Below are 57,671 nucleotides of genomic sequence, written 5' to 3'. Positions count from 1 at the left end.
GATCAGGCTGAACCAATGCGGGCCTCGCGAGGACACCGCCCGTCGCGCTCTGCATACATTTCGGGGCAACCAAAGACCCAATGACGGTCCATGTAGGATTTCTTCTGATCCCCGGCTTCCCGTTGCTCTCGTTTGCGTCCGTTATCGAATCGTTACGGGCTGCCAATACGCTCTCCGGGAAGCAGCTATACAGGTGGAGCCTTATTTCCATCGATGGACTGACGGTTGAGGCCTCTAACAATCTAAGCTTTGCACCGGATGATAAGCTAGGTACGGACCAGAATTTTGACTATTTGTTCGTTTGTGCGGGTGGAAATCCGGCGTTATTCAAGCATGAACCCACTTTCAAGTGGCTGAAGTGGCTCTCACGGCAGAACACCAAAATTGGAGGATTGTCTGGTGGGGCATACATCCTTGCGCGAGCCGGAATACTCTCTGGTTATCGCATTACACTGCACTGGGAGCATGCACCTGCCTTTGTTGAAGATTATCCAAATCTGGACCTGCGAAGGTCTCTTTTCGAAATTGATCGCGATCGACTAACATCTGGCGGAGGCAGTGCCTCCCTCGACATGATGCATGCGCTCATCGCTCAACAAAACGGCCCCGAGTTGGCCATCGCAGTTAGCGATTGGTTGTTGCAGACCCAGATAAGGGAAGGCGAAGGTCCGCAGCGAATGGAACTGCGGGAGCGCCTCGGAGTAACAAGCGCACCTTTGTTGCGGGCGGTCGGTCGAATGGAACAGAGCACGGAAAGACCGCTCTCTCGCAAGGAACTGTCTAAGGTTGCTCAAGTTTCAATTCGTCACTTGGAGCGCCTATTTCAGCGGCACCTCGGCCACTCGCTCGGGGAACATTACATTCAAATAAGATTGCACAAGGCGCGCGAGCTGTTGCGACAGACCAATCTATCTGTCACTGAAGTCGCCATGGCGAGTGGGTTCGTCAGCTCCAGCCACTTCTCTCGCGTTTACAAAGAAAAATACGACCACACCCCAAGTGCCGAGCGTGTTCAAAGCCGTCGTTGATCAATTGCATCTGGACGCCACAAAAATCATGGCCTTTTGGCGGCCTGAGCTCATTCACTGGGATGCGTAGCGGAAACGTGGCTCCTTCTCCTGCCTGGAAGCAGAGGCGCGCCGCGACAGGATCCCAGGGCGGCCCCTCCGGCGCTATCGTTATGGCGGGCAATCACTACCGGCGCATCGTCTTCAAGTGCAGGGCTGATGCCAGCTTCGACTGGGCATATGCCAACCTGAAATGCCGGTAGTTCGAGGTGCCCATCTGATTTTGGTTTCTATTCGAGCGATAGTAGTTCTCCCTTTATAGATCCACAGGCTTGCGGGTCGAACCCAAATGGCTGCGCCACCCGGAGTTTGATAGTTTGCCTCATGAGAGCTGCTAGATGGAGAGATCTATTAGGAAGGGAGACTGCTGTTTAAAGCTTTGCCTCATAAGGTCCGCACATTGTTCCAAAGAACTCGCGTGCGCGGCTTCAACCCCCAATCCGTTGGCAAGTTTTACCCAGTTAAGATCGGGATTTGATAGGTCCAGCATGCCCATTGCGGTCGGCCCAGGAACTGCGCCAACGTTCTTATACTCGCCTATAAGAATGTTGTATTTTTTATTATTGAGAAGAATTGTTGTACAAGGCAAACGCTCGCGCGCCTGTGTCCAGAGGGCCTGTAGCGAGTACATCGCGGACCCGTCGGCCTGAAGGCTAATGACTCGTCTACGTCCCTTTGCGGCAACGGCTGCTCCGGTGGCAACCGGCAACCCGTCGCCGATCGCGCCGCCGCTCAAGTTTAACCAATCGTGGGCGGGAGCGGCATGGGTGAACTTATAGAGGTCACGGCCGAACGAGATGCTTTCGTTAGATACGATTGAGTCTTCTGGCATTAGGGCGGCCAAGGTAAGCGCCAAGCCTTCCTGCGTCGGCGCACCGCTTACCGCGTTCGGACGTGGACCGGGATCGGGGATCGCCACCTCCGGTGCCTGCAACTCGTCGACGAGTGCCTGTAGGGCCGCAACTGAGTCCTGGTCAGGGCGTGAGAGAACATGGATTTGTGCATTGGAGGCATACTGCGTCGAGGGTTTACCTGGATAGGCAAAGAAGCCAACCGGGGCCTTTGCGTTCACGAGGATAATTTGTTCAAAACGGCTTAATTCCTCGATTGCTGCGTCAGTTCCGTAGGAGACGCGCTCTAGTTGCAACCTTCCGCGGCCGCGCGCCATATGTGCATTTGTATAGCTCGCGAGCAAGGTCGCGCCTGTAGCACGAGCAACCCGCCACGCCAGCGCTTGGGACGGAGCAAATGTCGCTTGATCGGCTAAGAGGATGAGAACGTTCTTTTTGGAATGCAGGATGCCTGCCGCATTTTCCACGGCGTGAGGATCGATCGGCGGTGGGGCGGGGACTGCAAGCGGCCCCGCTATCGCCCCTCCGCGTTTCCATGACGCATCCGCTGGAAGGATTAATGTAGCGATCTGGCCTGACAGTGCGCTCGCGGCTTGAACGGCGGCAGCCGCATCTCGGCCAACCTCCGTAACATCAGTGCTCGTTCGCACCCAATGAGAAACAGTACGCGCCATGCCTTCGGTGTCGGCCGTCAGCGGCGCGTCGAAGGGACGATGATAAGTAGCCTGGTCACCTACGATATTTACGATTCCGGCCCTGGCCCTGCGGGCGTTGTGCAAATTGCCCATGCCGTTGGCCAAGCCAGGACCGCAATGGAGCAAAGTGCACGCTGGCCTGCGCGCGATGCGATAATATCCATCCGCCATCCCGGTTACGATATTCTCTTGGAGGCCCAGAATGCAGTGCATCCCCGGAACCTTGTCCAGCGCGCCCACGAAATGCATTTCGCTGGTGCCTGGATTGGCGAAGCAAGTGTCGACTCTTGACCGCAGCAAGGTATGCACGAGGCTTTCCGCGCCGTTCATTTCGTTGGAAGTCGGAGTCGTTGTCATCGAGAATGCCCGTATTCTGACCGGAGAGGCGATGGTTGGCGACGCCCCGTCACTAGCCATGGAAAAGCAGGGAAGCGCTGACGATCCCTTCGGCTGAGGAGTACCTCTTTTACAATTCAGTGTACATTATAGACTGTCAATAGGGATCGCCATTTGAGAAGTGCGGCATCGCGCCTCCCCTTTGCCGAGCTCCTGATCCGACCTTTCCTCAACATTCTGGCAGTCTCGGTGATCGCTCCCTATCGATCAGCAGGCGAAAAAGGCGGCGTCCAAGCACCGTTCCTGATTGACAGAGCTTACGTTCGGTATACATTAGCGGCGTTGGGGGCGACGTGACTATGCGTGGATATGTATTGTGAAGGGGGTTTCTCGCTTGGATGCTCAATTGTTTGAGGCTTGTATCAGGCGCGGGGACATTCCCGCGGAAGTCGCTTTCTGAAGGTAGCAACGCTTTGTCCGAGTCAAATGCAATAGCCCGCAAACGGTCGTCCAGCCGTATGTATATGCCGACGTCCGCTCGGCTGAGCGACGACGTGTATTCCAGGCTGAAAGAAGATATTTTGTCGGCCTCGCTGAAATCGGACGAGCGTCTATATGAGACCACCGTGGCTGAATCGTTCGGCGGATCCAGAACGCCAGTTCGCGAGGCTCTGTTGAGGCTGCTTGAAGAAGGGCTCCTGGTGCGACAGGGGCGGGCCTATGTCGTCAGCCGAATATCAGTTTCCGAGATGATCGACATCTATCGGGTTCGCCAGAACTTGGAATGTCTCTCTGCCTCAATAGCTGCTGAAACGATCACCGACGCGGAGCTTAGCGAATTGAGAGCAATGATTGAGGCGATGAGAACAGCGGCAGGGAGGCGAGATGGCAGCGCGTTCAACCTTCTTGATTCTGAGTTTCATTTGGCAATAGCCAAATCAACAGGCAATGAGGTTTTGATGGGCATCCTCACAAAGCTTCACGAAAGGGTTTTGCTTGTTCGAAACTCGGTGGAGCGATTTCTGTCTCGCCTCGAGAATGCAAATCAAGAGCATGAGGCGATCTACAACGCAATTAGGCGACGGCAATCAACAATCGCGGTTGCCGAAATGAACTCGCACATTCAGTCGACGATCGAGTCACTGAAAGCGTCTGGCATAGATCTGGTAGAGATTAATGAGCGATAAAATGACATCCGGTCTGAGCGCACAGTCGGCCAAGCCTTGCGTATTATTTCTCTGGGAGCAGGGAAACGCGCGGGAGTGGAAATTCTTCATGGAAGAGTTGGTCGGAGATATTGACTTTCGTGTGTTTCCCGACGTGGGGAATCGCGGCGAGGTTGACTACATTATGACTTGGATGCCTCCTATCGGAGAGATTGAGAAATACCCCAACATCAAGGCAATATTTTCCATTGGAGCTGGCGTTTCGCATATCCTGCGCGACCCGCACGTGCCGCGAGACATTCCCATCGTCCGCCTCACCGACGATGCGCTCAGTTTAGACATGTCGCTGTATGCTCTGCATTGGACCTTACATTTTCACAGGGGGTTCGATCATTATCTGCGACAGAAGCAATCAAAGCTCTGGAAGCGGCATCCCTATCCAGCCAACGAGGATCGAAAAGTCGGTGTTCTCGGTCTCGGCGAAATTGGAGGGAAACTTGCCGAGATGCTCCGGGATGCGCACTTTGACGTTGGCGGGTGGAGCCGCTCAAAGAAGGATATCGAAGGTGTATCCTGCTTCGTTGGCGAGGAGGGCCTCACTCAACTGTTGAGGCGGAGCGAAATCCTCATTTCCGTGCTGCCTCCTACTCCAGAAACCGCGAACCTGTTGAATGATGCGCGCTTGAGACTGATGCCGAAGGGCGCCTTTCTCATCAATATGGGGCGAGGCGAGGCGGTCGTCGATGACGATCTGGTGAAACTCCTTGATGAAGGGCACCTGGCGGGAGCGGTGCTGGACGTTTTTCGCGAGGAACCTTTGCCATCGCTCAGCCCCTACTGGAGTCATCCTTCCGTAGTTATAACGCCACATGCTGCCGCCCCGACAAATGTCAAGTACGGGGCCAAGCGTATAGCTGAAAACATCATCAAGATGGAGACGGGTCGTCCTCCTCATCCCGTCTACAATGTGAATCTTGGATATTGAAGCGACCTTAAGTTCCCGACAGGGTTATATAAACATGTGCCCTGCGATGTTTGACTGCAATGCCAAGGCGTTTGACGTTTTCCTTCAAAGTGGATTGAGAGCCTGGCGCGCGGCAAGACGCTTTGGGAGCAGGTACTTAAGTCACATAAACTTTAGGGCGTGTGAGATCTGCGACCGAGTCTATGAGCGCGACGGGCGAATTAGTCTCGACGCTACCAAGATATACAAAGCCGATGCCCCCGGGATGCCGGTCTATCAAAATCTGCCTTACAACAGCTGATAAGTTGAATCAGAGTTAAAGTCGTGGGCTTGTTTAACAAGACCAAGTTTCGCTCATGTATCAATGTACAGGGCATCGGAAGCAATAAGGCGCCAAAAATGGGAAAGACCAACAAAGCTCAAATTGAACAGCTAAGGCATCTTTTGGGCAATGACGGCGTTCTTACCGGGAACGATTGCTTGCCCTATGAGTCCGGCGCCCGGTTCGATGTGGGAAAAGCCGCATTCGTGCTTCGGCCTGCGACGGTATCGGAACTATCTGCTGCCGTTAGCTTTTGCGTTCGAAACTCGATCCCCATCATTCCGCAATCAGCAAACACGGGGGTTGTAGCCGGGTCAACGCCCGATCCAAGCGGAACCCAAGCAGTTATTAGCCTGGAGCGTCTCCGCAATCGCTTGGAGATTGATGCGGAAAACCGGTCGGTTCATCTCGATGCAGGCTATCGGCTATCCGAGCTAAATGCTCGGTCGGAACAACACGGCCTTTTCTTCCCGATTGATCTTGGCGCCGACCCCTTAGTCGGAGGCATGATCGCGACTAACACGGGTGGTGCGCGCTTCATCCGTTACGGAGACGTTCGGCGAAACACTCTGGGCCTCACAGTCGTTTTCGCGGACGAGAAGGGATCCGTCGTGAAGCTTGGGTCATCTCTTCGCAAAAGCAATGTTGGGGTCGATTGGAAGCAGCTTTTTATCGGTACTTGTGGTGTTTTTGGTATCGTCGCGGAATGTGTGCTCAATCTGGAGCCCGTGCCTCAGCAAGTAGCAACAGCACTATTAGTGCCGAAAAGTCTCGACGCCGTCCTTCCTCTGCTAGATCTAGTTGAAAGGCGAGCCGGCCCCAGCCTCTCGGCCTTTGAGGGCATGTCGGGGAATGCTATTGCAGCTGCATTGGCTCACGTGCCGCGGCTCAAGAACCCATTTCCCCAACGCGAGTACCCCGAATACGCAATTTTAGTCGAGATCTCTCGAAGTTGGGAAGCTCAACAAAGCGAGATTCTCATAGACGAACAGCTACAGACTATTCTGTCCGAGATCTGGGATGGCAATGATGAGTTACTGGAGGACGTTCTCGTCGGCCCATCGGACGAGCTTTGGGCTTTGAGGCATGCGATTTCCGAAGGGGTGAAAGCTGCTGGCAAGCTGGTGGCGCTTGATATCGCGTTCAAACGTGGCGACGTCATGCGCTTCCTGAAACGAATGAGGACCGATCTTCCAGCGGCCTTCCCGGACGTTCGAATTTGCGAGTTCGGCCATATTGGTGATGGGGGCGTTCATTTCAATTTGGTCGTCGACCGTGATAGCGCCAATGCGGCCGACCCCGACTATGAGGGACGAATACGATCGCTGGTCTATAACATTGTCGTAAACGAGTATGGCGGAAGCTTCAGCGCAGAGCATAATATCGGTCGAAAAAACCAAGTATATTATGATCGATTTACAGACGAGACCTCAAAGAGGCTATCTGCTGCGTTAAAGAATTCGACGTCACCGAGCCCATTGGGTGTTCCGGTACTGTGGTAGTGCGCCGATATTACGAATCTTATAGCTGGAGCATAGATCAATATGGCTGACGCAACAAATTCTGTGGCCCCGGTCTTCCGCCCGTCCCCGGCGCTTTCGAAAGTAGGTCCATCGGCAATTACGCGAATGACCGCTGCCACTGCGGAGCTGAAACGCCAAGGGCGGCAGATCGCGAGCATGCACTTGGGTGAGCCCGATTTCGCGACGCCGGGCAACATTGTCGAAGCCGCTATTCGCGCAATGCGAGCTGGAGATACGCATTACACCGCGCTCGACGGCACTCCCGCGGTCAAATCTGCCGTGCAGGAGAAATTCGCGAGAGAGAACGGCATTTACTTCGAAGACGACCAGATCGTCGTTACCTCGGGCGCGAAAATGGTGCTGTTCAGCGCCTTCTTCGCGACTCTCAATCCAGGTGACGAAGTTATTCTTCCGGCACCTTACTGGGTGAGCTACAGCGACATCGTCGAAATGATGGGCGCGCGGGCTGTGGTTCTGCCGACGCACGCGCAGGACGGCTTCAAACTGCGGGCCGAGGACCTCGAGCGGGCGATCACTCCGAATACCCGCTGGCTGCTCATCAATTCCCCGTCCAACCCATCCGGAGCGATCTATCGGAGGTCGGATTATGAACCGATCCTAGAGGTCATCGAGCGACATCCGCATGTTTGGCTTATGGTCGACGACATGTACGAACACATCATCTTCCAGGATGAGCCGTTCCTCACTCCAGCTCAGCTCCGCCCGGATTTGCAAGGCCGCATCCTCACAATCAACGGTGTCTCGAAGGCATATGCGATGACCGGATGGCGCATCGGTTATGCAGGCGGACCGGCGCCCCTCATGAAGGTGATTAAGGCGGTTCTGAGCCAGTCCACCTCTTGCCCGTGTTCTATTGCGCAAGCGGCTGCCGCCGAGGCCTTGCGGGGGCCGCAGGACTCTGTGCGGCGCTACTTGGGTGAATACCGGGCCCGGCGCGATCTTGTGATAACCGAGCTGTCGCATTGCCCGGATCTGAAAGTGACCGAGCCCGACGGAACCTTTTACGCGTTCGTCGATTGGCGGGCGTTGTTCGGAAAGTTGACACCAAGAGGTGAGACGTTGAGCGACGACGAACACCTTTGCCAGTATCTTCTGCACGACTGCGGGGTCTCAATTGTCCCCGGATCGGCGTTCGGGACCCCAGGCTTCTTTCGCATTTCCTTCGCCAGTTCTGAAGCCGAATTGCGTTTGGGCATGGCCCGCATTCGAGAAGGTTGCGCCGCCCTCATATGAGGTTCGAGCGTATCCCCCCGGTCTGGCGTCACCGGGATACGTACGAGCCGCTACGGGCGCGCAGCATTGGCACGCAGGGCAGGGTCACCGCTGATCGAGATGACGGTGCACACGCGCTCAGTTCTCAGTTCCCCCATCCAGTGCTTTGAAGAAAGAACCCTGCCGGCGGGGAGGAACACCGGCAGGGCGCGCCGCGCGAACTTCGCTGCCGCGCGGCGACTGGACAGAGGCGTCGGATGCGCCTTTGCGTGCCTACTCGTTCGAGCGAGGCCCGATAAATGTTGTGACGCCGGGCAGTATCGATCGGCCGAATTTCGCCTCGGGACAGCAGCAAACCGGGGCTGACGCATCAGCCAATGCCTCGACCCACCCAGGCTGGCACAGTCAATCGAAGTTGCTGTGGGGAAATCCGGTGAATGGCTCTAAAGCATTTCGAGAAGTGCGATGCCGACACGAAGCCGCTCGCAAACGCTATATCGACCATAGGCAGCCGCGTGCCTTCGATCAACCGCTTTGCGTGATCGATCCTAAGCTGGAGATAGTGCTTGGCGGGCGGGACACCCAGGCATGTCGCAAACAGTCGTTCGAGCTGGCGTCTTGAAACGCCGACGCGCCCCGAGAGTTCGATCATCGAGATTGGAAACTCTATATTCTCCTCCATGATCCTGATTGCGGCGATGAGGCTTTCGCTCACGCCAGTGAACGCAATGCCCGAGGGGCCTGTCTGACGGTTCGAACCGGAGCGCTGCCCTGCCACTGTTGCGTGCCTGCAGACTTCCTGTGCGATGAAGGCTCCTGCATGGGTGGCTACAAGGTCCACAGCGAGATCGAATGCCGCCAACTCCCCAGCACAGGTTGAATACTGGCCATCCTTCACGAACAGGGAGTCGCGAATACGCGGCTTGCGGAACACTTCCGAGAACGCGGCGAGCCTCGACCAGTGAATCGTGCAGCGACTGTCCGCCAGCAGCCCCGCTTGGGCCAGCAGCCACGTTGCTGTGCCGATAGCGGATATGGCAACGCCACGCCTGGCGATGGTTCGCAGAAATCCGTTTAGGTCCGGTGTGGACTGCCTATCGACAGGCTCGCCAGCCACGATCACAAGCTGATTTGGTCCTGCCCTTTCGGAGCCGAGGGCATTCAGCGCCTCAATGGTCGCGTCGACCGAAATTGACAGCCCATTTGCGCCGATGACAGCCTGACTGTCCATTCCAACAACCTGCCATCGAAAAAGTGGCTCCTTCGCCAAGGCATTCGCGATCCGCAACGGTTCGATGTAGGCGTGAAGTGCAAGATGCGAAAATCCCGGCAGCGCCAAAACAGCAATATGTAACAGCTGCCCTGCCTCTGCAGGGTCATCGGCGTGGGCAAAGGCCGTCATCGCATTAGGGCTGAAGGGCGCGTTCATTAGGGTCCGTAATTGTGCGAAGAGCCGGATATACAGGCCCCGAACGTGAACGGGCCTTTAACGGCTTCTACAATGAAATGGGCTTCGATGTTCCCCACCTTGCTGCGAATGGCATATCCCCATCGCTGCGATGACCAGGACGTCGAAGCCGCCGTGTCAGTGATCTTCATATTGGGCGCCTCGCACGCAGGTCTCGCCCACCCAAGTGGAAAGCAACCGCATTTGTGGATAAGGTCCCGCCGGGACAATGGACCGTCGGATTTGCTTTGGCGATGCAGTTCATAGCTATCACTCGAAAGAGTTTCGCAGACTCGGGGGGGCCGCGCCGGCTCTGGTGTTGTGGCCGCCACCCCTCATCGCAATCAGTTCGTCAATGCGCCAGGCTATGAACCTGCCGCCCCTCAGACTTCAGCATGCGGTCCCCGATTTGAAAAAAAGAAAATCGGAGACCTCATACGCTAAACCGCGGGAGCCTTCCTATCAGCTGGCTGACTTCGCCTTTGCTATCAGCGCGTCCCATTCTGCCTGGTGTTTGGCGATCCATTCTTTAGCAATAGCTTCGATCTGCTCCGGACTTTTCTCGCCAGAGTTTATGCGGTACATCACCGCGTTCAGATCTTCTATCGGCATGCGCAATCCATTAAAAAAGGTCCAAGCCTTGGGATTGGCTTCAGCGAACTTCTTGTTGACCAGGATGTAGTTGTCGTTGTACGCGAAGCCCGGGTCGCGCCCATCCTTCCACTTAGTATTAGCGTTCTCTACGCCGGGAAGGGATGAGAAGGGGACGTTGAGAAACACTACGTCCTTGTCTGGAACCAGTACCGCGTTTGTCCACTCGGGTTGCCAGTCAGTGTAGAAAATCGGTTTGCCGTGCTTATAGTTTTCTATGGCGTTGGCTATCAGCGCGAAGTACTCACCCTTATCGTGGTTGATATGGTCGCGCAGGCCATAAGCGTCCAGCTGGTGTTCGATCACCGCCTCGCAGCCCCAACCAGGGTTGCATCCGATAAGATTGGCCTTCCCGTCGCCGTCGGTGTCGAACAAAGCTGCGATCGCAGGATCTTTCATCTGGTCGAGCAAGGTGATGTGATGTGCATCGGCCGTGGCTTTGTCGATAAAATATCCTTGCATGGCCCCGGTGTACAGTGGTCCTGCCAGCAGCAATTTGTCGTCGCCGCCCGCCTGTGCGAAGAATTGATCTTGAAGAGGCTTCCAGTAAACCGCACTATAGTCGGCATCGCCTTGGGCAACGGATAGGTTGATTACCGGATAGGTTCCCGTCAGCATCTCACCGTTCTGATAACCGAGTTGGGTCAGGCCCGCCTCGATCACATCATAGATGATTTGATGGCCGAGCTGCCCGGAGCCGATCGGCCGTACAGTCTCGGCTTGAGCCGCCGGCGTGGCAAGTATCATAGCTGCCATCGTCAAGAGCAGTTTTGTGCGCATTGTGCTTCCTCCCTTTTTGAATGTTCCACTCAGTTCTGACTACGCAATCCGCGGAGCCATCCAATGGGACCCTGCTCCCAAAGGTCCTTGTTCCCACGATCGCGACGCGTTAGTCCAAAGCCCTGCGTAATCCGATCGATCGTGATCGCCATCAATACGATGCTGAGACCGCCGACGATGGCGCGGCCGAGATCAAGTTGACTTATTCCGGTCAGTACCACTTGCCCAAGACCCGCGACCGAGATCATCGAAGTCACCACGCTCATCGCTAGCGAAAGCATCACTGTTTGATTTATCCCTGCCATGATCCTGGGCCGGGCAAGTGGCAGATCAATGGACCAAAGTCGCTTCAGTGGCAGAACGCCGAACGCGTCTGCTGCTTCGACAAGCTGAGGATCGACTTCCCGCAAGCCCAAGTTCGTTAGCCGAACGAGTGGTGGCATACTGTAAAAAGCGGTGATTATGACGCCGGACACGTTGCCGATGCCAAAGAGGAGGATGACTGGAACGAGATAGGTGAAGGAAGGGATCGTCTGCATAAAATCGAGGCTCGGCCGGACGACGCTCCATAGTCTTTCTGAACGCGAACAGAGTATCCCCAGCGGTAGTCCAACGATGGTAACCAGAACCACGGCAGTCATAAGCACCGCGAGCGTTGTCATTGCCTCATCCCAGGCCCCGATGAGCCCAATCGTGGTCATCGCGCAAACACTTATTGCAGCCACCCGAAGCCCCACGACCTGCCATGCAAAAAGGGCAAGGCTTAGGATTACAAGTGTCTGGGGTGCCCTGCGCAATCCATGCTCCGTCAGATCAAGCCCCCACTCGACAGGTACCTTGGCTACCTGGAAAACTCCTCGCAAATTCGACGTGAACCAACGCATGAAGTCATTGGCCATATCAGCGAGCGGCAGGTGAACTGACGCGAAAGGGTCCATGAGAGCCGACGCGTCCATCAAGCGCTCCCCCGCGCGAGCTGGGGACGCACCGCGCCCAGCCCCTGTACGTACCGATCCACCAGTATCGCAGTCAGCACGATGCCCAATCCACCGACGGTCGCTCTGCCGAAATCGAGCCGTCCTATTCCTTCGAGAACTACCCGCCCGAGCCCCGCTACCGAAATCATCGAGGCTACCACCGCCATGGACAATGACGACAGGACGGTCTGGTTAAGGCCCGCCAGAATGGTAGGCCGGGCGAGTGGCAGTTGGATATCATAGAGCACTCGCAGCTCACTTGCTCCGAACGCCCGCGCGGCCTCCACCAGGTCCGCTCGTACTTGCCGTATACCGAGGTTGGTAAGTCTGATAAGGGGCGCGATGGCAAAAAGACATGTTACGATCACGCCAGGCGCGTCACCTATTCCGAATAGCATCACGACGGGCACTAGGAAAACGAAGGAAGGAGTTGCCTGCATGAGATCCAGAACTGGGCGCATAAGCCGATACAGCGTCTCACTGCGGGCAGCGAGAATGCCGAGTGGCAAGCCGATGATGACGGAAATCACTACGGCCACGAGTACGATAGCCAACGTCATCATCGCATCGCTCCACATCCCGATCAGCCCTACCCCCACCAGGCAGAAGAACCCCAAAGCAGCGAGCCTCACCCCGCCGAGCAGATAACCTGCGGCCGTGACAACCAAAAGGCCAAGACTTGGCGGCACTGATAACAAAAAATCGCGAATTGCTTCGAGGAAGACATGTACTGGAAATTTTGCAGCGATTAGAGTGTCGCGACTCCTATCCACCACTAGACCGATGAAATTCGCTGCCCAATACCCAAAGGGTATTGTGAAATGATGGAAGGGGTTGAGCAATATATCCACGTCTCAGCCTCGTTTCAGATCCGTTTGGAGCGCGGAAATCACTTCCGCCGCGCCTACCCGGCCAAGCACCCCATCTCCATCCTGGATTACTACGTGGGAAGCACCCGCGGTCAGCACCGCCAGCAGCTCGGGAAGAGGAGTCCGCGGACCGCGTATTGGCATGTCGCCAGCTACTTCGCCTTGTCTCAAGATCTCCAACGCCGTAAGGAACTTCAGCGTGGAAATTGAACTCACGAAACGTGCAACATAATCAGTCTCCGGGCGCAGCACGATGTCCTCGGGGGTGCCAATCTGCTCGATGCGACCGTCTTTCATAACTGCAATGCGGTGGCCGATGCGCATGGCTTCTTCCAAATCGTGGGTTATAAAGACGGTGGTCTTCAGGGTTTCCCGAGACAGGCGCAGAAACTCGTTCTGCAGGTCGCGGCGGATAAGCGGATCGAGCGCGCTAAAAGGCTCATCCATAAGAAGGATTTCGGGATCAGCCGCCATGGCTCGTGCCAGACCCACGCGCTGCTGCATTCCTCCCGAAAGTTCATCGGGATAGCGTTGTCCCCAACCTGACAATCCAACGCGCGAAAGAGCCTCTTCTGCTGCGCCCGCCGCAGTTGCCATGTCTTTTCCTTGTATTTCCATGGGGAAGGATACGTTCTGCGCGATCGATTTGTGTGGCCAGAGAGCAACGTGCTGGAACACCATACCGATTTTGCGGGCGCGTAGTTCTCGCAACGCCCTATCCGTGAGGGACATCACGTCCTGCCCGGACACGATGACGAGCCCAGCGGTTGGTTCAATCAGCCGGTTGATGTGACGGACGATTGTGGACTTCCCCGAACCGGAAAGTCCCATTATGCAGAAAACCTCTTGTTCGCGTACCGTAAAGCTCGCGTCAGCGACTCCGATCACGCAGCCAAACCTTTCGAGAACTTCGTGCTTGCAGACGTTTGCCGCTTGCGCAGCCTTCAGAGCCTCGGCGGGGCGCTTGCCAAAAATCTTCCACAGGTTTCGGCACTCAATGATTTTCCTGCCCTGTGTGTGCGTAATCAAAAATTCCCCCTGGCTCATGGCTAATCAACGCTTGCACGCCATGTCACCGTTTCAAACGCAAAAAAAGTAGCACCGCGCGTAACCAGATGTTACGCTGCACGTCAGATTGATGATTTCGGAGACAGGACTTGGCTCGCAAGCTGCGATATTTCCCTTCACCAAGAGCGCTGCTCGCCTTTGAGGCTGCGGCGCGAAGCAGCAGTTTAACGGCTGCGGCCAAAGAGTTGAATGTGAGCCGTGTAGCAGTGTCCCGGCAGGTAAGGCAGCTGGAGCTCCAACTGGGCTTAGCGCTCTTTGTGCGTGGGCAAAGCCATGTGGAACTGACGCGGTCTGGAAAGCGGCTTTCCCGCGTAATTTCCGGTGCGTTTCGGTCCATCTTCGATGAAATTGATACACTGACGAACGCCAACACGGAGAACTTCATCAGCATATCTACGACCGCAGGTGTCTCTACCTACTGGCTGATGCCGATTATTGGAAAGTACAAGCGCATAAAGCCTGATGTTCATTTTCGTCTACTTGCCAGCCAAGAAATCATCAACTTGGCAGCATCGGACGTGGATATCGCGATACGTTACGGATCCGGGTCGTGGCCCGGAACGGTGAACACGGAGTTGCTGCCGAATTGGGTAAGTCCGCTTTGCAGTAGAACCTTCCTTGCAACCCACGGGCCGTTCAAGTCCCTGGTGGATCTGTGCCGTGTTCCGCTTCTAGAATTCGAGGCTGCGGTCGATTCCACTTCGTCTTGGACAACATATTTCCATCAAGTTGGAATGTTGGAGCCCCCCCCTACGGGAATGAGCACATATGACTCCTTTGTGAATTTTGTGCAGGCGGTGCTGGACGGGCAGGGCGTGGGTCTGCTCGGCCCCCCTCTGATGGAGCAGTTTCTTGAAGGTGGGGTTTTAGTTCCGGCTCTCGAAGCGCCCCGTATACAACAGGGTATGTATTTCTTGTGCCAGCCGCATGGTGCCACTCCTTCTCAATCTGTCAGAGAGTTCAGGGATTGGCTCCTCAGGGAGCTTACGCCTGTGGAAGTCGTAACCACCCAATGACGTAGCCGCAGGTTATTCCGAAATGAAAATGGTGCGTAATTAAAAGTTACGCAGCAGCGCAATTCTTATCTAGGTTGTTTCGTCCGATCCGATCCGCAATATGAGGCTCCTTGGAGTCTCGTATTGCCGTGCAAGAAGCGCTCGAAACCAAACGTCGTACATCGCGGCGCGGCGGCGACGCCCTCCGGCGAGAAGCTCGGCTGCGAGCCAGGTCATTTACGTTCCTACCGCCGTGTGTAACCCGAAAACGAGATGCGAGGCGCCAATGGCCGATCTGATCATGGTCTACTGGCGCGACATTCCCCGCGCGCAGGTGATCGTCAGGAAGGGGCGCCATAGAGCCAAGCGTGAGCTGCCGCTGCGCTTCACCGAGGCGATCGACATTGTGCGCCATGCGGGATTGGCGCACGCGACCCCGACGCGAAATACGACGACCAGATCGGAAAGCGCTCGTGAAGCGGGGTGGGGCACGTAAATGCTTGACCCGAAACCGCGGCCTGTCACGCAGACGACACTGGAGCGAAAGGCCGCGCCGAAGATTGACTACAAGCCGAACGACGTCTCGCCGCAGCGGCGAGTCCACCGGCGCTACTCGGTCGGCTATGGTCGGTCAAGTATTCGCGTTTTCCTGGAATGGTTCTATACCCGCTTCGCTGACGCTTTCCTGCTGTTGCATCCGCTGCGGAAGGCAGTGGGCTACAGTCGAGCCGAGAAGCCAGTGACGTTCGTCGAAAAGCGAGTCAAGGGCTTCCCACTACCGCGTGCGACCAGTGCATCTTGTCGTCACCGGCATGTCCTGTTCGTGGAACTGCCAGAAGCAGCTTTGCAACGGACCCTGCGGCGACGTGCACGCCAACAACAATTTGCGAGGTCGAGCCCCGACATGCCCTGCGTCTGGGGCAAGGCGTGGGAATGGCCCCGCAACATGGTCCACGGCGACGCGATGATGGCCGTGCAGAAGCCGGTCGACCAGTCGCTGCGCGAAATCTCGGCCTGGCTGCGCGTCAACGCGCAAGCCGCGGCAGCCAAGGAAAAGGCAGGTACCAGCGCTATGAGACTCCGCGACGAAAACCACGCCGGCATCGACCTGCAGTACGACCCTCCGCCCGGCCACTCCTCGCGCGGCAGACTGGAGCGGGTGCTGCGGCGCGGCGAATTCGCGGTGACGACGGAACTCAACCCACCGGACAGCGCCGATCCCGAAGATGTCTACTACCGCGCCAAGGTTTTCGACGGCTGGGTCGACGCGATCAACGCCGTCGATGCCTCCGGCGCCAATTGCCACGTGTCGTCGGTCGGCATCTGCGCGCTGCTGACCCGAATGGGCTATGCGCCGATCATGCAAATCGCCTGCCGCGACAGGAACCGCATCGCCATCCAGGGCGACGTGCTCGGCGGCGCGGCCATGGGCATCGCCAACATCCTCTGCCTGACCGGCGACGGCGTACAGGCCGGCGACCAACCGGGAGCAAAGCCGGTTTTCGACCTCGACTGCATGTCCCTGCTCGAAACGATCCGCATCATGCGCGACAACGGCAAGTTCCTTTCCGGTCGCAAGCTGACCACACCTCCGCAGATCTTCCTTGGCGCCGCGATTAATCCGTTTGCGCCGCCCTATGATTTTCGCCCCTACCGGCTGGGCAAGAAGATCGCCGCCGGCGCCCAGTTCGCGCAGAGTCAATACTGCTTCGACGTGCCGATGTTCCGTACCTACATGCAGCGTGTACGTGACCTCGGCTATACCGAGCAGTGCTTCATCCTGTGCGGCGTCGGACCCCTTGCATCGGCCAATACGGCGCGCTGGATGCGCAACAACGTGCCCGGCGTCCATATTCCCGATGCCGTCATCAAACGGCTCGAGGGCGCTGCCGACCAGAAGAAGGAAGGCAAGCAGCTTTGCATTGACATCATCAACGAAGTAAAGGAAGTCGAGGGCGTCTCTGGCATCCATGTGATGGCCTACCGACAGGAGGAATATGTCGCCCAGATAGTGCACGAATCTGGCGTGCTGAAGGGCCGGCGACCGTGGACAAGGGAATTGCGCGCGGACGACCGGATCGTGGCCGAGCGTCTCGACCACTTAATGCAGGCCTAATCGGCCCGAAGCTGATGAGGTGGAACGGCCCTTCTCGAACGGCATCGAAAGTGCTGCGGCGGAAGATCCTGGACTACGGGCTGCGTCGGCGATAAACTGAGATGTGACGTTCGGATCGTTCGGTGAACGCACCTCTCGCCCAATCTCCCCACCGCTCCGTTAGCTCCAGCCCCACGCATTCGGCCATGGTATCGAGCTCTTGGTGATAAACGTAGCGAACGCGTTGCGGTAAACGTCTTACGGACGTACCAGAAAACCAGAGGAGGGTCGAAACCAAGTTCTGGGTTAGGGGATCGTGGACGGACACATTGAGAATCGTATTCTCATGATTCACTAGCCGCGCCGTTGTAGTTTTCTGTCCGCCGACGAGGGGATCCAAGCCTGGTACACCGAGTTCTAGTACTAAAACCCCCTCATCGTCTAGCGCCTGCGCGGCAGATCGGAGGCAAGCTATTTGCGCCTCGCGCGTGAAGAGCAGCGCAAACGTAAAATAAACGCAATATACCAAATTGTAGCGTCGCTCTGAGCTGAAATGGGCAATATCTCCCTGCCAAGCCTTAACTAGATCGGTACGCTTGGCGAGAAGTTTCAACATGCTGCATGAATTATCAATACCGTCGACCTTAACGCCTCGCTCGCTCAACGGCACCGCCACGCGCCCGTCGCCTATGCCCAGCTCGAGAGCACTGCCTCCATTGCAATATCTCGCAAGAAAGGCGACCGTCTCGCCTACTTCAGCGACTTTACCTTGCACGGTGATGTACTCTTCATAGATCGGGGCGTAAATTTCACCATAAGTTAATTCATCGGACATGTTCGATTCTCCTACCTCGTGGTTTAGTGATGTTCTTGACTGACCTTCATCCCGTGATATTCGAAAACTGATTTGCGTTGCCCATTACCGAATACATCTAAGCTCCCGCCGACCGCGAAACGGTTTCCTTGCAAGCACAGAAGCTTGAAAGGATGTCGATCGCCCACGAATGTGCGCCTGCAGTCGCCAACCGTGCAAAAAGCGGGCTCTCCATAGAACTGAGCGCACATATTAAGTGAACGCGCACTCTGGCTGCTGAAGACGCGAGATTCCAACGCGCCGATAATGTCTCCTGCATAGGCCCGTTCCGTCGCGACTGGTCGAGGAATAACTCTCTAGCGAAATCGTTGACACGGACATCGAACGGGCTCCGTTGCTGGGTGAACGTAGCAGTTCAAAGCGCAAGAAGTGCGCCAACTCGAAAAAACGGTGTCAGTCCAATTCGTCGGCTTCCCGTTCGTTTCCGCCTGTTTGCTTTGTCACAACGTTGTCGGGCTCCAACCATTGGGCAAGCGAAGCCGGCCCCGAAAGTTTTGGGTCTGAGATCATCGTCGAGTAGCTAAGCCATTCGGCCTTCGCACTCACAGATCCGGGCTGCGTGTTTCGGCAATTCCCGGTCAGCCTTGGAGTGCACCCTCGACTGAGACAAATAAATAGCGGACAGTTTCTCGCAAGATTAGGAAACTGTTCACGGGATTGCAAAGGATCATCAATGAAGAGGGCAAGCTCTCGCTTCTGCAGCGAATGGAAGCGGGCGAGAATATCAGTGAATTGGCAAGGGAGGCCGGGATTAGCCGGCAACGGCTCTACGATTGACGTGATCGCCTGCGCCAAACCGGCAACCTCAAGGCGCGTCGTCGTGGACGTCCTGGGAAGGCGCCGGTTGTCTCGTCGGAGCCGTTGCAGCGATCGCTGAGAGGCGCCCCCGCCTGAGAAGAAGGCGCTCGCTGCGGATTGAACAAGCCGAACAGGGCGTCGACTATTTCACCATCCCACGGCGGCGTGCTGTTGCACTCATCCCGCTGACGGTCGACAGGGTCCACGGGCATCGTTTCTCGCGCGCGGCACACCAGATCGCCGTCGATACGGATGGGCGGCTGTTGATGGTCAACCTTACCCCGCCGACATCTCCGACAGTGCCGGGGCTCAGCCGATCTGAATGGTATCCGCAAGCGCTGGCCTGGGTGGGCCGACGCGCTGAACAGCCGGGTGCCGCAGATCTTCGATTCTATACGTTGAAGCAGGGCCATGCTGAAAAGCGCGTGCTCAATATCGTGGATACGGAAGCCGCCAAGGAAAAGCTGCAGAAGGTCAAGACCGCTTTCCAGAACTGGATCTGGTCAGATCCCGGCCGGACCGACCGGTTGGCGCGGCTCTATAACGACCGCTTCAACAACATCGCCCCTCGACGATTCAGCGGGGATCACCTGCAACTTTTAAGGCGCCTTTTCTCATTATGGGCACCGAAAGCGCGGCATCTGGCGCATCGTCTTGGCCGGCTCGACCTACCTCGCCCACGCCGTCGGCGCCGGCAAGATCATGACGATTGCCGCGGGCGTCATCGAGCTGCGCCGGCTTGGCCTGATCGCCAAGGCCATGTTCGTCGTCCCCGGCCTTGCGCAGGCGATCCGCGAATTTCTGGCGCTCTATCCGACCGCGAGAATTCTCGTGGCCGATTAGACGAACTTCAGCAAGGACATGCGGCATAGATTCCTGTCACGGGCGGCGACCGCCGCTTGGGACGCCATCATCATCACGCACAGCGCCTTCCGCTTCATCGGCCTGCCGTCGGCATTCCAGCAACAGATAATCCAGGACGAGCTGGAACTCTACGAGACGCTGCTGAGGCGCTGGTGACCCGGAAGGACGACCTCCTCACCATCTCCGAGATCGGCGTCGACCAGATCATCGTCGATGAAGCCCAGGAGTTCAGGAAGCTCAGCTTCGCCACCAACATGTCCACGCTCAAGGGCGTCGATACGAACGGCTCCCAGCGGGCCTGGGACCTTTATGTCAAATCCCGGTTCGCGGAGACGAAGAGCCCGGGCCGGGCGCTCGTGGCCTCTGGCACGCCGATCACCAATACGCTTGGCGAAATGTTCTCAGTGCAGCGCTATCTCGGTTAGCCGACCACATGCGCGGGCCTTTCGATGGCAGCGACGGCCAGTCTGCCGCTCCAGCAATCGGGTGCGAATACGACAATATATCTCCTGCATAATATCTCCTGCATAGATAACTCTACGGATGCGCAGCAGCGAGGACGCTCGGAAACTGCAGCTACGGAGGAAGTGGCGCAATTTCTGAGTAAATTTTCGAAAACTATTGTTTGTGCGCGCTGGCCGATCGGACGCGCCGGCGTACCGCCATACCTGATCCAGCTTGGCCTCACCCGCTCCGCTCGAATGATTACTTCAGCGCAATCCGCCGAAAGCTATACCCGTGATCCGTGGCTCGATCTTGAGGCGGTCAAGCGCGACCATACTCTTAAACTTTCGCACGTTCGGATCGGGATTTAGCTTCGTCTTAACAAACGCGTAGAAAGCTTCGACGTCATCCACAGTCACGATAAGGACGAAATCAGCGCTGCCCGTGACCAGGTAGCATTGAGTGACCTCCTTTGTGGCTTGCATCACGCGCTTGAACCCTTCGACAAGATCGAGACGTATGCGATCAAGCTCTACTAGCACTATCACCGTGATCAATTTGCCACGAGCCTTTCAATCCACGAGCAAGAACATCCGCAATAATCACCCTCGCGCACGCAAAATTGTGGTCGATGCATAGATGATGCCGAAGAGTCGTGGAAATCCTCGCTTTCATTCAGGGAGAGATGATCGCTGTATGTTGTGCCATGATCTCGTTCAGTCAAGCCTGGCCGCCAAGTGATATTTTCTTTTTATCAAGAATATAATCTTTTTGTAATAATTTTCTTATTTCCTCAATATCGCCAGGCGCTAGTGACGATCCCCGGCATAGGGTCGATAATCGCGACGGCTTTGGCAGCTTTGGCTGACCCGAGCGACCAACGAGCTGACCCGGGCGATCAACGACGATCAGGAGGCCGCCGTGATCGAGCGGACGCTGCGTTCCATGCCCAGCGCGAGGCCAAGCCCTGCCGCGAAGTCGCACCCTCTCTTGAATGGGCCGAAGGAGCTACCGGGCCGGGCTTCGTCCAGGGGCTCGGCGCGATCCTTGAGGATGCGATGCCGTCACTTGCCGACCGTGTGCTCATGCACTTCTAGTTCAGCCGCGAAGACCTGGCTGGGGATGCCCGTCTCGGCGCATCGCAGGATGATCCGGCAACGCTCCGACATCGATCGTGCGACACGCGCCGGCGAAGGACTTGTCGTCCGAGATAGTCACGCCCTCGCTACCAAGAACCAGACGTGCCGTCGGGCAACCCGTAGCGTTCGCCATCGCTTCTCCTCTCCAGAAGCGATGTAGCATACGATGTGACGAACTTCAGTGCCGAATGATTAGGACATTAGTGTAGGAAGATTTTCACGCAGCCTTTAAGAGTTCAAATTCCTCGTCCGTCAACCTTATTGAGGCCGCCGCAACGTTTTCCTCCAGATGGGCGACGTTGGAAGTTCCCGGGATGGGAAGCATGACCGGGCTGCGCTGCAACAGCCAGGCGAGCGCGATCTGCCCCGTTGTGGCTTGGTGTCGTTTCGCCACTTTCTCAAGCGACCCACCTGGTGTTGCCAGTCTGCCGTCCGCAAGCGGAAGCCAAGGGATGAAGCCGATATCGTTACCGGTGCAAAAGTCGATCACGTCCTCGCTGGCGCGGTCCGCGAGATTGTAGCGGTTCTGGACGGTAGCTACCTTAAAGAATTTCTGCGCTGCCTCGATCTCTTCGACTTTTACCTCGCTAAGCCCAGCGTGGCGGATGATACCCTCATCCAACAGCGATTTCACGGCCTCGAGCTGCTCGTCGTAGGACACTTTCGGATCGATGCGGTGAAGTTGCCACAGTGCAATCTGCTCGACCCCCAGCCTTTTCTGGCTGCCCTTCGCCTGGGCTATCAGATAGTCCGGGCGACCGTTCGGTTCCCATCGGTCTGGGCCGGGGCGCACGAAGCCGCCCTTGGTTGCGACGACCACGGAAGAATACGGATGCAGCGCTTCGCGGATCAGTTGTTCGGAAACGTCAGGGCCGTAGGAATCGGCGGTGTCGATGAAGTTCACGCCGAGGTCGGGCAATCGTTTCAGCGGACGGATCGCCTCCGCACGGTCGGTCGGTTCGCCCCACACGCCCTTGCCGGTGATCCGGTTGGCACCGAAGCCAAGCCGGTTGATCTCGATTTCGCCTCCGATCCTGAAAGTCCCTGCCTTGGCTGCGGTGATATTGGTCATTCCTTTCTCCGTCGCGGTGGTATTCCGATCGGCAAATCCCCGTTAAAGCGCTGCAAAATGTATGGGCTCGCGTCGCCGGACATAGGCCCCGACAGAAAACATTGTGCTAACATTCGGCATTCTCCGTCGTCGGTCCGTGACGCTTTTGCTATGCCACGATGCAATATGCGCGCCAAAGGAAAACCCGTTTAGATACAGGTTAATGGATCGGACCGGCGATGTCGCATGTTCGACATTCGTCGGGCGTCGGACAATGCCAAGTGACATGACCTGTTGCACGCCGGGTTGCCAAAAGTGGACCGTCGTCCAGTCAGCGATGAAATCAACCTGAGCGACGCGACACGAGCGATTGCCGGGATGGATCACAGCTCAAGATTGCAGCACCGGCTGGCGGGTCCCGTTGTAGCGCTCATCCACGCGGAAGAGGAACGGCAGATCCGCCGATGCCAGCGCCAGTGAACCGGCTTTGATTTGCGGGACGTATCGACCGCCATTTCCAGGCGCGGCGATCACCTTAACCGCCGATCAGTCATGGCTGGATAGGGCGAGGGTAATGAACACCCCGCGCCCATCAGCCACAAGCGCCTCTCCAACCGAAGGCTTGGGAACGTCCACCTTGCCACTCACGATGGCGAAGTCCGGTGCCAGATATCGCGGCGCGACGGCGTGTTGCGACGCAAGAGCATAGTCAGGGCCGAACTCGCGGCCCGCGCCGCGTCTCTCGTAAGGCACCGCAATGTCGCGCTCCAGCAGCATCTGCTCGACAAGACGCAGGCTGAGGGGGAAGCGGTAGTAGAACCATACAGTGGCGCAATGCTCGGTCGTGATCACGAGGAATCCGGGAACCACGGGGCCGCGTTAGACTTAACCAGTGTCCCGTTGGTTTCCCTTGCTGCCGCGCGAACGGCCAGTTGCCTTGCCAAGCCAGGAGTTGGTTCGAACCGAACACTATGCCGCACGCCGGCATCATATTAGCATCGGCTAAAGTCGCGGGCCGAAATCGCGGGTGACAATGACGTAATTGGGAGACGAGGACAGATCCTGAAAGCCTGCAAGCATAGTCGGAGCTTCCAGCTCGTATCAAGGGTTAGCGGACGCCATCAGGGCCAGCGGTCACAATTACGCAGCAAAAGGCCAGAGACATGACCGCGCCCTCCCATCGCTGAAAACAAGCGCTTGATCAGCGGGCGCCGTCTAGACATGACTACGGATCGATCGCCTCTGACGTCGTGGCGCCCCCTTGAACAACCTGACCCTTTAGCGCTTCCTTGATTCGTGCGAGAAAAATGATGCGCCATCAAAGCTCGGGATTAACCGACAAGGTCTGCCGTTGGTAGCGCTCGGGCCGATAAGGGAATGGATCGACCATCGGCGCCTCATTGTTCATCAGTTCGGCAATCAGGCGGCCGGTTGTTGGTCCCAATGTAAAGCCATGATGGCCATGTCCGAAGTGCAGCCAGAGGCCGCGGTGATGCGGCGCGCCGCCTATAACGGGCAGCATATCGGGCATACAAGGTCTTGTGCCGATCCAGGGCTTTGGCTCAACGGGCCGACCGACATCTAGCAGTTTGCGCGCCGCTTGCTCTGCGCACGCAAGCTGCGTGAGGTCCGGCTTGCCGCCTGGCGGGGCAAACTCAGCGCCGGTCGTGATGCGCGCGCCTCTGGTCATAGGCGCCAAGACATAGCCATTCGCCGCATCATACAGCGGCAGGTCAAGCCGACTGCCACCCGCAAAATGCCGATGATACCCGCGTTTGCGCACCATGGGAAACCGATAACCGAACCGATTTAGCAAATTCGGCGACCACGGGCCGAGGGCAATAACTGCTGTTTCCGCCTCCATTCTGCCATCCTCGGTGATAACCGACCAGCCGCCACTGCCACTTGCAGACAGGCTTTGCGCATCGCCGCGAACGATGTGTCCGCCCAAGCGCATGAAGAGATTGGCATAAGCCAAGACCAGCCCACCAGGGTCGAATACTGTCCACGGCTCCAGCCAGTGCACACCGCCAACGCCAGCATCGGCGAGCGCAGGTTCGGCTTGCTTCAGAGCCGCCGATGTCATGACTCTGAACTTCACGCCGTAGGCCTCGCGCAAAGTTACAGCGGCCGCGACTGCGGCCTCGAGAGCCGGCTGCGCGCGATAAAGTATACGAAATCCGTCGCGTCGGATCAGATTGTCCGCCTCGGATTGCCGGCTAAAGGCCTCATGCTCGCGAATCGCGCAGCCAATGATCTGCGCGTATGCCGCCGAAGCGCGCGCGTGACGTGCTGGAAATGAATGCCACCAATACGACAACAGCGGACCAAGATGCCACGGCAAAGCTGCAATGCGATAGCGCACGTCATTGGTGCGACCAATCGCAATATTTGCGAGCTCGCGCCAAGCATGCGACATCGGGTACGGCCGCAACGCTTCGCTCTGGATAATGCCCGCATTGCCGTAGCTTGTCTCCCGGCCTGGCTCCCTGCGGTCGAGAAGCACAACTGACCAGCCGCGCTGTCGCAAGTGTATGGCTGTCGCCACACCGACCATGCCGGCGCCTAGAATGATCGCACTTTTCATGGGATTTTCTTCCCCTGACCCATTACAGCAATAGTGGCGCTCGTCTCTGGCCGCCTGATGTAAACCGCGTGGGCGAGATTGGCGCTACTGAAGTCGGGGATAGTTTTCGGAGTTACTTGAATGCCAATCTTATTGTGCTTGATCGTACTGGACTTGTGCATCGATTTTGACTGCCTTCCCTCGTGGCTTATAGTCACGTGAAGCATGTGTCATGCTGCATCGCTTGGTTTGCTCGCCCAATTCGGCTACAAAAGGCGCCTCGTCATGTCCCGCACGGGGCAAAAACATGCCAAGACGCCTATACCGACACCGTCCGAGGGCGCCGGCCCTAGGTATATGGGGCAATCAATCGTGCGGGGTCGGCACATCAACCCGAGCACGGCTCGCCTCAGCCAGCGCTCCAGATTGGCGCCGGGCTGTGATAGGTGGGGCAGGGCAGAACCAGTTGCATTGACAAACGCCTGTAGGCGTGATCGCGCCCTATTTGCCCGCGACATCTTGGCCGCCCACCCACTCAACAAGCCCATCGCAAGCAATATGCGCGGCGCAAGTTGAAGAAAAAGACTCTTTTGACCTGTTATTCACGCGATCACCCACGACTGGTGCGGGACGATTGAGGGCCGATGAATGTTCCTGGAAACGGCGTGATCGACCATTCGATCAAATCGACGGCACGCTGAAGTACCGATTCGGTCCGAGCACGGTTCGGTGAAGCAGCGATTACATGTCCGATACAGTCTCGGTAATCGCCTTTCCTAAAGATCGGTGTTTTGGGTTCAACATAGAATTTTACCTCGACAACACCTGACACAACAGACGCCCGACTATCGCCAGTAATCCAATCGAGTATGCCCTCGCGATCGGGTATCAGTTTCCGCGCGGCCGCAGTGTGCGAATGCCTTCTGCGCAAATCCCATTCCTCGCCGATGACGAGCTTGATGTGCTCGGTGACGAGATCGATACCGTAAGCGGCCTGAACCAGTTGAGGATCGGGCGAGCCACTAAGACGCGGATTAACTTCAATGACGACTGGGCCAAGCTTCGTCCACCGGAATTCGATGTTTGATGGGCCCCATCCAAGGCCAAGAGCTCGCAAACAGCTCAGCGAGACATCGGCGATACGTTTACGCTCGTCGCCGGTCAGAAGTGCCGGAAAGGTGGTCTCACGAAAGACGAAATGAGGTGGCTGGCCAAACTCAGCGGCGGCAATCCCAATGACCTCATTTCCCATGATGTCAGTGCTATAATATGGGCCTTGTGCGTATTCTTCGACCAGTATCCTGGGCGAAGACCGCCATATGTGAGCTCCGCCTAGTAGGTAGGCCGTATGTTCGGTTAATTCATCGACATTGCGGCACAATCGGACTCCGCTGCTGCCACCGCCTACGGCCGGCTTGAGAATCACCGGCAGGCCGATCTCCGTAGCAAAGCTTTCTACCTCCGTCGCATTCGCTGCCAAGCGATAAGCAGGTTGTGGAACGCGGGCCTCCGCGAGGAGTTGGCGTTGAACGAATTTGCTGCAGCATCGTTCAACGGATGCGGGATTCGGTCCCGGTAGATCGAAATGTCGACAGAGCTTGCCAACTGTCGCATAGACCGACTCGTCGTCGCCGCCCGCAAAGCCAGTAATGCCAGCAATGTCATACGCCCCCTGCAGTCGAGAACATTCGTGGATCAGTGCATCGAGATTGTCTGTATCAACACGGATTACCTCAAAGCTCCCCGACGAGAGGTAGTCGTACTGAGTTGGATCAGCCGAGAGCGTAATTGGATGAAGCCCAAGACGCCGGGCTGCATGGACATAAAGAAGACCGTTACCTCTCGTATGGCCTTCAATCAGGATGAGCGCTCTTCTTGTCATTAGCCATTATCCGATGTTCGTCATATTTTTATTCTGAGTTGAAAACGCATTCAGCTTTTAAGGGCCGATCTCAGAACTTACAGTGAACTTACCATTGCCCTCGGTGTCCAATTGCGAAGATTCTGTGAAGTAGTTTGGAGATTTTGTTGCAACAACTGAATGCGGCCGACCGGGAAATCGATCAAGGCGATAGATCGGCTTTGCCGAAATGGAGGGCGTCTGGCAAGTTGTTGTTATCGCCCCGCAGTCAACTGACGGCGCTGCCGTACATCAACCCGGAGCCACCGGCAACCGATAGAAGTCCTACTTGACAATCAGATTCACCAGCGAGATCTGAGTAGCATAGCCGCTACTCCGTCGGTATGCTCGCGTTATCGGGCACTTGGAAAACCCAATAATGCGCATCCTCGTCGTAGTATCTGGCATCGCTTAGACAATGTGCCGGCAGAAGGACGTCTGCATCTTGCAAACGCCGCACCTCGCCGTCAAAGCACGTGGCTTCCGCATAACTCTTGCGGGTGCTAACGATGACAAATCCCTTCGGGCGCGTGACGCGAGCTAGTTCGCGCAACCTATCCGGTCGGGTATGTTTGTGCGTGAAGACGCCACAGCAGACCGTGATGTCATAGCTCGCATTGGAGTAATCCGAGAGTGGACCGTTCAGGTCGACATCGCCCTGGACATGGCGGTAGATATGGGTCTGCCGGGCCTTTTCGGCCATCTCCTCGAAGAGATCGAACCCGTCGATCAACTGGAAGCCAAGGCGTTTTAGCTGCTGACCGACGAGGCCCGTTCCGCAGCCGGCGTCTAGGATTGTAATGACTGCTCGCTCCTTGGCCAAATAGGCCGTCTGAATGGCGCCCGCCAGTTCCGCCACGATCATCGGCCCGCAGTACCCCCGACGGCCAACATCGAGATCGTAGGTATCAGCCTGATCGCGATACTGGGCTAAATAACCGACATCCGTGTCGAGTACATGGGAAGTCTTCTTTGGTGCGGTTTGGTCCAGTGCGGACAGTTGATCGGCGATTTTCATGAGAGTTCCTCCATTAGGGGGCGGATCGGATGCGGCACAGCCCTCTCTGTCTCATTGGCCAGGTCCTTCGCGGCCGAGGGCGCGATGTTGTAGTGTCTATTTGATGCTCGGCTTCCAAAAGCTTAGCGATCATCGATCGCGCCATGCTGCCACTACCAAAGAATTCGATTTGTTCAGCGCTGTGAGAACGTGTGCGGCGCTTCCTCAAAGACTCTAGTCGACGAATGACTTCCTTCAGTACCGTTAGCAATATGACGAGATGTACATGTTAACTCTCTTGGGGTAAAGGAATCGAATATTAAATCTTGCTATCGATTTATATGTAGAACACATCAAAGTGCAAAGGAATTATTGCAGGCGATAATACGTACTTAACATTTTACGATGGACGCAGTTCGGAATTCGCGGGCTTAAAAAATATGCGTCTCCTGAGTTAACAGTTGACAAGCGAGCCGCTCGGTACGCTGCGGCGCTGTTGATAGAGCGCTGCACTCACAGCTTGCCTGGTGAAGAGGCGGTCATCCGAAAATGATGAAGTAAACGGCGTCATGACGGGCCACGGCTACCCTGGTTTTGGTTCCAACTATGCAGATCATCTGCCGCCCTATCGCCAGGCACAGATCCGGGCCCTCGGTTGGCAAGGCGCCTTCGATGAGCCGCGCCCGAGCGGAAGGCTGCACGTCGCAGGCGCGGGAGGTATCCGGACCGGTGCACGACGATCACGCGTAGTTGTGCCGGCAAGATGTCGAGCCCTTGGCTGACGACCCGCCGTGCAGGTCGTTATGGCAACGGTAGGCATGATCCTCGATGTCGACGACCCATCTCGACTCGTGGAGGTGCGACCGCAGTGCGCTTCCGTGGCCCGGCGCTTGGCCGCGCGCCTGGTGCTCGGCCGGAGCGGCCTATTCTCCTCGCCAGCCGCCCCGACCGGTTCAGCCTTCTCTAGGCCGAGGAGAAGCTCAGCGTCTCGGCTCTTCGATCGCGGCGGTGACGTTGCAGTTCCGTAATGATCTAGCGTAATCGGGCATTCTCGACGTGCCTAGGTGTAAGCTTTCAGAGGTTGTCCATCCGGACCGAACCGAGGAGACTGGAATTACCAGGCTTCAGTACTCACCGGAGCGTCCGAATGAACATACACAAGACCGCCCGTTTGACACCGTTGTGTCGAGAGGAGATGGCTCTTTCGGTGATCGAAGGGACATCTTTCCCAAGCCCTTCCGGCGCAGACTTATGGTGTGTCGGCCAAGATCATGGCGCGTTGGGTGGAGCGGTTCAAGGCTGATGGCCGCGCAGGTATGGCCGATCGCTCTTCGCGCTCCAAGAAGCTTTATCGTCTAACCGAGGCGCGGCCACTGTCGAGCGCATTGTCGCGCTGCGGCGCCAGCGCCTGACCGGCCAGCACATCGCGGTTGCCGTCGGCGTCTCGCCGGCCACCGCCAGCCGGGTGCGCTGGCCTGTCGCGGCTGGAGGATATCGAGCCGGCCGAGCGGTGCGCCGCTACGAGAGGGCGCATCCAGGCGAACTCATCCATCTCGATATCAAGACGCTCGGCCGTTTCGAAGCGGTCGGTCACCGCCGTCACCGTCCTGGCGTCGACGGCGCCACGGCGCACGCGCATGGCGATGCCGTCGATCTCAAGCTCGGTCACTTCAGCGTCGCGCTCCCCTTTCTATTTCCGCTGTTTGGTGGGCGCTTCGCCGCCGGTTCTAGCGGCGCCGCAATGACTGCCTGGATGAAGGCAGGTGGGCGGGGCGCGCTTCTCTGGCCACAGCCCACATAACGCCGACGAGTACGGTCGATCGCCGTGCAGACCACCGTAGTTCGTTGCCTCGCAAACCCAGCATGCGGTTGCGGCCGTCACCCTTCTCTGCGCCTTCCGGCTCTCGCAACATCGATGGTGCCTGCTCCAACTGATACAGTGGTTTTGTTCATTCAGCCCTACCAAGCGGACGTCATTCTCGCCTAGGTGCTAACCGTCCGCGCAGGGGCCAACGGATTGTCCTTAGATGCTCCATCTCACGGGCAATCATAAAGCAACAGATTTTACAAGTAACTTCATGAAATCTTTGCAACCGCGAAACTCCTACAGTGCTACGTTCGCCTCAGAGCTTGGACAGGCAGGCGCTCAATTAATACGCAGAGGTTCCATGTTCCATCTACCTCCAGGCAGTCAAATCACATATCAGCGCACCTGAAGGGAGGTGAAAATGCCGATCCAGCACCCCACCTATTCCACCGGCCACTCAGGAAGCGGGGCGAGCCTTAGCACAGGACTTCTAAAGGAAGCGGCCGCCGACGAACTGTGGAGGCAACACGTATGTTTCCAGGCATTCGATGGCGAAGATGCGGTTGACATTAGCGTTGAGCATGGAGAGCAGGCAGGACAGAATCCTGGCCACGGCGAGGCCGTCTGTTGCGGCACCTTCGGCGAACTATTGCAAGGTCAATTGCCGGTTGGCTCCCTCCCCTTGGACCTTCACTTCTTGGTCACGATGCCGATCGCGCTCTTTGCGCGTGCTCACTTCATTCCGATTGAGGGCACACGATCTGTAACTGTTTTCCCGCCGCATAAAGTCAAAGCAAAACAACTAGCTGAGAATCTCGTGATTGCGCTCGACGCCTCAGGAGGAATGCTTCTTTTGCAATCTGAGATTCCGGAAGGCAAAGGGCTGGCGAGTTCGTCTGCGGATCTTGTCGCGACTGCACGGTCAATCGCTTACTGCTTCAAGCGTATAGTCCCGACATCGTTGATCGAGAAGCTAATGGCGGAGATTGAGCCATCCGACGGGGTGATGTACCCCGGTGTGGTCGCATATCAACAGCGAGCATGCACTCTTCTGTCCTTTCTCGGGCAAATGCCGCCGCTTGCAATCGTTGGTATCGATGAAGGAGGGACGGTCGAAACCGTCGACTATGATCAACGGCGAGGTGAAATCTCCGCCAGTCACAGAGCAGAATATCAACAATTACTCGACCGCGCACGCATGGCAATTCCCCAGGGTGACACGGCCACGATAGGCAGGATAGCTACGGCCAGCGCGGTCCTGCATCAGGAGCGGGCTCCAAAGGAGCATCTGAACTCGATGCTGAAAGCATCCGAGGCCACTGACGCTCTCGGGGTCATAGTCGCGCACAGCGGCACAATGATTGGAATCATACTTGATCGAATCGCGGCTGACTTTCCACTAAAGCTTCGGTCAGTGCTCGCCCATGTATTGGCGTTCGACAAATCGCCAAAATTATACATGACCATGACTGGCTGCCGGTGAGGTAAGCAATATGGACGTTGTTAGCAAACGCCTACCATTCTCCGGTTATTCTGATGCCTATGCTCTCCCCAGCATTATTAGGTGTGAGACAAACCTTTATCTTGCACAGTTCGCGTTCATGAAGCTTCTCCCTGCGAAGCACATCATTGAGCAAGCGCTGGCTCGAGGGACTTTGATGCACGGCATGAAAGTTCTCGAGACCTCAAGCGGAACCTTCGCACTGGGTTTGGCCGTAGTTTGCCGGGAACGCGGATTCGAGCTCGAAATCTTCACAGACCCAGTGATGGACAAAGGCCTGGAAAACAGGTTGAACTCCTTAGGAGCCGAAGTCTTCATAATAACTGAAAAGGCGAAGCAGGGTGGCTATCAAAGAAGCCGCCTTGACGCATTACACGCTAGGATGAGACAGTTGGGCCACTCCTGTTTCTGGCCCCGGCAATACGAAACACCGGACAACCCCGCAGCCTATAAGCTCTTCGCCGATCAGATATCGGGGATGTTGGACGCCGACGTAACTTTGGTCGGTTCTGTGGGGTCAGGTGGCTCTACTTGCGGAACGATGGAGCGCCTCCGCCAAAAAGCTCCTGGCGCGCGGCTGATTGGAGTGGACACTTTCAACAGCGTCATTTTTGGCCAACAGGACGGCGAACGGAAACTGCGGGGGCTGGGGAACAGTCTTGTCCCCAAAAACGTGAAGCATGAACTGTATGACGAGGTGCATTTCGTCTCGGCTCCGCTCGCATTTGCTGCAACGCGAACCCTCCACGAGCGGCACGCCGTTTTCGCCGGTCCGACCTCCGGAGCGAGCTACATCGTTGGGCGATGGCGCGCTAGGCAGTATCCAGGAGAGAACGTAGTCGTCATATGCCCCGATGAAGGCCACCGCTACGTTGAAGCCGTTTACGACCACGAGTGGCTGAAGCAGAACGGATGTCTAAATGAAGGTGTTCTGCTGGACGCGCCGGCGACCGAAAATCACCCTTGGACCGCTCTCCCGCCATGGAACCGATATCTTTGGAAGCGGAAAAGCCGGGAAGCTGTCCTGACCCTTTTGGAGGAAGTTTGATGAACAGAGGTAGCTTCCTTTTCGTGGAAAGCAACACGACTGGCACCGGCGAACTACTGATGAAGCGGGCTCGACTCCTGGGCTTTGAGACGTACCTGGTTACGCGCAACCCCGCGCGCTATCGGTTTCTTGAGGACTCGGTCGCCCAAGTGATCGAAGCTGAAACGCGCAGTCTGGACGAACTCGTCGGGGTCGCCGCCAAGTTAAGAGGCCTGGCAGGTATATACTCATCGTCAGATTATTTTGTGGAAGCAGCGTCAAGTGCCGCGACGAAGATGGGGCTACCAGCAGCCAATTGGAAGGCTATAGCCACATGCCGGAACAAATGGAAGCAAGCGGCCGAGTTGCAGCGACAATCGATCCCGATCCCTGAAACAGGGCTGGCCACTTCGGTCAGCGATGTCGAGAATATTCTTGCCCAAGCTACTCTGCCGGTGGTCGTCAAACCGGTGTCTGGTAGTGGTAGTAGCGGCGTGAGGTTATGCGATAGTGCCACAGCCGCCATCAAGGCGTTTGAGAGCGCAAGGGGCGCACTGCTTGATCAAGTAGATCTGCCCAGTCCCGACATCCTCATCCAGCAATATGTCAAAGGCAAGGAATACTCTGCAGAGATAATTGCGTACGACGGGAGGCTGCATTGTCTTGGAATTCTTGCCAAGCACAAAGGGCCGCCTCCCTGCTTCGTCGAGGTGGGGCACGACTTCCCGGCCCCGCTTCGGGAGCCATCCTCCAAAGCACTGGCTTCTTTTGCCGCGGGCGCAGTCTCGGCTCTGGGCTTGGAGTTCGGACCGGCTCATGTAGAGTTCGTGATAACGGAGTCGGGCCCCATCATCATCGAGGTCAATCCCAGACTGGCTGGAGGGATGATTCCAGTCATGCTCTCCCACGCCCTGGGAACGTCAATCCTTGACATGGTGATTAGACTTTACGCGGGAGAAGGGTTCTCGCCTCCACGAGCGAGCGCGAGGGCGGGAGCCATCCGCTTCCGACTTGCTCACACGTCCGGGAAGATCAAACGCCTGGGCTTTTCTCAAAATCCAGAACCGACTGTGCCAGAGGCCGGGCTACTAAAATCTGAGGGGGAGGACGTTCAAATCAGTGGCGACTTTCGAGACCGCGTAGCTTACGCCATAGGCGTCGCTGATGAAGTGAATGCCGCCGCCGGGGCAGCTCAACGGATGATCGATTCCCTTGTAATCGATTTCGATGCGGCTGGCGAAACGGCCAACACGCAAGTCGCTGGGTCAAGCGAGGGCGGGTGGAACCTACATCCCGAAGCGATGAAGTTGCTCGCTCCGGCTATAGAAATCTCGCGCGATGGCCGCCTTCTGCAGCACCAGGCGGCCATAGACGAAGCACATCTGGTGATGCTTGCGGACCAGGGCTTGATTAGCCAGGTCGTCGCTGCCAATCTTCTAAAGCATATCTTGGACCTCCAGGAAGAGGGATTTCAGTCTTTGGAGGGCCGCGATGCTCCGCGTGGCCTCTATCTTGCGTATGAGGCCGAACTTGCCGCGAGAGCTGGCCCGGAACTGGCTGGTTGGCTGCACCTTTCGAGATCCCGCAACGACTTAAACGCGACCATTTCTCTTCTGGCCCTTCGGGAAGCAGCGTGGTCCATGTCTCAAGAAATGGGGATTCTACAAGATGCGATACTCCAGCGAGTGGAAGAAGCATCGAGGCTTGTGACTCCGCTGTATAGTCAATACCAGATCGCACTCCCTGGGTCGCCAGGGCACTGGCTGCTCAGCGTTTTCTTCGCTCTGGGGCGCGAGCGTCAGCGCCTCCATTGCCTCCTGGAAGACATCAGGAACTGCCCTATGGGAGCTGGCGCCGGCGGAGGCACCAGCATGCCTATAGATCCCCTGAAGACCGCAAAACTTTTGGGATTCGAACTCCCGACATTCAACTCACTTGATGGGGTCGCAAGCCGCGATCATGATCTGCAAGGCCTTTCAATCTTTGCTGGCGTTTCAATCTTGCTCAGCCGGGTAGCGCAGGACCTGCAGGTTTGGACGACTCGTGAGTTCGCTCTCATCGACATTCCTCGAATTCTTGCCGGCGGCTCGTCCATGCTGCCGCAAAAGAAGAACCCGTTTCTACTTGAACACATAAAAGGGTCGGCAAGCACCGTAATCGGCGCATACGTTTCTGCGGCAACGGCTACCTGCAAAGCACCGTTCAGCAACTCGATTGAAGCAAGCAACTACGGCTGCTCTCCTCTCAGGCTTTCAGAGGAGGCCGTGAAGAGGGCCGTCATCCTCACATCGCTTATCGTGAAGTACATGTCGTTCAACATCAGGTCTATGCGCGAACATCTGGAAGACGGGTCATCAATGACGGCCATCGCCGCCGAACGGATGGCGTCCCGAGGCATCCCTTTCAGGGAGGCCCACACACAAATTGGCGAGATCGCGCAGCGACTATCTCAGGATAGCTGCGCAACACAGCGCCGAAGCGAACTGGCTAGCCACCTCGCGGATGTGTTGCCGTCGAGTCTTGAAGAGTGCAGGGACGCTCTGCGGTTCGGAGGAGGGCCGGGAAAAAGATCAACCGACGACCAGATTACTGTAGCAAAAACGCTGTTTGGGGACCTGCAGCATAAATGCGAGGACATACGGGAGCGCTGGGCGGACGCCGAGATGCGACGGAAACAAAGGGTGAAAGAACTCATCGATAGACACCCACTTGCCTGAAGAAGTCTATGTTGGGACGTCTTCGTCGATAGGTCGTACATCGGGGGATGCCCAGTTGGCTGGGAATCTTCACCATTCCACACATTTACGCGCACTCTGTTGCAATCCCGGAAGTGGAACTGCAATTCTGGTTCTGTAAGGCTTAGGCGCCGGCCTTCAGGAGACAGGCCGAACAAGTGCAATGTATCCAACTGTCTCTATTTCAAACCGCGCCAATTTGCGCGGCAGACGTTCAAGCGCAGGCGCATTTTGGCGCAAGACTTTCGCCTTGATATGCCACCTTTGTGGCGTCGAAAGTCCGCCTTGCGAGGTCGCTGTGGCTTGTCCGCAAGAGCCGCAGAAACCATCTCGCTTGGACGGTTGCTGGGTTGCCGAACGACGTCAAAGGTGCGTCAGGACAGGACAGTTATCAACACGTGACGCTAGGAAGAGAACTATGATAGATCTACTGAGCGACACCGTCACCCTTCCCACCCAAGAGATGCGCCAGGCGATGTTTGTCGCCGAAGTGGGTGACGCTGGTTACGATGAAGACCCAACGTTAAACCGGCTAGAAGCGTTGGCGGCGGAAATGCTCGGCAAGGAGGACGCCGCTTTCCTATCGAGCGGATGCCAAGGGAACCTTGCTGCGTTGCTCGCGCATTGTCCCCGCGGCCACGAGGTGATCGTCGGCGATCGCTCTGATCTCTACGACTTCGAAGCCGGCAGCGTTTCGGTGGTGGGGGGTCTCGTCCTGCACCCCGTGCCGACGGAAGCCGACGGACGGCTGTCCCTGGATAATTTGCGGTCGGCGATCCGCGACAAGAGCGATTACCAATGCGCGCCGCCGGGCGTCATCGTGCTGGAGAATCCGCACTGTCAACGTGGCGGGCGTGTCTTGCCCGCGTCCTATATTAAGGAAGTGCGCGAGCTTGCCGACGAGCACGGCCTGCCACTGCATCTGGATGGCGCCCGCATCTTCAATGCGGCGATAGCCTCGACGAAACCGCCGGCGGAAATCGCGGAGGCCTTTGACTCGATCATGTTCAGCCTGTCTAAAGGACTTGCCGCGCCATTCGGCTCCATGGTGTGTGGACCACGGCCCTTCATCGACCGGGTGAAACGCTATCGGAAGCTTCTGGGGGGTGGACTTCGCCAAGCCGGCTTCATGGCCAGTGCGGGTATCGTGGCGCTTGAAACCATGGTGGACCGGCTGGTCGAAGATCACCGTCGGGCGAAGTTGCTGGCGGAGGAAATCGGCGACATTCCCGGCATCCGCCTCGAGTCTCCGGTCATCGATACGAACATGGTGTTCTTTCGGCTTGAGAGGGACGGTCTGTCGGTCCCAAACTTCTTGGTGGCGCTGTCGCAGCGGGATGTGCGCATGGGCACGCTTCGCGAAGGCGTGGTTCGCGCGGTCCTTCACTATCTCATCAGCGATGACGATGTCGACGCGACCGCAAACGCCATCCGATCAGTTCTTCAGGCGGAGCCACGATGATGGGGTGGCGACGAAATACCCACGCGGCAGACGATGCTGTTGCTCTCGCCGAGAGCGGGCACCGGTGAGGTTCGATATGTCAGAGAGATATCCTCCGATAGTCCGTCTGTACGCCGCCTCGTCCCCAAGCTCGGACGCCCGGGTGTACGATTGAGATTTTGCTATGAGGCTGGACCCACCGTGGGCGAGCTCGCTTTGCCGCAGCCTTTCGCTGCCGGCTTGCGATCGGCAATCAACTGCAACGCCGCCTGGAGTGCCAGCGGCTAGATCGCCCGCAGCACTTCCGCCGACAATGCCGCATCGATGCGCATGTTGCTGAAGGCGGTGCATCCTTCTCGGCCGAGGGTCGACATGGCTACCGCAGACATAGCGCGCATCGGGGCGCCAATGGTGCAGTACCTTGAGCTTGCGGCCGCAGCACCCGCAGCGCAGCAAGCCGACGAGAAGTGCACTGCCGTTGCGCACCGAACCCGACACCATCGCCCCCTTCATATTAGCATTGCCGGCAATAATCGTCTGGCTGCGATCATACTCCGCCCAGGAGATAGCCATCATGGTGGTCGCGGATTATAACCGTCCACTCCTCGCGCCGGCGCGCAAGACCGTGGGTGATGACTTTACGGCCGTCTTTGACGCGCGTGCACGAGGCGGTGCGTCCAAAGACATAAGCTCCGGCATAGACCGGATTGCAATGTCGTGCGACAGTCCTGCCGACGCCGACAAGAGCCAGCACGTCCTTCTTCGCCATGCGGAACAGACCCTCCAGCTCACCGTCTTGGGTGCGGACATCCTGCAGCCTGTTTGAGGCGATCTGGCCCCGGCGCTTTCGAAGCATCGCCAATTGATGCTCGAGTGCCTCAATGCCCTCTGTAGCTCATAGAGAAATGCCACGCGCCTGTCTCCGCCCGATAAACGCGGCCCCCGATTGACCTTCGTTCTTCGTACCTCGACGGATCGCTCGCAGGAGCGTCACAACGCGAAATCGCTGAAGCGCCGATCAGTCAAGGCCGCGTCCATGCGTACGGTCAGCGTGAAATTCGAGCGAGCTCCGGCCCGATCTTTCGTACATCGTCGGACTGGCTTTCGTCGAGAATTATAGGAAATGTCCTCTACGTCAGCTTCTGAGTTCGAGCAATTGTACAATTTCCATGTAAAAAATCCTAAATAAAAGTTAATCAATTGTAATAGTAATCGACAAAATTCTTAATTTATCTTATATGGTATCCGACACAAATCCCCTGTATATTGCGGTGGTAAGGTCAATACAATACCATAAACAACCGTCAACAGGTCTTACCTGTGAAGAGAGCTCCATGTCTAATTTAACTGATAGAAACCACCGCGACGAGAGATGGCCCGATAGGTCGGACAAACTCGCGTTCCCGCAATGTCCAAGACATTGTCGACCTTGATGAGCCGCTCTCCAAATACACCAGGGCGAACTATCACATCACAGTCTGCAGGTATTCAGGCTCGGGTATGTCAGGACGGATTGGCTGCGCGAACTGCTCGCGTCACGCGCCCGAGCGGAGTTTATCAGCGTGAGTGCTCGTAACAGCTATCGGACGGCCACACCTTGGATGACGAGATGAGCCCTCTGCAACATACCACCGTTCCTGTGTCAGCACTCTGCCTGGACGACGGCAGATACATCACGAGCAACAATGTAGACTACAAGGTTTTCTAGAAGCCCACAAGGCCAAAGCACCAACGGAGGAGCGACTATGACCACGTTACCGCAAATCTCACTGGCGAAACTGTCAGCCGATGCAACGCGACGTGAAGAGCAACAGCACTTACGCATGGCCTGCGAGGAGTACGGGTTCTTTTACCTTATCGAGCACGGAATCCCCAAGGAAGAGATTGCAGAAGCGATCGACGCTTCCCGGCGGTTCTTCAAATTGCCACAGTCGGTCAAGGAACGCTATGGTCCCACCGCCCAAGACGTGTACCCTACTACCGCCCGTGGATACAGTCCGATGCGCGGCGAGGTGCTACATCCCGAGGCCGGCCCCGATCCAAAGGAACTGTTCGACCTCGGAACCGAGGACGAAGGCGACCGGCGTCCATTTGCCGGACTCACGCGCTTCCCGGATGACGCCTTGGCTCCTGGTTTCGCGCGAAGCCTGCTTACTTTGCAAGCTACTGTGCTTAAGGGGGTTGTCCCGCAGCTCGGAAACGCGCTTGCCGACCTGCTCGATATGGAACAGGGCTGGTTCCAACGCCATTTCAGCCCGCCAACAGTCCTGCAACGGGTGATCCGGTATCCAGCTAGCGGCGGCGTGGCCGGCAAGCATACCGACACAGGCTTCTTCACGCTACTGCTGCAGGAGGAACTCCCTACGCGCTCCTTGCAGGTGTGGTTCCAAGAGCGCTGGACGCCGGCGCCGAGCCTGCCCGACAGTCTAGTAGTCAATTTGGGCGACATGCTTCAGGCCTTGAGCGACGACCGATTCAAGAGTACGCCGCATCAGGTCGTACACAATGGTTCGACCGACAGGATTTCGCTGCCGTTCTTTATCTTCCCCGACATCGACGCTCGCCTGACTTCCCGGCAAGGGAAGCACACCTTCAGTGTCGCAGAAGTCATGCTGCGCAACAGCAAGTCACAAGAAATAGGGAATGGCGCCGGACGCGCGCGAGAGTTGCAGTAGGTTGAGGCGTGCGCAAACTGTGGCGACGAGCGGCACACGTCGACGAGGTGCTCTGTAGGAATACCAAAGGTTCCGAGGCCTGACTCTCTAGGGGTTCCCGCCTCGCTGATCCGTGATTCCTTGTCGCGAGGAGGATTCGGGTGATGGGATCAGCGGTGAAGATACGGACGGACTATCGGCTGCCACGCTTCGGCGACCGGTGAAGGCCGCGAAGGACGTTAACCAGAGCAGGCGCATATTGTCGCGGGCTGGTCATGGACGGGGATGAAGCCGGGAAGATGCTGCACGGATCGGCGGCATGGACCGGCAGACGCTGCGGGACTGGGTGCATCGCTTCAACGAGGATGGCCCTGACGGACTGAAGGATACCTGGTATGGGGACCCACGCCGCGCCTGTCGCCGGAACAGAAGGCCGAACTGGCGCAAATTCCGAGCCGGGACCGGACTGGCGATTGACGGCGTGGTGCGCTGGTGGCGCATCGATCTGCAGCGTGTCATCGAGGATCGTCCGGCGTCTCCTATGACGAGCGCTACGTGGGCAAGTTGCTGAAGGAACTGGCTTCTCGCACATGAGCGCGTGACCGCGCCAACGGGCGCAGGATGCCTGGATCGTGGGTTCAAAAACGTATGGCCCACCCGTCGGCAAGAGGCTTGTTTCTGATGGCGGCTGCTGTTCGAAAAGCCGCCAAGGGTTGTGCCAGAGCCGCGGCGGCGCATTAAAATGCGCACCTTTGCCGACTGGAATGAGCTGCTGCCCGGCAGCATGGAAATGGACCTGGTCGCTCATTGCGGGAGAGTCAACCGCGGTAGCTACGTTCACAGCCTGGTTCTGACCGATATCGCGAGCGGATGGACGGAGGCCGCGCCCATGGCGCGGGCTCGCCCTTTGCCCTGAGAGCGCCGGATGTGACACGCGCCGCCCGAAATACGCTTCCCGGCGCTGCTCGAGCGCGGTCGTGCAGGCGCATGCCCCTTTGGGTTTGCATGCGGGCAACAATCTCACCGTTTTAGGAACCGCGTTTCGATTGTAGCAGCGTTGATGAATAAATTATAAACTATTTAATAATACTTGTAAAACAAACCTTCCACAGATTGACTTCTATAGCATCTACACATTATAGACTTTTACCTAAAACTACCCCCATAAGCCGCATTCAAAATTTGTTGCTTTATGATGCTGTTTATGTCTGGTGCGTCCGATCTCCATGATAGCAGCGGATATCGAAATGTTTCTTAAATCCGACGGAACTGAAGTCTGGCTAAAGAGTTCGGCACGGTTGCCATATCTATCGTTGGCCGGGGTGATTGAGACCTCGGAAGATTATACGAGAATCCGACGGAAGCTGTGTCGTGCTTATGAGCAGATTTCAGGCATCGCCTCCGACGACGCATTCTTGGTACGAGATCTCGGGTGTGACGGCGCCTTGGTTTTCTGCGCCCGCCCTGACAAAAATTGCGCCTTGCTGCTGTTGGGAAAATTCAACCGAGGCGAGGAGAGACGAACGCCTTGTACTGTTCTCGAAAAATTCTACGACGTAGTAGGAAAAACAATAGATGGTATCGGCCGGCAATCCGGCGCAACCATTCGTTTCGACGTCTTGCAACTCGAGTTGGCAATGCACGCCGGCTAAAGAGGCGTCATGAGCTGGAACAGCCTCTTCATCGTCACGATTTTGCCCTGCATCGAGGCTGGGCATCTCGCTAACAGAGGGATTGCAGGCTCGTCCTATAGACCTGGTTATCGCTGTTACGTCGAGACGCAGAGCGTCAAACATAGTGCGAGCTGGCCCGCTCAACCTGCTGCGTCAGCCAGACGATTTCGCAGCATGAAGTAGCAAAAGAGAATCAAAGTGAAGCGCTCGTAGGATAGAGAGGTAGGCCGTGAAAAAGATACTGGTCATTGGCGCAGGCAAAATCGGAACGGCGATTGCCGATGTGCTCACCGCAGACAGCCTATATGAGGTGATGCTGGCAGACGCAACAACGGCCTCGCTAGCAACACTTCCCGCTCGCGCCAACTTGCAGACAGCAACGCTGGATGCCAACGATCCGGATCAGCTGTCTTGCGCGCTGCAGGATAAATTCGCGGTGCTTAGCGCGGCCCCGTACCATCTGACCGTCCGCATCGCCGATGCCGCAGTTGCCGCCGGCGTTCATTATCTTGATCTGACCGAAGACGTCGAGAGCGCCCGCCACATCAAAACACTGGCTCAATCAGCCAGCACCGCGCTGATACCGCAATGCGGCCTCGCTCCGGGGTTTATATCTATCGTGGCTCGTCACCTTATTTCCGGATTCGACTGCATCGACTCCGTACGATTGCGTGTTGGTGCTCTGCCGCAATATTCTGTCAATGCTCTGCGTTACAATTTAACATGGAGTACTACTGGTGTTATCAATGAATATTGCAACCCTTGCGAAGTCATCGTTAATGGTAGGCGTGTCGAAGTGCCGGCACTTGAGGAGTGCGAGGAATTGGTGATTGATGGAGTAAGTTATGAAGCCTTCAACACATCTGGGGGCTTGGGTATGCTATGCGACGCTCTGCAGGGTCAGGTGCGGACGTTGAACTATCGCACGGTCCGCTATCCAGGCCACGCAGCCCTAATGAAGCTACTCCTCCACGACCTTCGCCTAAGTGAGCGGCGTGAACTGCTGAAGGATATTCTCGAGTACGCATTGCCGACCAGTCTTCAGGACATGGTCATCATTATGGTAGTTGTCAGCGGACACAAGCAGGGACGCCCATTTCAAGAGGTCTATGCCAATAAAATTTACCCTCAGGTGGTTAACGGCAAGCCGATCAGCGCAATCCAAGCAACCACGGCGGCTGGCATCTGCTCGGTGCTTGACCTGTTGGTCAATGGCAGACTGCCGCTGGAAGGACTGATCTGCCAAGACCAGATCAAGCTCACAGAATTCCTGGCTAGTCGCTTCGCTGGGGTCTATCATTGAACAGCGTCCAGTTCTATCTCTGGCTTATCTTCCTCCCGACCTATGCTAATCTTGTTGGTGGACTTGACCGATGGGAAGGCTTCGTCGGCAACATCGTCGCGACCGCTGCCTATTGTATTGCGATTCCGATCTTTGCTGGTCTCTCAGACCGGTTTGGTAGGAAGCCGTTCTTGGTCGCCAGTGCGGGATGTTTTTTCCTTTTCACGTATCCTCTTCTGTCGTCGCTTGTCGGCGACCTTGGTTTTTGGACCTTTCTCTTGGTATCGCTCGTCGGAACCTTGTTCGTGTCCCTTAACAACGCCGTCATAGGAACGGTGTTCGCAGAACTTTTTCCAACCGAAGTCCGCACCTCGGGAATAGGAATTCCTTACGCCGTAAGCGCTGCGATTTTCGGGGGTACAGCTCCAATGGCGTCCACTTGGCTGCACCAAAGCGGCGGACCGCTGTCTATTTCGGCCTACGTAATGGCCATCTGTGCCGTAACCCTAGTGACCCACCTGCTGATTACGCCAGAGACGCGAGCAAGACCCCTCGGCTGAGACTGATGGAAGCCGTGAACCAGCGATCTCCACATTTGGGCCGGAACATTAATAATGCTCGTTGTTCACCACCCTGATCAGGCGCTGCACGACCCGGTCCATGTCTTCCGCAATGCCAAGTTCATCGACCAACCAGATCGCGCGGAGCGCTATCACATGTTCTTATCCATAATGGTTGAGGGGGGACACCAGCTCATCGAGGCTCCCCTCGGCTCCTTGGTCCCGATAACCGCCATACACCACCCAGACTACGTCCAGTTTTTGCAGACCGTCTATGATCGGTGGTCGGCAACTCCTGGCTATGGTCCCGATGTGATCCCTAATGTCCACCCTACACACCGAATGCACCGCAAGCCGAAGGAGTTGCTTGGCGAGCTTGGGGGGTACTCCAATTCAACCTCATGTCCGATCCAAAGAGGGACATGGCCGGCGGTCTTCGCAAGCGCACAGTCGGCGATCCATGCGGCTGATCGGCTTGGTGGTAGCAACGGTCTTGTATACGCGTTGTGCAGGCCGCCTGGACATCACGCCTACACCGATTTGATGAGTGGCGTATGTTTCCTGAACAATGCAGCAATCGCTGCCAATCGATTGGTGGAACGGTTCGGAAAGGTCGCGAGCATCGATATCGATGTTCACCATGGCAACGGCACTCAGTCAATCTTTTGGAACAGGGCTGACGTATTGTTTTGCTCCGTCCATGTCGACCCAACGGTGGCGGCGCCTTACTATACTGGGTATGCGGATGAGACTGGTGATGGGCCTGGCAAAAACCTGACGCTCAATCTGCCATTGCCGCTTCGCGCTCGAAATCGCGAATGGCTGGCTTCCATAGACCGAGCGGTTGCCGCTGTTGCCCATTATCAGCCCGGGGCCCTAGTTATTTCACTCGGGTTCGATGCTTCGAAGTACGACCCGGTAGCGGCGTTAAATGTGACCCATGATGGATTTTCTGCGGCAGCAGGTCGTTTGGCAAAATTGGGAATGCCGACCCTGCTTGTCCAAGAGGGAGGATACATCAATGCCAACCTCCGCGCACATATGGCAACTTTTTTCCGGGCGTTCGAAGCCGCCCACAAATAGCCTGCGGACGCCGAAGAAGTCACAAAATGAAAGTTGAGTGTAGCGGGCCATTGCTCTTTAAGTGCAGACGACCACCAGACACTGCGCTGTCGGACCGAGAGTGGACATCGCCCGCATTGGCAGTCGGCGCCATCCAACTGCATATCCCGGTGGAACTCTCGCCCGGTTTTTCCGCATGATTGCTAGCTGGTTTTTTCACGTGCCCTATCACGGAATCTCCGCAGACTTCGAGATGAAGGCATCATCGAGAATCGGGCGATGTCGTGGCGATTAACTTTCCCGGGCAGCGCAGGATCCGGTCCTTCGAATGCAACCCAATAAAGCGATCAGTCCTTCTTTAGGTTCACCTGATTCAAGCGCGTTCCGACCGGCATCATTGCTTTAGACCTCCGCCCTCAGCCACTTCTTCAGCCCGGCGACATCGCCATTGCCGATGGCCGCCGCCACACGCCTGCCGACCGCGGCACCGAATTTGTAGCCGTGACCTGAGCAAGCCGAGATGACCAGGCAGTTGCCATACTCGTGCGCCAGGAACTTCTCGTCCGCCGTGAAGGTGTAGGCGCAGGTCACGACCTTGGTTACCATGTATTCCGTGATACGGGCAATCGGCGGCGAGAACAGGTTGCGGATCACCTCGCCCCCGGGACGGGCTGGCGATTCCAATCGGCATCACTTGTCGGCACTTTGTGTAGACCGGAGCCAAACTTCATGCCGGTGCCGCGGGTCGGCGGGACTATGTAGCCATCGGTGGTCCCGCCGACATTGAGGATGACTGGAGCCCTTCCCATGCCTCCTTGAGGTCAGCCGGCGGTTCCACATAGGCGAGCGCAGTGCGATACGTTTTCAATTCGTCGCCGAGTTCCGGGAATAGTTTGAGCACCCAGGCACCCGCCGTGACGACGATGCGGTCCGCCTGCATGGTCTCGCCGCTTGCAAGAACGATATGCCCGGATTCGGTCTCAATTGCCGTCACCTTGCTGTGTTCGTAGACATTGGCGCCATTGGCGTGCAGCCATCCTGCCATCCCTGACGCAATACTGCGGCAATGCAGTGCGCCGCCATCGGGCGAAAAATAGGCATATCGGAAGGTGCCAGGCTCCAGGAATGGCCAGCGCTCGACCGCTTCCGACGGATCGAGCAGTTCGAACGGAAAGCCGCCCTTCTCCAATCCTTTGCGGTTTTCCTCCGCCTCGTCGCCAGGTTCGCGCGCGATACGCAGAGAAAACCTCGTGGATCGAGATGATCCTCGCCAAGATTGGCCCACAGATCGCTCCAAGCCTCATAGGCTTCGCTAATCAGTTGGCCGTAGCCGTTGCCGGCAGGATAGGCGCGGCGGATGATGCGATGGCAGTCGCCCGATGCGGCGAGAGGATTGGGGATCGGTCCCTGCTCGACGATCGTGACATCGTGGCCGGCGTTGACCAGCGACCAAGCCGTAGAAAGACCAGCAATACCTGCGCCGACCACGATCACATTCATCGAAACCCATCCTCCCGCCGCCGCTTCCGACGACTCCACGCGTTGGCATGACAGAACCGCAAACATACGGTCTTGAACCGGGCTGGCAAGGAGCGATAATGATCCAGAATGCCCAATTCAACGCCACCACCGCCTGGGAGTCCTGCGCAAGGACTTGGCTTCCGCTCCGTGCCATGGGCTTGCGGCTTTCGTCGGCTTTCTTATCCTAGGCGCATCGAAAAGCGGAGCCATGCTAGGGGCGGTGAGCGAGCTATTTGAAGCGGCTTCGAGCCGCGGCTGAAAGCGGAGACAGCACCAAGGGCCTGCTGTTTCACGGCACATGCGAACGGATCGAGGGTGCGCTTCGGCCCGGCGGCGACGGCCTGCTGTGGATGTCCGACTCGCCAGCCATTGCGCTGCAGTACGTCCCCGCGGCGGGGCTTGAGTATCATGTGCGCCCGGCCATCGCCGTACGAGATGGACGTAAGCGTCATCATCTCCCCACCTCGTATGATCTCGGAGTGACGGATACTCTTGTCGATGTTGAGACGGGAGTATTGCGATGTCGGATGCAGTCAGACTTGATGCCAGGTTTGAAGCCAGAGATGAGGTCAGCGGCTATCGGCGGATCGAGCTGATTTCGGGCCGCCGGCAGCGGCGGGCGTGGTCGGACGATGAGAAGGCGCGGATTGTCGCGGAAAGCGCGGAAGCGGGCGCGAACATCTCGGAGGTGGCCGATCGTAACGGCGTCAGCCGAGGCCTGTTGACGGTTTGGCGCCGTGCCGCTGGCGTTGTCCGCGCGAGGGGTATGCCACCCAGTTTCATTCCGGTCGAGGTCGAGGCCGAGGCCGCGCCGCGCGCGCCGATGGTGCCTTGCGGGATTGAGGTCGACCTTCGGGCGGCGACGTGTTGCGTTTCGCGGCGGCGTCGCCCCCGCATTGGCCGCGGCAGTGATTGGGGCGCTGCGGGGAGGCTCATGATCTACCTCGATCGTGCGCCGAGGATCTGGCTGTCGCGCGAGCCCGTCTCCGTCGCGGCGTGAACGGGCTTGCCGCTCTGGTTGCGCAGGCGCTTCAGGCGGACCCTTACAGTGGCGACGTCTTCATTTTCCGGTCGAAGCGGAAGGACCGTTTGAAGCTTTTAATGTGGGACGGCACGGGCATGGTTTTGGCCACGAAGTGGCTCGAGGCAGGCCGTTTCGCCTGGCCGCCAATGCGCGACGGCGTGGTGCGGCTGAGCGCGACGCAGTTGGCGCTTCTGGTTGAGGGGCTGGAGTGGGAGAGGGCCTCGCCACGGCCGGTCAAAAGACCCTTGCGGGTAGCCTGACGATGTTGTTTTCGCTGGTATTTCTGGCGGTTCTCGAGTAGTTTTAAACATGTCCTGCGAAGCTGATTCGCTCCCCCGCAATCCCGATCTTCTGATCAAGCTCGTGCTCGAGCTGCGGGAGAAGAACGCGGCTTTGAACGCGCAGGTCGCCACCTACAGAAAGCTGATCTTCGGAGCGAAGTCCGAGCGCATCATCGCCCTGCCGGCAGAGCAGGGCGCGCTCGATCTCGGCGATCTTTCGCCCGATGCGGTCTCGGCCAACGACAACGTCGCGCCCGACGCCGAGGGCCGCAAGAAGAGCAGCCCGCGCAAGCCGGCCCAGCGCAATATCGGTGCCCTGCCCAAGTACCTGCCTCGCGTCGAGCGCGTCATCGAGCCCGAGGTCAGCGACTGCCCGTGCTGCCGCGGACAGCTCCACCGCATCGGCGAGGACGTCTCCGAGGCGCTCGATGTGATCCCCGCGATCGTGCGCGTTGTGCGCATCATCCGGCCGAAGTATGCCTGCCGTGCCTGTGTGACCGGCGTCGTGCAGGCGCCGGCGCCCGCGCGGGCGACAATCGGAGGAATGGCCTCCACGGCGCTGCTCGCCCATGTCGCCGTCGCCAAGTTTGCCTGGCATCTCCCGCTCTATCGGCAGACGCAGATGTTTGCCGGCCAGGGGATTGACCTCGATCGCGCGACGCTGACGAACTGGGTCGGGCGTGTCGCCTGGTGGCTGCGTCCGCTCTATGAACGTCTGCTCGGCCATATCCGCTCGCAAGATTATGTCTTCTGCGACGAGACGCCGCTTCGGCGGCTCGATCCCGGCCGCGGCAAGACCAAGGTCTGCCAGATCTGGTCGCAGGCGGTCGACCACCGTCCCTGGCGCGGTCCCTCGCCGCCGGCAGTCGGCTACGTCTATGCCGAGGGGCGCCGCGCAAGCGAAGTCACGACACAACTCGCGGCATTCTGCGGCGTGCTGCATGTCGACGGCTATGCCGCCTACAAGTCGCTCGCCAAGGCGCGCCGCACCGGCAAACCGATCCGGCTCGTCTTCTGCCTCGCCCATGCCCGGCGCAAGTTCGTGTCGGTGTTCGAGACGACCAAGTCCGAGACCGCGAAGGAGGTCATCGCCAGGCTCCGGGAGATCTATGCGATCGAGGCGCACATCAACGGACTGACCCCACAGCAGCGATGCGCGATCCGCCAGGCCAAAACCCGACCGATCATGAATGAACTGCACGCCCTCGTCACCAAGGCACTTGGGGAGATCTCGCAGAAGTCCTCGCTCGCCAAGGCGATTCGATACATGCTCGCGCACTGGGCTGGGCTCACCGCCTTCCTGGATGACGGGCGGCTGAGCGTGGATACGAACGTGGTGGAGCGCAGCATGCGAGCGATCGGCCTTGGAAGAAAGAACAGCCTGTTCGCCGGCTCGGCGAAGGGCGGCGAGACCTGGGCGGTCCTTGCCTCTCTTGTTAACACCTGCCTATGCCGCGCGCGGCATAGGCAGAGCGTTTTTAGCTTGGCGTCGCGGAGAAAGGCGGGTGGCGAGAGCGCGCTGTTGGCGGATCGCGACGGTGAGCTAAAAACGTGTTGGACTAAGCCGCCGGCACGGGTGGCCGCTATGGGCGTTCAACCAGGCCGTGGCCATGAACAGGCATGGCGTGGGCGCGGATGCGGTCGTGGACGCAGCGATTGCAGAGGTCGCGTGCGCCGAAAGCAGCACGGATATCGGTTGCGGCAAAGTGAGGACCGGCGTCGCGCCCTGCATGCAGAAGCGGCCGGGGGTGACGGCGCGCAGCTTCGCGGGACCGACTCGGCTTTCCGGCCGAACGGCTCGTGCGATGCGGTGACGGCGAGAGCGGAGCGGTTCTTTCATGACGTATCCCAGTATGGCGGGGGTCCGGTGGCGCCGTCGAAGATTTCGACGATGATCATCTGGCCTTGACGACAGGCGGGGCATTGCCTGAGGGAATGACCGGTGAGATCCTCATAGCGGTCGCGGTAATCCCTTTCGGATGAGCCATCCGACGGCTCGGGAACCGGCATGCCGAGCAGGTCGCGGCAGTGGGCGAGCTTTTGCGCGCGGTAGCGATTGCCGAGAAAGCCGTAGTAGCGGATGTGATGGAAGCCCTCGGGCAGGACGTGCAACAAGAAGCGGCGAATGAACTCGTCGGAGGTAACGGTCATGACCTTATGCCGATTGCCGTGCCGATAGTCCTTCCAGCGGAAACGAACGGCGCCATCCTCGATGTCGATGAGGCGGTTGTTGGAGATGGCGACGCGGTGCGTATAGCGCCCGACATAGTCGAGCACCTGGGCAGGTCCGGCGAAGGGCGGTTTGGCAAAGACGACCCACTCAGCCTTTCGTAGCGGCGCCAAATAGCGCCGGAAGGCGTTCCGCTCGCTCAGGTGCTGCAGGCCAGAGAAGAACTTCAACTGGCCGGCGTCGAAGGCTTTCTCCAGGTGCTCCAGAAACAATCGTCGGAACAGGCGTGAGAGCACCCGGACCGGCAAGAAGAAGCCGGGCTTGCAGGCGATCCATCGCTCGCCGTCGGCAGACAGGCCGCCACCGGCGACGACGCAGTGCAGATGCGGATGATGAAGCAGGTTCTGGCCCCAGCTGTGCAGCACGGCGAAGAAGCCGATCTCGGCGCCCAGGTGCTTGGGATCGGCGGCGATGGTGCGCAGGGTCTCGGCGGCGGCGCGGAAGAGCAGGCCGTAGACGAGCGCCTTGTTCTGGTAGGCGATGGCGGCAATGTCGCCGGGCAGCGTGAAGACGACGTGAAAGTATTGCGTGTCGAGGAGCTCGGCGCGACGATCCTCCAGCCATTGCGCGCGGGCCAGCGATTGGCAGCGGGGGCAATGCCTGTCGCGGCAGCTGTTGAAGGCGATGCGCCGGTGGCCGCAGTGATCGCACTGCTCGACATGCCCGCCGAGCGCGGCGGTCCGGCACAGTTCGATCGCCGTCATGACGCGACGCTGGGCGGTCGACAGCGACGCGTCATGCTGGACACGATAGGCCTCGCCGTAGCGGCGGAAGATGTCCGCCACTTCCGGCCCCGAACGGGCCATCGGCGCGAGCTCAGAAGTACTGCGGCTTGGCGGGCGGCGGCGGGGTGGGCGCCGGCCTCGGCAAGAGCTCGAAGGGGCTCGACGTGGCGCAGACCTTGTTGGTGGCGATCCGCAGGTAATGGGCGGTGGTCGCGAGGCTGCGGTGACCGAGCAGCAGTTGAATGGTGCGCACGTCGGCGCCGGCCTCCAGCAGATGGACGGCGAAGGCGTGGCGAAGCGAATGGGGCGTGACCGGCTTGGACAATCCGGAGCGGTCGCGCGCTTTCGCGCAGGCCTGTCCCACCGCATCCCTGGTGATCGGCTGGCCGGCACGATCGCCGGGGAAGAGCCACTCCTTTGGCCGCCGCACCTTCCAGTAGCTGCGCAGGATCTCCAAGAGCTTGGGCGACAGCATCACGTAGCGGTCCTTCTGGCCTTTGCCCTGCTCCACGCGGATGACCATTCTCTAGCTGTCGATGCCCGTGGGCTTCAGTTGCACCGCTTCCGAGATGCGCAAGCCGGCGGCATAGCAAGTGGTCAGGATGGCGTGGTGTTTGACGTCGAGGACGCAGCCGAGGAACCGCTGAACTTCCTCGGCACTGAGGATGATCGGCAGCTTCTGCGGCTTCTTGGGAAGCGGCAGGACCTCTTCAGGCGCCCAATCCCTCTCGAGCGTCACACTGTAGAGAAAGCGCAGCGCCGCAATGGCGGTGTGGATCGAGCCGGGCGACAGCTTCTTCTCGTTGGTCAGATAGACCTGATAGGTCCGAATATCCTCGCGCCCGAGCAAGTCCGGCGACTTGCCGAAGTGACGCGCAAACAGCGACACCTGCTGAAGATAGGAGAGTTGGGTGTTGAGCGCGAGGTTGCGCACCTCCATGGCCTCGCTCATGCGCTGGCGAAGTTGGGTCATGACAAGCTCCTTTGTCCGATGGAATAGGCTGCAAGCAGCCCCTCCATGCTGACGCAGTCGGAGCTTGTTGTGGACACATGACCAGCGCGACAGACGACGCGATCAGATCATGCTGTCGGCACTCACCCTCCTTGCCGCTCCGCGATCGCGGAGCGGGTTAGTCCAACGCGGTTTATGCCGACCACTATGCCGAGCGCCTCTTCCGATCATGACGGTATGAAGCGCTTTGCCCGCCATTTCGACCAAGAAATGGTCGTTGACACTCGGCATAGTTCTCATGCTCAAAGGGCGTTCAGGAACTCAAGAAGCCGGTCGTTTGGTCGAAATCGTTCGGCCTTTGCGCGTTCGTATGGCTTCAGCTTGGCAAGTGCGGATTCCTTCAGCTCAAGATGTGCGTGGAAGATAGGTCAGTGTCGTTTCCATCGCCTCATGGCCCAGCCATAGGGCGATGACCGAACAATCGACGCCCGCCTGCAGCAGCTCCATGGCAGCGCTGTGCCTCAAAACATGGGGCGACACCCGCTTTGAGCGGAGGGTGACGCAGTGTTCGCGAGCCTTGGCGACATATTTGTTCAGCAGCGCCTGCACGCCGTCGGCGCTCAGCTTGCCGCCGTGCGTGTTCGGAAAGAGAGCCATTGCGCCCCGCTTCCTGGGCTCGTTGAGCCAGCCCCGAAGGGCTTGCTGTGCAACCTTGGTGAGCGGCGTACTTCGCTCCTTGCGGCCCTTGCCAACGCATCGCACGTGGGCACCGTGCCCCAGCATCACCGAGTCCCGGTCGAGATCGATGATCTCCGAGACCCGCAAGCCCGTTTGCGCGGCCAGCAACAGCAGAGTGTGATCCCGCCGTCCCAGCCATGTGCTGCGATCCGGACAGGCCAGGACGCTTCAATCTCGGGCCTGGTGAGAAACTGAAGCTGTCGCTTGTCGCATCGCTTGCTCGGGATCGCGAGCACGCGTTGAATTTGGGCGCTATGGGCCGGCTCCTCGAACGACGCATATCTGAAGAAAGACCGAATGGCTGTGAGGCGGAGATTCCGGGTCCTCACTGAGGCGGATCGCAGTATCTCGAGGTCCTCCAGGAATGCGCCGATGAAAGGCGCGTCCAAATCCCGCAGTGTCAACTGCGACGGAGGCCTGCCAAGGCGTGTCTGCGCGAATGCAAACAGGAGCCGGAAGGTGTCGCGATAGGAGGCGATGGTGTTGGAGCTTACGCCTCGATGTCGCATGAGGCGATCGGTGAACCACCGCTCGATCAGCACGGCCAGATCGTTCGAGGCACTCATGAGCGAACCTCCCACCGCTCATCCAGCAGTCGCGCGGCATGGGTCATCAGCTCCGGCGCGGCGGATAGATACCAGTAGGTGTCGCGAACATTGGCGTGGCCGAGAAAGGTCGAGAGGACCGGCAGTTCCCGCTCGACATCTTCGCCCGCACGATACCAGTTGGTCAGGGCTTGGACGGCGAAACGGTGACGAAGATCGTGAATCCGCGGACCATTGCGCTGCCCCCGCTGCCGCAGACCTATCTGTCGCGACAACTGCCAGAACACCCGGTGCACGTATTGGTGCAGCAATCTGCCGCCCCGCTCGGCGACAAAGAAATAGGGGCTACGAGGCGCGACGAGATGCGCGTCGCGTCGCGCGGCATAGTCCGACAGCACGGCGACCGTCGTGGCATGGAGCGGAACCAGCCGCGACTTGCCGAACTTCGTCTCCCGAATGGTGAGGATACCTTGCTCGAGATCGACGTCGTCTCGGCGCAGGTCGAGCGCTTCGGAATGGCGTAGCCCGGCGACCGCAATCAATCCGAACAGGCAATGATATGTCCAGCGACGCAGGGCGTTGGCCGGCGGCAGCGATAGTGCCGCCGCCAGAAGCGCCGTGATCTCAGCATCGGTATAGATGTAGGGCTTTGCCCGCCGCGCCGGCGGCACAGCGTCTTGAGGTGGCACTTCCGTCATGGGGTCGAAATGAGCGAGGTGCTGAGCGAAGCAGCGCACATCGGTTAGACGGATGGACCAACTCGGTTGTCGGCCGATCAACGTCACCCACTTCATTGCCAACGCCGTGGTGACGGTCTCGGCGCCGCGAGCCTCCATGAAGGTGACGAAATCCGACAACCGTCGAGCGGGGCCATGATACTTGTATCCCAATCCCTGGCGCATGCCCACATAGCGCCCGAGCGCTGTTCGGAGACGGCTCATTGGACACCTCCCGGCCAGGGCAGGCTCAGTTCGCGCAGCTTCTCGATGTCGAGCTTGGCATAGATCCTTGTGCTGTCGATGCTCCGGTGACGAAGCAACTGGCCGATCTCGGCAAAGCTGGCCCCCGACCGCAGCAGGTCGGTCGCAAGGCTGTGGCGGAAGAGGTGCGCGCCGTGGTGCGCATAGCCGTGAATACCCGCCCGATCGAGGGCCTCCTTCGCGATCATCGTGATGGCGCAGCCTGAGGCAAAGCCGACGTGCGGAGCAAGCATTCGCAGAAATAACCGGCGACACGGTGAAGCCGGTCGCCCATGCCGGATGTAGGCGACGATAGCCGCACCGACGTCCCGGCGTAGCGGCATCATCGCTTGCCGCCGTCCCTTGCCATGGACGAGAACACTGGCCGACTGCCAATCGATATCGTCAAGACTGAGCGCCGCAACCTCGCTGGCGCGCAAGCCCAGCTTGGCCAGCGCCATCAGAACCGCATAGTCCCGAAGTCCCATCGCCGTGGTCCGATCGCAGGCATCGAGAACCAACTGAACCTTCTGTGGTGGCAGGAAGGTTGGCAGGCCAGCAAGCCGCCAGCGACGGACCGACGGCACACAATCGGCCAAGGCCACCGAAATGAAGCCCTTCAGATGCAAATAGCGCAGGATGGTGCGCACCACCCCGCACATCGCCTTGCCGCTGTCGGCGGAGCCATCGAGAGCATGTCGTTCGACATAACCGATGACAATCTCCGGGGTGAGCGCTGCAAACCCATCTGCGCCTGCCGGACAGACCTCCTGCAGAAATCGGCGTGAGAGCAGCTTGTGACTTTCCACCGTCGAGGCGGCGAGCCCTCTCTCATTCGTGAGGTAAGCCGCGAACACATCAACAATCTGCTCGTGCTCCGTGCGCTCAATCGGAAGGGCGGTTGGTATCAAACCTTCTTGCCGTAACGCGGCAAGCAAGCGCCGGAGCGCCGATCGGGCGCCCGAATCGATGCTCCAGTGTCTGGAACGGTGCTCAAGAAACCGCTCGACATAATCTTCACTTAAGTCCTGGAGATCGTGCCCGTTGCCGAGATGCCAGTCTCTCAGCTCACGAAATAGGCTTAGCGATCGCCATGTGCATTGCTGACCGAAGCCTTCGTCCGACAATCTGCCCGCATAAACGCGTGCAAACTCGCCATACGGCCCGTGGATCAGCTTCCGATACAATGTGCTGCGTTGCAGATAGTCACTTGCGTTCATGTGTCCTCTCCTTCGCGTCAATTGCGACGGAGAGAGCCTAAGCTATGCCGATTCAGCTACCGCTACGTTGAGGAAAGTGTTGGTAAAGACTTGCTCACTCGGCATAGTTTGGCGGTCGGCATAATCAGCCAAGCTGAACGGGCTCGATCCCTTCACCTATCTTTCCGACGTCCTCGAGCGCATCGTCTCCGGAGCCGTCAAGATCAACGAGATCGAGTGCTTGCTTCCCTGGGCCTGGAAGGCGCAACGAGAGGCCGTGGCGATGGACCTGGCGGCGGCATGACGAGCGCTGTCTACCGCTACGATGAGTTGGACCAGATCCTGCGCGGGGACGGCCATGGTGGCTATGTCGGGGTCAGCGCTATCGACGGGCTGATCGCCGCTCTGGTCGCCGGACCGGCCAGGCTGAAGCCGGGCGCCTGGCTTCCGCTGATTTTGCCGGACAAGCGCCGAAGACCCGGCCGGGTACGCCGGAACACCGGGTCATCGACACCATCCTGAGACGCTATGGCGAGGTCGAGTCCATCCTCCGGAGCCATCGCGAAGATTACCAGCCGATGTTCATGAACCACGAGGGCCAGGTCATCATCTACGACTGGACCGTCGGGTTCATGATGGGCGTCGCAGCCGCTCAGGGTGCATGGACCCCGATCCTGCTGTCCGATGCCCGCGACATGCTGCGGCCGATCCTGGTCGGCAGCGAACCCGGCCACGGCTGCTTGCCGGAACTCTCACGCATGCAAATGGAGCGGATACACAAGACCGCCCACGCGCATATCGCCGACGCCGTCATCGGCCTCTACAGCATCTGTCACAAAACCGGCAGCGTTAACAAAATGCGCGGTCGTCAATAGCTGGCATATGTGCGACGCTCGTGACGCTTACAGATGGACAAGCGCGTGAGGCCGGACCGGGAAAGCGTCCTGTACTGCATCGCATGCGGCCTTGCGGGACGGACAGTCGAGGACGTCAAGTTCGACCAATACGGCCGCGCGATTTGATGGGGGGTCTCCGACGGATGGCCGACCTACCGCGAAGCGACCGACCATGTTGAAACCGTCCTTGGATACGCCCCGCCGACAGCAGATATTACTGGCTGCCGGCGGCGGTCGAGGACGGAGCCGAGCGTGTCATGCCGGCGGACTGGAAAATGCCCGGAACTCTCTTCGTCGCCCTGGCTGACGGCCTGCGGCTGAAGGATATTAGGCAAAGCGAGGAATCAGACCTGACGCTCTACGAGCACAACAACCTGGACGGTTTCCTGCAGGCGGCAGAAGAAGGCCTATGACGGTCGTCGTCATCAACGATATCTCGATACTGGCGCTGCTGCCTCTCGTCGCCCGTGATCAGTTGGGGGGAGGCCCGATAACCTATGGTGTCCTGATGGCCGGATTTGGGGCTTTGGGGCTAGGCGCCCCGACAGCTCACAGTTGCCTATACATTCCGCAGCCCAGTTATTGGGAAGCGGTGACCAGCCTTAAGGCGGCTCAGACCGTCACGCCCACACAGCCATTCTCCAGAGGGATAATCATCATCGGCCCGGCGGTCAGGAGGGTCAGCCGGCTGAAAGAGGACAATGGCGATGCCGCAATCACAAGACCGACGATACGATACGGCCAGTTCACGGCTCGCCTGCCAAAAATGAAGGGCAGGCATCGGAATCGAGGCACCGTCACGTGCTGTTAGCGGTCCCGGCGGCTTTGCAGCCTGCTGTCCCCAGAGCGAACCCCGCACCAACTGAGCCTTGCCAACTTCATGCGCCAGCATTTTGTGAGTGGGTCAGCCAGATCGGCCGAAAAGCGCTTCGCTCCCGATCATCAGCACCATGGTCGTCGCGCCGCACTGCCTACGGGAGCGCCGTCGGTTGGGATTCCCAGCCCGACCTGAGATGCATTCCTCCGGCTTCGACAGGTGTGACCGTCCCGACGGCGTCGCGAAGCATGCCCTCCATCATGCGCCGCATGCTTTGCTCGCGTTTCAGCCGTTTTCGAGGGAGTGACGCCGATCGAAAGTTGGACGGGATCCGCCTGCGTGCCGTTCACACGATTTTCTCCGCTGGTCCATTTTCGACCGGCAACAAGCGACGTTAAAAACAAACCCGAACTACCCAAACACCTACTTGGAATCGGATGCCCCGCGACGGGAGCTTGATCTCCTGTCGAGAAGAGACTGGTCGTCATGCCTTCGACCGACGAAAACGCATCCACAGGGTTGCTGGCGCCGCTGAAGAACCTGACGTTTAAGTTCGATCTTTCTGGCATCGCAGCTTTCGAGCCTGGGCTGGCTGATGCAAACGGTGGCGCTTGGCTGGCTCATGGCCACGGTCTCCAGCTCGGACGTTCTGGTTGCGCTGGTCCAGGCCTCATCGACCTTGCCGGCATTCTTTCTGGCGGTGTTCGTTGGCGCCATTGCCGACAACTATAGCCGCCGCATGGTCATGATCGTCGGTCGCAGCCTGATGATGGCGGCCTCCGCCATGCTGACGATCCTCATGGCCATGGGCGTTACCGACCCATGAATGATCCTGGCGTTCAGCTTTCTCGACGGCTGCGGCATCGCGCTCAGCGACCCCGCCTGGCGAGCCTCGATCGGCGATATGCTGGAGCGCCGCCAACTGCCGGCCGCGGTCACGCTGCTCAATGTCGGGTTCAACACAGTCCGCAGCGTCGGGCCCCGCGCTCGGCGGTATTATCGTGGCCGCCTTCGGACCACTTGTCACATTCGCGCTCACCACCTTGGGCTTTGTTGCCCCTCTCACAGCTTTGTGGCGCAACAAGTGGAAGGTCCAAACCTCATCTCTCCCGCGCGAATCGTTAATGACCGCCGTGTTCGATGGGCTACGCTTCACGGCCATATCCTCCGAAATCAAGTCGACGATCGTCCGCGGCACCCTGTTTTGGCTTTGCAAGCACCTCCACATTGGCGCTCATGCCGCTGGCTGCCCGCGACATCTTGAAGAGCGGCCCGGTCGGTTACGGTGTTATGATGGGTGGCTTCGGCGCCGGCGCACTTGCGGCCGGGCTCATGAACCCGACGCTCAGGCGGACGCTTACTCAGGAATGGCAGCTGGTCCTCGCCTGCATCGCATGCGCCATATGTGAGATCTCCCTTGCGCTCACGTCCTCGCTTGCAATCACAACGGTCTGCCTTGCCCTTGGCGGCGCAGGCTGGGTAACGGCATGGTCTGGACTTGGCGTGAACGTGCAACTGGCAAGCCCCCGCTGGATCGTCGGGCGAACGATCTCAATCTATAGCGCGTTCACCTATGGAGGCATCGCCGCCGGCAGCTGGTTTGGGGCGTTATCGTCCAAAACTACTCGCTGCCCTCGGCGATGGCTTGGTCCGCTCTGGCAACACTGGCCGTCGCAGCACTTGGGTTCAAACTGCCGATCAGCAATCATTCCGCGTCGGAGCTCGAGCCCTCCGGGAGCTTCTGCGCGCCGGCGGTCGCGCTTGATTTGAAGCCAAGGAGCGGGCCCATGCTTGTCACCACCGAATACGCGATCCGCGAGGAAGACGTAGATCAATTCCTGGAAATCATGCAGAAGCGCCGCTATGCGCAAAGCCGCATCGGTGCTCGGCAATGGACACTCACGCGCGATGTCCAGCAGCCATCACGATGGGTCGAGTCATATCGGACCCCAACCTGGACGGACTATCATCGTCTTCATCATCGCCTTACGGAAGCGGATGAGGAACTGGGCCAGGCACTCTTGGAACTCACTGCAGTGACAAGCCCGCCACGGACAAACATCCTGGTCGAGCGTCCTGCTGGCCCGGTGCGCAGGTCCCATTCGCCAATGGTGTATATATCGCACAAATGAAGGATGCGGGCTGGAACGAAGTATGTCGTCCCGTTGAATTATTCGACGGGGCCGGCGGATGTGAAGAGGGCAAAACAGGCAGCGACGAAACTGCCGGAGCGGCGGCAGCCTCGGAGGATGAGATTTCCATCCTGCAATTCCGAAATCTGACGGATGTGAACCCGATAGAGCAGCTCCTGGCGCGGTCGGGACTCTTAGAGTTTGAAGCGGCCAACGCGCCTATCGTTGAGTCGGTACT

General features: G+C 58.2%; 42 protein-coding genes and 13 pseudogenes (1 of these 55 running past the window's edge). 32 read left to right on the top strand and 23 right to left on the bottom strand.

The features are described from left to right. Positions 1 to 80 precede the first annotated feature (80 nt). Positions 81 to 1,028: a GlxA family transcriptional regulator gene (locus tag EH240_RS14235; protein WP_124999190.1), complete on the top strand. Its 948-nt coding sequence runs from the start codon at positions 81 to 83 to the stop codon at positions 1,026 to 1,028. Between the two features lie 373 nt (positions 1,029 to 1,401). On the opposite strand, the gene EH240_RS14230 is transcribed toward EH240_RS14235, so the two are convergent. Beyond that, entirely contained in the window at positions 1,402 to 2,970 is a 1,569-nt protein-coding gene (locus EH240_RS14230; protein ID WP_245436033.1) for an acetolactate synthase large subunit, read from the bottom strand. 533 nt (positions 2,971 to 3,503) lie between these two features. Between EH240_RS14230 and EH240_RS14225 the strand changes: the two genes are divergently transcribed. The 4 genes from EH240_RS14225 to EH240_RS14210 all read left to right on the top strand — a co-directional run bounded on the left by EH240_RS14225 (position 3,504) and on the right by EH240_RS14210 (position 8,178). Then, positions 3,504 to 4,136: a GntR family transcriptional regulator gene (locus EH240_RS14225; RefSeq protein WP_167484020.1), complete on the top strand. Its 633-nt coding sequence runs from the start codon at positions 3,504 to 3,506 to the stop codon at positions 4,134 to 4,136. Then, on the top strand, positions 4,126 to 5,100 hold the full coding sequence (locus tag EH240_RS14220) for a 2-hydroxyacid dehydrogenase (protein ID WP_124999186.1): 975 nt from the start codon (positions 4,126 to 4,128) through the stop codon (positions 5,098 to 5,100). Before EH240_RS14225 ends, EH240_RS14220 begins: the two co-directional genes overlap by 11 nt. 378 nt (positions 5,101 to 5,478) lie before the next feature. Next, a complete protein-coding gene (locus EH240_RS14215; RefSeq protein WP_124999184.1) occupies positions 5,479 to 6,903 on the top strand; it encodes an FAD-binding oxidoreductase in 1,425 nt (474 codons plus the stop codon). Between the two features lie 42 nt (positions 6,904 to 6,945). Continuing rightward, complete coding sequence (locus EH240_RS14210) at positions 6,946 to 8,178, top strand: pyridoxal phosphate-dependent aminotransferase (RefSeq protein WP_124999182.1); 1,233 nt, start codon at positions 6,946 to 6,948, stop codon at positions 8,176 to 8,178. A gap of 349 nt (positions 8,179 to 8,527) precedes the next feature. Here EH240_RS14210 and EH240_RS14205 read toward each other — a convergent pair whose 3' ends face one another. The 5 genes from EH240_RS14205 to EH240_RS14185 all read right to left on the bottom strand — a co-directional run bounded on the left by EH240_RS14205 (position 8,528) and on the right by EH240_RS14185 (position 13,928). After that, entirely contained in the window at positions 8,528 to 9,586 is a 1,059-nt protein-coding gene (locus EH240_RS14205) for a GlxA family transcriptional regulator (protein ID WP_124999180.1), read from the bottom strand. Between the two features lie 480 nt (positions 9,587 to 10,066). Then, positions 10,067 to 11,035 (bottom strand): glycine betaine/L-proline ABC transporter substrate-binding protein ProX, encoded by a 969-nt coding sequence (gene proX / locus EH240_RS14200; RefSeq protein WP_124999178.1) that lies wholly within the window; start codon positions 11,033 to 11,035, stop codon positions 10,067 to 10,069. Between the two features lie 29 nt (positions 11,036 to 11,064). Further along, positions 11,065 to 11,991 (bottom strand): ABC transporter permease, encoded by a 927-nt coding sequence (locus tag EH240_RS14195; protein WP_124999176.1) that lies wholly within the window; start codon positions 11,989 to 11,991, stop codon positions 11,065 to 11,067. Then, positions 11,991 to 12,863, bottom strand: a complete 873-nt coding sequence (locus EH240_RS14190; RefSeq protein ID WP_245436029.1) for an ABC transporter permease — start codon at positions 12,861 to 12,863, stop codon at positions 11,991 to 11,993. Before EH240_RS14190 ends, EH240_RS14195 begins: the two co-directional genes overlap by 1 nt. 3 nt (positions 12,864 to 12,866) lie before the next feature. After that, positions 12,867 to 13,928: a quaternary amine ABC transporter ATP-binding protein gene (locus EH240_RS14185; RefSeq protein ID WP_124999174.1), complete on the bottom strand. Its 1,062-nt coding sequence runs from the start codon at positions 13,926 to 13,928 to the stop codon at positions 12,867 to 12,869. A gap of 110 nt (positions 13,929 to 14,038) precedes the next feature. Here EH240_RS14185 and EH240_RS14180 point away from each other — a divergent pair, with 110 nt between their 5' ends. The 4 genes and pseudogenes from EH240_RS14180 to EH240_RS14165 all read left to right on the top strand — a co-directional run bounded on the left by EH240_RS14180 (position 14,039) and on the right by EH240_RS14165 (position 17,060). Next, the gene (locus EH240_RS14180; protein ID WP_124999172.1) at positions 14,039 to 14,965 is read left to right on the top strand and encodes a LysR substrate-binding domain-containing protein; all 927 of its coding nucleotides are present in this window, start codon (positions 14,039 to 14,041) and stop codon (positions 14,963 to 14,965) included. A 265-nt stretch (positions 14,966 to 15,230) separates the two neighbouring features. After that, positions 15,231 to 15,363, top strand: a pseudogene (locus EH240_RS40055) (virulence factor); the annotation flags it as partial. A 77-nt stretch (positions 15,364 to 15,440) separates the two neighbouring features. Continuing rightward, positions 15,441 to 16,004, top strand: a pseudogene (locus EH240_RS14170) (methylenetetrahydrofolate reductase C-terminal domain-containing protein); the annotation flags it as partial. A 12-nt stretch (positions 16,005 to 16,016) separates the two neighbouring features. Further along, positions 16,017 to 17,060, top strand: a complete 1,044-nt coding sequence (locus EH240_RS14165; RefSeq protein WP_124999215.1) for a methylenetetrahydrofolate reductase — start codon at positions 16,017 to 16,019, stop codon at positions 17,058 to 17,060. A 73-nt stretch (positions 17,061 to 17,133) separates the two neighbouring features. Here EH240_RS14165 and EH240_RS14160 read toward each other — a convergent pair whose 3' ends face one another. Beyond that, positions 17,134 to 17,874 (bottom strand): methyltransferase domain-containing protein, encoded by a 741-nt coding sequence (locus EH240_RS14160; protein ID WP_124999170.1) that lies wholly within the window; start codon positions 17,872 to 17,874, stop codon positions 17,134 to 17,136. A gap of 1,188 nt (positions 17,875 to 19,062) precedes the next feature. On the opposite strand from EH240_RS14160, the pseudogene EH240_RS38900 reads away from it, so the two are divergent. Both EH240_RS38900 and EH240_RS37925 read left to right on the top strand, forming a co-directional pair. After that, positions 19,063 to 19,997 (top strand): annotated as a pseudogene (locus tag EH240_RS38900) (lactate dehydrogenase); the annotation flags it as partial. Between the two features lie 27 nt (positions 19,998 to 20,024). After that, the gene (locus tag EH240_RS37925; protein ID WP_167484013.1) at positions 20,025 to 20,390 is read left to right on the top strand and encodes a hypothetical protein; all 366 of its coding nucleotides are present in this window, start codon (positions 20,025 to 20,027) and stop codon (positions 20,388 to 20,390) included. Here the strand turns inward: EH240_RS37925 and EH240_RS38895 are convergent. From EH240_RS38895 to EH240_RS14115, 8 genes and pseudogenes are all read right to left on the bottom strand, one after another. Continuing rightward, a complete protein-coding gene (locus EH240_RS38895; RefSeq protein ID WP_245436037.1) occupies positions 20,286 to 20,504 on the bottom strand; it encodes an Lrp/AsnC ligand binding domain-containing protein in 219 nt (72 codons plus the stop codon). The genes EH240_RS37925 and EH240_RS38895 overlap by 105 nt on opposite strands. Positions 20,505 to 21,086: 582 nt before the next feature. Further along, positions 21,087 to 21,291 (bottom strand): annotated as a pseudogene (locus EH240_RS38890) (IS630 family transposase); the annotation flags it as partial. An 84-nt stretch (positions 21,292 to 21,375) separates the two neighbouring features. Beyond that, positions 21,376 to 22,230: an aldo/keto reductase gene (locus EH240_RS14135; RefSeq protein ID WP_124999168.1), complete on the bottom strand. Its 855-nt coding sequence runs from the start codon at positions 22,228 to 22,230 to the stop codon at positions 21,376 to 21,378. A gap of 369 nt (positions 22,231 to 22,599) precedes the next feature. Further along, positions 22,600 to 22,743: a hypothetical protein gene (locus EH240_RS37920; RefSeq protein WP_167484018.1), complete on the bottom strand. Its 144-nt coding sequence runs from the start codon at positions 22,741 to 22,743 to the stop codon at positions 22,600 to 22,602. A 128-nt stretch (positions 22,744 to 22,871) separates the two neighbouring features. Next, positions 22,872 to 23,079, bottom strand: a pseudogene (locus EH240_RS38885) (hypothetical protein); the annotation flags it as partial. A gap of 448 nt (positions 23,080 to 23,527) precedes the next feature. Further along, positions 23,528 to 24,796 (bottom strand): NAD(P)/FAD-dependent oxidoreductase, encoded by a 1,269-nt coding sequence (locus EH240_RS14125; protein WP_124999166.1) that lies wholly within the window; start codon positions 24,794 to 24,796, stop codon positions 23,528 to 23,530. A gap of 589 nt (positions 24,797 to 25,385) precedes the next feature. Further along, positions 25,386 to 26,657, bottom strand: coding sequence for an ATP-grasp domain-containing protein (locus EH240_RS14120; RefSeq protein WP_124999164.1), 1,272 nt, complete (start codon positions 26,655 to 26,657; stop codon positions 25,386 to 25,388). Between the two features lie 349 nt (positions 26,658 to 27,006). Then, entirely contained in the window at positions 27,007 to 27,693 is a 687-nt protein-coding gene (locus tag EH240_RS14115) for a class I SAM-dependent DNA methyltransferase (protein WP_124999162.1), read from the bottom strand. A gap of 1,126 nt (positions 27,694 to 28,819) precedes the next feature. On the opposite strand from EH240_RS14115, the pseudogene EH240_RS14110 reads away from it, so the two are divergent. From EH240_RS14110 to EH240_RS14090, 5 genes and pseudogenes are all read left to right on the top strand, one after another. Next, positions 28,820 to 29,269, top strand: a pseudogene (locus EH240_RS14110) (leucine zipper domain-containing protein); the annotation flags it as partial. Positions 29,270 to 29,900: 631 nt separating this feature from the next. After that, positions 29,901 to 30,962 carry a GHMP family kinase ATP-binding protein gene (locus tag EH240_RS14105; RefSeq protein ID WP_124999160.1) on the top strand — a complete coding sequence of 354 codons (1,062 nt, stop codon included), beginning with the start codon at positions 29,901 to 29,903 and terminating at the stop codon, positions 30,960 to 30,962. Between the two features lie 10 nt (positions 30,963 to 30,972). After that, complete coding sequence (locus EH240_RS14100) at positions 30,973 to 32,028, top strand: cysteine synthase family protein (RefSeq protein WP_124999158.1); 1,056 nt, start codon at positions 30,973 to 30,975, stop codon at positions 32,026 to 32,028. Next, a complete protein-coding gene (locus tag EH240_RS14095; protein WP_124999156.1) occupies positions 32,028 to 34,724 on the top strand; it encodes a lyase family protein in 2,697 nt (898 codons plus the stop codon). Before EH240_RS14100 ends, EH240_RS14095 begins: the two co-directional genes overlap by 1 nt. A 436-nt stretch (positions 34,725 to 35,160) precedes the next feature. Continuing rightward, positions 35,161 to 36,204 (top strand): GntG family PLP-dependent aldolase, encoded by a 1,044-nt coding sequence (locus tag EH240_RS14090; RefSeq protein WP_124999154.1) that lies wholly within the window; start codon positions 35,161 to 35,163, stop codon positions 36,202 to 36,204. Between the two features lie 526 nt (positions 36,205 to 36,730). Here EH240_RS14090 and EH240_RS14080 read toward each other — a convergent pair. Continuing rightward, positions 36,731 to 37,045 (bottom strand): hypothetical protein, encoded by a 315-nt coding sequence (locus EH240_RS14080; RefSeq protein ID WP_124999150.1) that lies wholly within the window; start codon positions 37,043 to 37,045, stop codon positions 36,731 to 36,733. Between the two features lie 883 nt (positions 37,046 to 37,928). Between EH240_RS14080 and EH240_RS14075 the strand changes: the two genes are divergently transcribed. The 7 genes and pseudogenes from EH240_RS14075 (at position 37,929) to EH240_RS14045 (ending at position 43,435) form a co-directional block, all read left to right on the top strand. Continuing rightward, positions 37,929 to 38,858 (top strand): isopenicillin N synthase family dioxygenase, encoded by a 930-nt coding sequence (locus EH240_RS14075; protein WP_124999148.1) that lies wholly within the window; start codon positions 37,929 to 37,931, stop codon positions 38,856 to 38,858. 280 nt (positions 38,859 to 39,138) lie between these two features. Next, positions 39,139 to 39,408: pseudogene (locus EH240_RS40040) on the top strand (helix-turn-helix domain-containing protein); the annotation flags it as partial. A 156-nt stretch (positions 39,409 to 39,564) separates the two neighbouring features. Next, a pseudogene (locus EH240_RS38465) lies at positions 39,565 to 39,729 on the top strand (ISNCY family transposase); the annotation flags it as partial. Between the two features lie 355 nt (positions 39,730 to 40,084). Continuing rightward, entirely contained in the window at positions 40,085 to 40,489 is a 405-nt protein-coding gene (locus tag EH240_RS14060; RefSeq protein ID WP_124999144.1) for a hypothetical protein, read from the top strand. 250 nt (positions 40,490 to 40,739) lie between these two features. Next, positions 40,740 to 41,813, top strand: coding sequence for a saccharopine dehydrogenase family protein (locus EH240_RS14055; protein ID WP_124999142.1), 1,074 nt, complete (start codon positions 40,740 to 40,742; stop codon positions 41,811 to 41,813). Continuing rightward, positions 41,810 to 42,352 carry an MFS transporter gene (locus tag EH240_RS14050; protein ID WP_124999140.1) on the top strand — a complete coding sequence of 181 codons (543 nt, stop codon included), beginning with the start codon at positions 41,810 to 41,812 and terminating at the stop codon, positions 42,350 to 42,352. The genes EH240_RS14055 and EH240_RS14050 overlap by 4 nt, the downstream gene beginning before the upstream one ends. Before the next feature lie 54 nt (positions 42,353 to 42,406). Beyond that, positions 42,407 to 43,435 (top strand): histone deacetylase family protein, encoded by a 1,029-nt coding sequence (locus EH240_RS14045; RefSeq protein WP_124999138.1) that lies wholly within the window; start codon positions 42,407 to 42,409, stop codon positions 43,433 to 43,435. Positions 43,436 to 43,816: 381 nt separating this feature from the next. Here the strand turns inward: EH240_RS14045 and EH240_RS14040 are convergent. Then, positions 43,817 to 44,980 (bottom strand): annotated as a pseudogene (locus tag EH240_RS14040) (NAD(P)/FAD-dependent oxidoreductase). A 475-nt stretch (positions 44,981 to 45,455) separates the two neighbouring features. Between EH240_RS14040 and EH240_RS14035 the strand changes: the two are divergent. The 3 genes from EH240_RS14035 to tnpC are packed head-to-tail and all read left to right on the top strand — an operon-like array spanning position 45,456 to position 48,149. Further along, complete coding sequence (locus EH240_RS14035) at positions 45,456 to 45,935, top strand: transposase (protein WP_124999135.1); 480 nt, start codon at positions 45,456 to 45,458, stop codon at positions 45,933 to 45,935. Next, positions 45,899 to 46,219 carry an IS66 family insertion sequence element accessory protein TnpB gene (gene tnpB, locus EH240_RS14030; protein ID WP_124999213.1) on the top strand — a complete coding sequence of 107 codons (321 nt, stop codon included), beginning with the start codon at positions 45,899 to 45,901 and terminating at the stop codon, positions 46,217 to 46,219. Before EH240_RS14035 ends, tnpB begins: the two co-directional genes overlap by 37 nt. A 49-nt stretch (positions 46,220 to 46,268) precedes the next feature. Continuing rightward, positions 46,269 to 48,149 (top strand): IS66 family transposase, encoded by a 1,881-nt coding sequence (tnpC, locus tag EH240_RS14025; RefSeq protein ID WP_124999133.1) that lies wholly within the window; start codon positions 46,269 to 46,271, stop codon positions 48,147 to 48,149. On the opposite strand, the gene EH240_RS14020 is transcribed toward tnpC, so the two are convergent. The 5 genes and pseudogenes from EH240_RS14020 to EH240_RS14000 all read right to left on the bottom strand — a co-directional run bounded on the left by EH240_RS14020 (position 48,077) and on the right by EH240_RS14000 (position 53,609). After that, positions 48,077 to 49,276: an IS91 family transposase gene (locus tag EH240_RS14020; RefSeq protein ID WP_124999131.1), complete on the bottom strand. Its 1,200-nt coding sequence runs from the start codon at positions 49,274 to 49,276 to the stop codon at positions 48,077 to 48,079. The two genes, tnpC and EH240_RS14020, sit on opposite strands and share 73 nt — an antisense overlap. Before the next feature lie 10 nt (positions 49,277 to 49,286). Then, positions 49,287 to 50,168 (bottom strand): annotated as a pseudogene (locus EH240_RS14015) (tyrosine-type recombinase/integrase). Positions 50,169 to 50,449: 281 nt separating this feature from the next. Further along, positions 50,450 to 51,451 (bottom strand): annotated as a pseudogene (locus tag EH240_RS14010) (tyrosine-type recombinase/integrase). Next, positions 51,448 to 52,371, bottom strand: coding sequence for a tyrosine-type recombinase/integrase (locus EH240_RS14005; protein WP_124999129.1), 924 nt, complete (start codon positions 52,369 to 52,371; stop codon positions 51,448 to 51,450). Before EH240_RS14005 ends, EH240_RS14010 begins: the two are co-directional and overlap by 4 nt. Further along, positions 52,368 to 53,609, bottom strand: coding sequence for a site-specific integrase (locus EH240_RS14000; RefSeq protein WP_124999127.1), 1,242 nt, complete (start codon positions 53,607 to 53,609; stop codon positions 52,368 to 52,370). The genes EH240_RS14005 and EH240_RS14000 overlap by 4 nt, the downstream gene beginning before the upstream one ends. A gap of 124 nt (positions 53,610 to 53,733) precedes the next feature. On the opposite strand from EH240_RS14000, the pseudogene EH240_RS13995 reads away from it, so the two are divergent. The 6 genes and pseudogenes from EH240_RS13995 to EH240_RS13975 form a co-directional block, all read left to right on the top strand. Further along, positions 53,734 to 53,892: pseudogene (locus EH240_RS13995) on the top strand (transposase domain-containing protein); the annotation flags it as partial. Then, complete coding sequence (locus tag EH240_RS13990; protein WP_124999125.1) at positions 53,889 to 54,110, top strand: UPF0149 family protein; 222 nt, start codon at positions 53,889 to 53,891, stop codon at positions 54,108 to 54,110. The pseudogene EH240_RS13995 and the gene EH240_RS13990, both read left to right, overlap by 4 nt. After that, positions 54,029 to 54,463, top strand: a complete 435-nt coding sequence (locus EH240_RS13985) for a UPF0149 family protein (protein WP_124999123.1) — start codon at positions 54,029 to 54,031, stop codon at positions 54,461 to 54,463. Before EH240_RS13990 ends, EH240_RS13985 begins: the two co-directional genes overlap by 82 nt. Positions 54,464 to 54,759: 296 nt before the next feature. Beyond that, complete coding sequence (locus EH240_RS37915; protein ID WP_167484017.1) at positions 54,760 to 54,897, top strand: hypothetical protein; 138 nt, start codon at positions 54,760 to 54,762, stop codon at positions 54,895 to 54,897. Then, positions 54,894 to 55,295 carry an MFS transporter gene (locus EH240_RS38875; RefSeq protein ID WP_245436023.1) on the top strand — a complete coding sequence of 134 codons (402 nt, stop codon included), beginning with the start codon at positions 54,894 to 54,896 and terminating at the stop codon, positions 55,293 to 55,295. Before EH240_RS37915 ends, EH240_RS38875 begins: the two co-directional genes overlap by 4 nt. A gap of 492 nt (positions 55,296 to 55,787) precedes the next feature. Next, positions 55,788 to 57,433, top strand: a pseudogene (locus EH240_RS13975) (MFS transporter). Positions 57,434 to 57,627: 194 nt separating this feature from the next. Here EH240_RS13975 and EH240_RS13970 read toward each other — a convergent pair. Further along, positions 57,628 to 57,671, bottom strand: partial view of a hypothetical protein gene (locus EH240_RS13970; protein ID WP_124999121.1) — the end only. The gene runs 298 nt beyond the window's last position; 44 of the gene's 342 nt are visible here — the last part of the coding sequence; its start codon lies off the right edge, out of view; its stop codon occupies positions 57,628 to 57,630.

The sequence above is a fragment of the Mesorhizobium tamadayense genome, from assembly GCF_003863365.1.
GTDB classification, from domain to species: domain Bacteria; phylum Pseudomonadota; class Alphaproteobacteria; order Rhizobiales; family Rhizobiaceae; genus Mesorhizobium; species Mesorhizobium tamadayense.
Note: the sequence above shows the minus strand (reverse complement) of the source record. Positions and strands in the feature narration are given on the sequence as shown.

What these genes read in the sequence shown, in the direction of transcription:
- EH240_RS14235 (WP_124999190.1), top strand. Translation starts at nt 81, where the DNA reads ATGACGGTCCATGTAGGATTTCTTCTGATCCCCGGCTTCCCGTTGCTC.
- EH240_RS14230 (WP_245436033.1), bottom strand. Translation starts at nt 2,970, where the DNA reads ATGACAACGACTCCGACTTCCAACGAAATGAACGGCGCGGAAAGCCTC.
- EH240_RS14220 (WP_124999186.1), top strand. Translation starts at nt 4,126, where the DNA reads ATGAGCGATAAAATGACATCCGGTCTGAGCGCACAGTCGGCCAAGCCT.
- EH240_RS14215 (WP_124999184.1), top strand. Translation starts at nt 5,479, where the DNA reads ATGGGAAAGACCAACAAAGCTCAAATTGAACAGCTAAGGCATCTTTTG.
- EH240_RS14210 (WP_124999182.1), top strand. Translation starts at nt 6,946, where the DNA reads ATGGCTGACGCAACAAATTCTGTGGCCCCGGTCTTCCGCCCGTCCCCG.
- EH240_RS14205 (WP_124999180.1), bottom strand. Translation starts at nt 9,586, where the DNA reads ATGAACGCGCCCTTCAGCCCTAATGCGATGACGGCCTTTGCCCACGCC.
- proX (WP_124999178.1), bottom strand. Translation starts at nt 11,035, where the DNA reads ATGCGCACAAAACTGCTCTTGACGATGGCAGCTATGATACTTGCCACG.
- EH240_RS14195 (WP_124999176.1), bottom strand. Translation starts at nt 11,991, where the DNA reads ATGGACGCGTCGGCTCTCATGGACCCTTTCGCGTCAGTTCACCTGCCG.
- EH240_RS14185 (WP_124999174.1), bottom strand. Translation starts at nt 13,928, where the DNA reads ATGAGCCAGGGGGAATTTTTGATTACGCACACACAGGGCAGGAAAATC.
- EH240_RS14165 (WP_124999215.1), top strand. Translation starts at nt 16,017, where the DNA reads ATGAGACTCCGCGACGAAAACCACGCCGGCATCGACCTGCAGTACGAC.
- EH240_RS14160 (WP_124999170.1), bottom strand. Translation starts at nt 17,874, where the DNA reads ATGTCCGATGAATTAACTTATGGTGAAATTTACGCCCCGATCTATGAA.
- EH240_RS37925 (WP_167484013.1), top strand. Translation starts at nt 20,025, where the DNA reads ATGGCAGCGACGGCCAGTCTGCCGCTCCAGCAATCGGGTGCGAATACG.
- EH240_RS38895 (WP_245436037.1), bottom strand. Translation starts at nt 20,504, where the DNA reads ATGCAAGCCACAAAGGAGGTCACTCAATGCTACCTGGTCACGGGCAGC.
- EH240_RS14135 (WP_124999168.1), bottom strand. Translation starts at nt 22,230, where the DNA reads ATGACCAATATCACCGCAGCCAAGGCAGGGACTTTCAGGATCGGAGGC.
- EH240_RS14125 (WP_124999166.1), bottom strand. Translation starts at nt 24,796, where the DNA reads ATGAAAAGTGCGATCATTCTAGGCGCCGGCATGGTCGGTGTGGCGACA.
- EH240_RS14120 (WP_124999164.1), bottom strand. Translation starts at nt 26,657, where the DNA reads ATGACAAGAAGAGCGCTCATCCTGATTGAAGGCCATACGAGAGGTAAC.
- EH240_RS14115 (WP_124999162.1), bottom strand. Translation starts at nt 27,693, where the DNA reads ATGAAAATCGCCGATCAACTGTCCGCACTGGACCAAACCGCACCAAAG.
- EH240_RS14105 (WP_124999160.1), top strand. Translation starts at nt 29,901, where the DNA reads ATGCCGATCCAGCACCCCACCTATTCCACCGGCCACTCAGGAAGCGGG.
- EH240_RS14100 (WP_124999158.1), top strand. Translation starts at nt 30,973, where the DNA reads ATGGACGTTGTTAGCAAACGCCTACCATTCTCCGGTTATTCTGATGCC.
- EH240_RS14095 (WP_124999156.1), top strand. Translation starts at nt 32,028, where the DNA reads ATGAACAGAGGTAGCTTCCTTTTCGTGGAAAGCAACACGACTGGCACC.
- EH240_RS14090 (WP_124999154.1), top strand. Translation starts at nt 35,161, where the DNA reads ATGATAGATCTACTGAGCGACACCGTCACCCTTCCCACCCAAGAGATG.
- EH240_RS14075 (WP_124999148.1), top strand. Translation starts at nt 37,929, where the DNA reads ATGACCACGTTACCGCAAATCTCACTGGCGAAACTGTCAGCCGATGCA.
- EH240_RS14060 (WP_124999144.1), top strand. Translation starts at nt 40,085, where the DNA reads ATGTTTCTTAAATCCGACGGAACTGAAGTCTGGCTAAAGAGTTCGGCA.
- EH240_RS14045 (WP_124999138.1), top strand. Translation starts at nt 42,407, where the DNA reads ATGCTCGTTGTTCACCACCCTGATCAGGCGCTGCACGACCCGGTCCAT.
- EH240_RS14035 (WP_124999135.1), top strand. Translation starts at nt 45,456, where the DNA reads ATGTCGGATGCAGTCAGACTTGATGCCAGGTTTGAAGCCAGAGATGAG.
- tnpC (WP_124999133.1), top strand. Translation starts at nt 46,269, where the DNA reads ATGTCCTGCGAAGCTGATTCGCTCCCCCGCAATCCCGATCTTCTGATC.
- EH240_RS14020 (WP_124999131.1), bottom strand. Translation starts at nt 49,276, where the DNA reads ATGGCCCGTTCGGGGCCGGAAGTGGCGGACATCTTCCGCCGCTACGGC.
- EH240_RS14005 (WP_124999129.1), bottom strand. Translation starts at nt 52,371, where the DNA reads ATGAGCCGTCTCCGAACAGCGCTCGGGCGCTATGTGGGCATGCGCCAG.
- EH240_RS14000 (WP_124999127.1), bottom strand. Translation starts at nt 53,609, where the DNA reads ATGAACGCAAGTGACTATCTGCAACGCAGCACATTGTATCGGAAGCTG.
- EH240_RS13990 (WP_124999125.1), top strand. Translation starts at nt 53,889, where the DNA reads ATGACGAGCGCTGTCTACCGCTACGATGAGTTGGACCAGATCCTGCGC.
- EH240_RS37915 (WP_167484017.1), top strand. Translation starts at nt 54,760, where the DNA reads ATGCCCGGAACTCTCTTCGTCGCCCTGGCTGACGGCCTGCGGCTGAAG.
- EH240_RS38875 (WP_245436023.1), top strand. Translation starts at nt 54,894, where the DNA reads ATGACGGTCGTCGTCATCAACGATATCTCGATACTGGCGCTGCTGCCT.